The organism is Paenibacillus sp. PL2-23 (genome assembly GCF_040834005.1).
Classification (GTDB): domain Bacteria; phylum Bacillota; class Bacilli; order Paenibacillales; family Paenibacillaceae; genus Pristimantibacillus.
On the sequence record NZ_CP162129.1, the window covers coordinates 1,133,527 to 1,191,197 of the forward strand.

At 53.3% G+C, this 57,671-nt stretch carries 48 protein-coding genes and 2 pseudogenes (2 of these 50 only partly in view); 35 read left to right on the forward strand and 15 right to left on the reverse strand.

Features of this window, described 5'->3' with window-relative positions; translation table 11 throughout:
- Nucleotides 1–1,164, reverse strand: partial view of a histidine kinase gene (locus AB1S56_RS04885; RefSeq protein WP_340873333.1) — the 5' portion only. 930 nt of this gene lie to the left of the window's left edge; 1,164 of the gene's 2,094 nt are visible here — the first part of the coding sequence; its start codon is at nt 1,162–1,164; its stop codon lies off the left edge, out of view.
- 164 nt (nt 1,165–1,328) lie between these two features.
- On the opposite strand from AB1S56_RS04885, the gene AB1S56_RS04890 reads away from it, so the two are divergent.
- Both AB1S56_RS04890 and AB1S56_RS04895 read left to right on the forward strand, forming a co-directional pair.
- Nucleotides 1,329–1,955 carry a hypothetical protein gene (locus AB1S56_RS04890; protein WP_340873332.1) on the forward strand — a complete coding sequence of 209 codons (627 nt, stop codon included), beginning with the start codon at nt 1,329–1,331 and terminating at the stop codon, nt 1,953–1,955.
- 135 nt (nt 1,956–2,090) lie between these two features.
- Nucleotides 2,091–6,116 carry a hypothetical protein gene (locus tag AB1S56_RS04895; protein WP_340873331.1) on the forward strand — a complete coding sequence of 1,342 codons (4,026 nt, stop codon included), beginning with the start codon at nt 2,091–2,093 and terminating at the stop codon, nt 6,114–6,116.
- 117 nt (nt 6,117–6,233) lie between these two features.
- Here AB1S56_RS04895 and AB1S56_RS04900 read toward each other — a convergent pair whose 3' ends face one another.
- Nucleotides 6,234–7,229, reverse strand: coding sequence for a LacI family DNA-binding transcriptional regulator (locus AB1S56_RS04900; protein WP_340873330.1), 996 nt, complete (start codon nt 7,227–7,229; stop codon nt 6,234–6,236).
- A gap of 441 nt (nt 7,230–7,670) precedes the next feature.
- Between AB1S56_RS04900 and uxaC the strand changes: the two genes are divergently transcribed.
- Nucleotides 7,671–9,074 carry a glucuronate isomerase gene (gene uxaC, locus AB1S56_RS04905; protein ID WP_340873326.1) on the forward strand — a complete coding sequence of 468 codons (1,404 nt, stop codon included), beginning with the start codon at nt 7,671–7,673 and terminating at the stop codon, nt 9,072–9,074.
- Nucleotides 9,075–9,129: 55 nt separating this feature from the next.
- Here the strand turns inward: uxaC and AB1S56_RS04910 are convergent, their stop codons facing one another.
- On the reverse strand, nt 9,130–11,433 hold the full coding sequence (locus AB1S56_RS04910) for a helix-turn-helix domain-containing protein (RefSeq protein ID WP_340873325.1): 2,304 nt from the start codon (nt 11,431–11,433) through the stop codon (nt 9,130–9,132).
- Nucleotides 11,434–11,569: 136 nt separating this feature from the next.
- On the opposite strand from AB1S56_RS04910, the gene AB1S56_RS04915 reads away from it, so the two are divergent.
- From AB1S56_RS04915 to AB1S56_RS04945, 7 genes and pseudogenes are all read left to right on the forward strand, one after another.
- Entirely contained in the window at nt 11,570–13,072 is a 1,503-nt protein-coding gene (locus AB1S56_RS04915) for an extracellular solute-binding protein (RefSeq protein ID WP_340873323.1), read from the forward strand.
- Between the two features lie 219 nt (nt 13,073–13,291).
- A pseudogene (locus AB1S56_RS04920) lies at nt 13,292–14,848 on the forward strand (extracellular solute-binding protein).
- Nucleotides 14,849–14,940: 92 nt separating this feature from the next.
- Nucleotides 14,941–15,894: a sugar ABC transporter permease gene (locus tag AB1S56_RS04925; protein WP_340873321.1), complete on the forward strand. Its 954-nt coding sequence runs from the start codon at nt 14,941–14,943 to the stop codon at nt 15,892–15,894.
- Between the two features lie 24 nt (nt 15,895–15,918).
- A complete protein-coding gene (locus tag AB1S56_RS04930) occupies nt 15,919–16,794 on the forward strand; it encodes a carbohydrate ABC transporter permease (RefSeq protein ID WP_340873319.1) in 876 nt (291 codons plus the stop codon).
- Nucleotides 16,795–16,821: 27 nt separating this feature from the next.
- Nucleotides 16,822–16,983 carry a hypothetical protein gene (locus tag AB1S56_RS04935; RefSeq protein ID WP_340873317.1) on the forward strand — a complete coding sequence of 54 codons (162 nt, stop codon included), beginning with the start codon at nt 16,822–16,824 and terminating at the stop codon, nt 16,981–16,983.
- Nucleotides 16,984–16,990: 7 nt separating this feature from the next.
- Nucleotides 16,991–18,424 carry a glycoside hydrolase family 28 protein gene (locus AB1S56_RS04940; protein WP_367903467.1) on the forward strand — a complete coding sequence of 478 codons (1,434 nt, stop codon included), beginning with the start codon at nt 16,991–16,993 and terminating at the stop codon, nt 18,422–18,424.
- A gap of 125 nt (nt 18,425–18,549) precedes the next feature.
- On the forward strand, nt 18,550–19,725 hold the full coding sequence (locus AB1S56_RS04945) for an S-layer homology domain-containing protein (protein WP_340873315.1): 1,176 nt from the start codon (nt 18,550–18,552) through the stop codon (nt 19,723–19,725).
- Nucleotides 19,726–20,922: 1,197 nt separating this feature from the next.
- Here the strand turns inward: AB1S56_RS04945 and AB1S56_RS04950 are convergent.
- From AB1S56_RS04950 to AB1S56_RS04960, 3 genes are read right to left on the reverse strand one after another with little or no spacing between them, the layout of a single operon-like run.
- Complete coding sequence (locus AB1S56_RS04950; protein WP_340873312.1) at nt 20,923–21,636, reverse strand: NAD(P)-dependent alcohol dehydrogenase; 714 nt, start codon at nt 21,634–21,636, stop codon at nt 20,923–20,925.
- A 12-nt stretch (nt 21,637–21,648) separates the two neighbouring features.
- On the reverse strand, nt 21,649–21,867 hold the full coding sequence (locus AB1S56_RS04955; protein ID WP_340873310.1) for a helix-turn-helix transcriptional regulator: 219 nt from the start codon (nt 21,865–21,867) through the stop codon (nt 21,649–21,651).
- Nucleotide 21,868: 1 nt separating this feature from the next.
- A complete protein-coding gene (locus AB1S56_RS04960) occupies nt 21,869–22,315 on the reverse strand; it encodes a hypothetical protein (RefSeq protein WP_340873308.1) in 447 nt (148 codons plus the stop codon).
- Nucleotides 22,316–22,578: 263 nt separating this feature from the next.
- Between AB1S56_RS04960 and AB1S56_RS04965 the strand changes: the two genes are divergently transcribed.
- Nucleotides 22,579–24,351, forward strand: a complete 1,773-nt coding sequence (locus AB1S56_RS04965; protein WP_340873306.1) for a glycerophosphodiester phosphodiesterase — start codon at nt 22,579–22,581, stop codon at nt 24,349–24,351.
- Between the two features lie 73 nt (nt 24,352–24,424).
- On the opposite strand, the gene AB1S56_RS04970 is transcribed toward AB1S56_RS04965, so the two are convergent.
- Nucleotides 24,425–24,760 carry a helix-turn-helix domain-containing protein gene (locus AB1S56_RS04970; RefSeq protein ID WP_340873304.1) on the reverse strand — a complete coding sequence of 112 codons (336 nt, stop codon included), beginning with the start codon at nt 24,758–24,760 and terminating at the stop codon, nt 24,425–24,427.
- Between the two features lie 147 nt (nt 24,761–24,907).
- Here AB1S56_RS04970 and AB1S56_RS04975 point away from each other — a divergent pair, with 147 nt between their 5' ends.
- The 12 genes and pseudogenes from AB1S56_RS04975 to AB1S56_RS05030 all read left to right on the forward strand — a co-directional run.
- The gene (locus AB1S56_RS04975) at nt 24,908–25,846 is read left to right on the forward strand and encodes an aldo/keto reductase family protein (protein WP_340873301.1); all 939 of its coding nucleotides are present in this window, start codon (nt 24,908–24,910) and stop codon (nt 25,844–25,846) included.
- A 223-nt stretch (nt 25,847–26,069) separates the two neighbouring features.
- On the forward strand, nt 26,070–26,807 hold the full coding sequence (locus AB1S56_RS04980; RefSeq protein WP_340873300.1) for a hypothetical protein: 738 nt from the start codon (nt 26,070–26,072) through the stop codon (nt 26,805–26,807).
- Between the two features lie 13 nt (nt 26,808–26,820).
- Nucleotides 26,821–28,509 carry a VWA domain-containing protein gene (locus AB1S56_RS04985; RefSeq protein WP_340873298.1) on the forward strand — a complete coding sequence of 563 codons (1,689 nt, stop codon included), beginning with the start codon at nt 26,821–26,823 and terminating at the stop codon, nt 28,507–28,509.
- 39 nt (nt 28,510–28,548) lie between these two features.
- On the forward strand, nt 28,549–29,688 hold the full coding sequence (locus AB1S56_RS04990) for a toxic anion resistance protein (protein ID WP_340873296.1): 1,140 nt from the start codon (nt 28,549–28,551) through the stop codon (nt 29,686–29,688).
- A gap of 343 nt (nt 29,689–30,031) precedes the next feature.
- Nucleotides 30,032–30,352: a transposase gene (locus tag AB1S56_RS04995; protein ID WP_340873294.1), complete on the forward strand. Its 321-nt coding sequence runs from the start codon at nt 30,032–30,034 to the stop codon at nt 30,350–30,352.
- Nucleotides 30,353–30,387: 35 nt separating this feature from the next.
- Nucleotides 30,388–31,047 carry a DDE-type integrase/transposase/recombinase gene (locus AB1S56_RS05000; protein WP_340873292.1) on the forward strand — a complete coding sequence of 220 codons (660 nt, stop codon included), beginning with the start codon at nt 30,388–30,390 and terminating at the stop codon, nt 31,045–31,047.
- A gap of 108 nt (nt 31,048–31,155) precedes the next feature.
- Nucleotides 31,156–31,797, forward strand: coding sequence for a TlpA disulfide reductase family protein (locus AB1S56_RS05005; protein ID WP_340873290.1), 642 nt, complete (start codon nt 31,156–31,158; stop codon nt 31,795–31,797).
- Entirely contained in the window at nt 31,794–32,210 is a 417-nt protein-coding gene (locus AB1S56_RS05010; protein ID WP_340873288.1) for a DUF2809 domain-containing protein, read from the forward strand. The genes AB1S56_RS05005 and AB1S56_RS05010 overlap by 4 nt, the downstream gene beginning before the upstream one ends.
- Nucleotides 32,211–32,292: 82 nt before the next feature.
- Nucleotides 32,293–32,634, forward strand: coding sequence for a beta-eliminating lyase-related protein (locus AB1S56_RS05015; protein WP_340873286.1), 342 nt, complete (start codon nt 32,293–32,295; stop codon nt 32,632–32,634).
- Nucleotides 32,635–32,733: 99 nt separating this feature from the next.
- Nucleotides 32,734–33,852: an RNA-guided endonuclease InsQ/TnpB family protein gene (locus AB1S56_RS05020; protein ID WP_367903433.1), complete on the forward strand. Its 1,119-nt coding sequence runs from the start codon at nt 32,734–32,736 to the stop codon at nt 33,850–33,852.
- A gap of 153 nt (nt 33,853–34,005) precedes the next feature.
- On the forward strand, nt 34,006–34,827 hold the full coding sequence (locus AB1S56_RS05025) for a beta-eliminating lyase-related protein (protein ID WP_340873779.1): 822 nt from the start codon (nt 34,006–34,008) through the stop codon (nt 34,825–34,827).
- A 165-nt stretch (nt 34,828–34,992) separates the two neighbouring features.
- Nucleotides 34,993–35,259: pseudogene (locus AB1S56_RS05030) on the forward strand (iron chaperone); the annotation flags it as partial.
- 122 nt (nt 35,260–35,381) lie between these two features.
- Here the strand turns inward: AB1S56_RS05030 and AB1S56_RS05035 are convergent.
- From AB1S56_RS05035 to AB1S56_RS05045, 3 genes are all read right to left on the reverse strand, one after another.
- A complete protein-coding gene (locus AB1S56_RS05035; protein ID WP_340873781.1) occupies nt 35,382–36,695 on the reverse strand; it encodes an ammonium transporter in 1,314 nt (437 codons plus the stop codon).
- Nucleotides 36,696–36,701: 6 nt separating this feature from the next.
- Complete coding sequence (locus AB1S56_RS05040; RefSeq protein ID WP_340873782.1) at nt 36,702–37,067, reverse strand: P-II family nitrogen regulator; 366 nt, start codon at nt 37,065–37,067, stop codon at nt 36,702–36,704.
- 1,028 nt (nt 37,068–38,095) lie between these two features.
- Nucleotides 38,096–39,289, reverse strand: a complete 1,194-nt coding sequence (locus tag AB1S56_RS05045) for an IS256 family transposase (RefSeq protein WP_340873819.1) — start codon at nt 39,287–39,289, stop codon at nt 38,096–38,098.
- Between the two features lie 537 nt (nt 39,290–39,826).
- Here AB1S56_RS05045 and AB1S56_RS05050 point away from each other — a divergent pair.
- The 10 genes from AB1S56_RS05050 to AB1S56_RS05095 all read left to right on the forward strand — a co-directional run bounded on the left by AB1S56_RS05050 (nt 39,827) and on the right by AB1S56_RS05095 (nt 50,412).
- Entirely contained in the window at nt 39,827–41,254 is a 1,428-nt protein-coding gene (locus AB1S56_RS05050; protein ID WP_340873176.1) for a hypothetical protein, read from the forward strand.
- Nucleotides 41,255–41,447: 193 nt separating this feature from the next.
- The gene (locus AB1S56_RS05055; RefSeq protein ID WP_340873177.1) at nt 41,448–43,019 is read left to right on the forward strand and encodes a spore germination protein; all 1,572 of its coding nucleotides are present in this window, start codon (nt 41,448–41,450) and stop codon (nt 43,017–43,019) included.
- Nucleotides 43,016–44,203 carry a Ger(x)C family spore germination protein gene (locus AB1S56_RS05060; RefSeq protein WP_340873179.1) on the forward strand — a complete coding sequence of 396 codons (1,188 nt, stop codon included), beginning with the start codon at nt 43,016–43,018 and terminating at the stop codon, nt 44,201–44,203. The genes AB1S56_RS05055 and AB1S56_RS05060 overlap by 4 nt, the downstream gene beginning before the upstream one ends.
- Nucleotides 44,204–44,215: 12 nt before the next feature.
- Nucleotides 44,216–44,428, forward strand: a complete 213-nt coding sequence (locus AB1S56_RS05065; RefSeq protein ID WP_340873181.1) for a hypothetical protein — start codon at nt 44,216–44,218, stop codon at nt 44,426–44,428.
- Between the two features lie 31 nt (nt 44,429–44,459).
- The gene (locus AB1S56_RS05070; RefSeq protein WP_340873183.1) at nt 44,460–45,581 is read left to right on the forward strand and encodes an endospore germination permease; all 1,122 of its coding nucleotides are present in this window, start codon (nt 44,460–44,462) and stop codon (nt 45,579–45,581) included.
- A 96-nt stretch (nt 45,582–45,677) separates the two neighbouring features.
- Nucleotides 45,678–46,643 carry an acetylxylan esterase gene (locus AB1S56_RS05075; protein ID WP_340873184.1) on the forward strand — a complete coding sequence of 322 codons (966 nt, stop codon included), beginning with the start codon at nt 45,678–45,680 and terminating at the stop codon, nt 46,641–46,643.
- A gap of 91 nt (nt 46,644–46,734) precedes the next feature.
- Nucleotides 46,735–48,039, forward strand: coding sequence for an MFS transporter (locus tag AB1S56_RS05080; RefSeq protein ID WP_340873186.1), 1,305 nt, complete (start codon nt 46,735–46,737; stop codon nt 48,037–48,039).
- Nucleotides 48,040–48,115: 76 nt separating this feature from the next.
- Complete coding sequence (locus tag AB1S56_RS05085; protein ID WP_340873188.1) at nt 48,116–48,463, forward strand: hypothetical protein; 348 nt, start codon at nt 48,116–48,118, stop codon at nt 48,461–48,463.
- Nucleotides 48,464–48,643: 180 nt separating this feature from the next.
- Entirely contained in the window at nt 48,644–50,128 is a 1,485-nt protein-coding gene (locus tag AB1S56_RS05090; protein WP_340873191.1) for a DHA2 family efflux MFS transporter permease subunit, read from the forward strand.
- Between the two features lie 122 nt (nt 50,129–50,250).
- Nucleotides 50,251–50,412, forward strand: coding sequence for a hypothetical protein (locus AB1S56_RS05095; RefSeq protein WP_340873193.1), 162 nt, complete (start codon nt 50,251–50,253; stop codon nt 50,410–50,412).
- A 114-nt stretch (nt 50,413–50,526) separates the two neighbouring features.
- Here the strand turns inward: AB1S56_RS05095 and tlp are convergent, their stop codons facing one another.
- Nucleotides 50,527–50,748: a small acid-soluble spore protein Tlp gene (gene tlp / locus AB1S56_RS05100; protein ID WP_340873194.1), complete on the reverse strand. Its 222-nt coding sequence runs from the start codon at nt 50,746–50,748 to the stop codon at nt 50,527–50,529.
- Nucleotides 50,749–50,806: 58 nt separating this feature from the next.
- Nucleotides 50,807–51,943: an acyltransferase gene (locus AB1S56_RS05105; protein WP_340873195.1), complete on the reverse strand. Its 1,137-nt coding sequence runs from the start codon at nt 51,941–51,943 to the stop codon at nt 50,807–50,809.
- Nucleotides 51,944–52,045: 102 nt separating this feature from the next.
- Here AB1S56_RS05105 and AB1S56_RS05110 point away from each other — a divergent pair, with 102 nt between their 5' ends.
- A complete protein-coding gene (locus AB1S56_RS05110) occupies nt 52,046–53,968 on the forward strand; it encodes an FAD-dependent oxidoreductase (RefSeq protein WP_340873197.1) in 1,923 nt (640 codons plus the stop codon).
- Here AB1S56_RS05110 and AB1S56_RS05115 read toward each other — a convergent pair.
- The 3 genes from AB1S56_RS05115 to AB1S56_RS05125 all read right to left on the reverse strand — a co-directional run bounded on the left by AB1S56_RS05115 (nt 53,959) and on the right by AB1S56_RS05125 (nt 56,285).
- The gene (locus tag AB1S56_RS05115; protein WP_340873198.1) at nt 53,959–54,420 is read right to left on the reverse strand and encodes a hypothetical protein; all 462 of its coding nucleotides are present in this window, start codon (nt 54,418–54,420) and stop codon (nt 53,959–53,961) included. The genes AB1S56_RS05110 and AB1S56_RS05115 overlap by 10 nt on opposite strands.
- 245 nt (nt 54,421–54,665) lie before the next feature.
- On the reverse strand, nt 54,666–55,418 hold the full coding sequence (locus AB1S56_RS05120) for an exodeoxyribonuclease III (RefSeq protein WP_340873225.1): 753 nt from the start codon (nt 55,416–55,418) through the stop codon (nt 54,666–54,668).
- A gap of 54 nt (nt 55,419–55,472) precedes the next feature.
- A complete protein-coding gene (locus AB1S56_RS05125; protein ID WP_340873200.1) occupies nt 55,473–56,285 on the reverse strand; it encodes a DUF4190 domain-containing protein in 813 nt (270 codons plus the stop codon).
- Nucleotides 56,286–56,336: 51 nt separating this feature from the next.
- Here AB1S56_RS05125 and AB1S56_RS05130 point away from each other — a divergent pair, with 51 nt between their 5' ends.
- Nucleotides 56,337–57,671, forward strand: partial view of an ABC transporter ATP-binding protein gene (locus AB1S56_RS05130; RefSeq protein ID WP_340873203.1) — the 5' portion only. The gene runs 423 nt beyond the window's last position; only the first 1,335 of its 1,758 coding nucleotides appear in the window; the start codon lies at nt 56,337–56,339; its stop codon lies off the right edge, out of view.

Consider the following 57,671-nt stretch of genomic DNA (forward strand, 5'->3'; position numbering starts at 1 on the left):
GGCAATGCCGGCATAGGGCAGACGAAGCGCAGTCTGGACCTGACGCGCAATCGCATTTAGCATGGCATCAGGAGCAAGCGGACGCATCATCTGACTGCCCAGCTCCAGAAGCACGGCGTAGGGATCATCGTGACGCCCCTTCATCAGTCGGTTCACCAGCTTCTGCAGCCATTCCCTCAGCGGCGCGAACAGAACCGCAACAAGCGCTGTTGCTGCCAGTGATACGGCATAGCTGCTCCATGTCACGAACAAGTTGCCCAGGTAAACCACCACGCCGGTGTACAGCAGCACAATACATACGGATAACGCACCATACACAATCGTCCGGTTCACAAGCGGATTAATGTCCCATAATCTGCGTCTGAGCACGGCAAGGGTGAGTGTAACGGGCAGCGCCGATAAACAGAGGTGCAAGGCTACATTCAGATAGAGATAATAGACGGCATTGCCCTTGTAAAAGTCGGGATCGAACAGCATGCTGATAACGGAGAAGCCCATGAAGCAGACGGCGACACCGTAGACGACCCACTTGGTTTGCTGTCGCTGCTCGGGTGAAGAGACGCGTCTGAAGCGATGCACCTGAGCATAGATGAGCAGCAATGTGGTTATGGAGTACCATACCAGTTGAAGGATTAAAGGAACGTTAAGCTTCCGCCATATACTCCCTTCCAAAAAAATATTGGCAATATCGACAAGAGCGATGAATGCCATGGGATACTTCGTCCATGCGGGGACGAACCGGCCGTTCGGGAATAGCAGACAGAAGAGAGAAATCGCGATCCAGCCGATCGCCGCTACTCCGTAAAACCAATATTTCGAGAATAGCGAGCCATCCGCCCCAACCGCTGCAAGCGAAGGGAAGGAGGTTCCGAAAGCGATCATCGCAAGCGCGGCGAGCAGCCCCATCGGCTCGCGGGAGCTTTTCCACAGCAGAATCAGGGCAGCGGAATAGAACACCGTTGTAATGAAGACATCAATTACGACATGGAGTAGAGCGACTTCCGTTACGGTTAAGCTGCCCGGCTCCAGGATTAGTGGTGGAACCGATACGCCGCAGCCATTCTCAATACAAGTCGTCACCAGCTTGTCATAATAGACCGGAACACAGCCTGCATAGATGGACGCCGTGACCACAAAAAACAATCCGATCAGAATCTGAACCATTCTAATTTTTCCCATGACTATAATTATAGCGACGATAGCCACAATTGGATACGAAATTCTAACGGAGCTTCCCGGTCTTCCCGAATTCGGGAAGCCATATTTCCTGAGAAAAGGGGAAGTTCATGCCCTGCCGTTTGCTATTCCCAAGATAGTAGGATGAAGTCATGGTAATCACATCAATCGAAGAGGTGAATGTAATGAACGTGTACAAAGGATTGAAAGGGCTGGGCATCATCTGTTTGCTGGCCGGCATTGCAAGAATGGGGATGACGCCGACGGCGTTAGTCTGGGGGACGGACAGTCCGCAAGAATTAACATTCGGTTATATAGCGTGCATCCTCATGGCAGTCGGCACGATCGCCGGCTACCTCGCGCAGCCGAAGGAGATTGGCATGCTTGGATTTATTAGCGTGCTGGGCATGTCGATTAGCAATGTGCTGACGACTGCGCTTGTATTCATGGTATTCGTAACCGGCTCTGCAGGACCGATGCCGGAGGGACCCCTGGTAGGCCTGACCCAACTCGGAAGCATGGTTGGCTTGTTGCTCGGAACGCTGCTCTTCGCTATCGTGACCTTCCGCGCCAAAGTGTTCCCGCGATGGGTTCCCATTCTGTTCGTCGCCAACATCCTGAGCATATTCCTGCCTCTGGAAGACAACGTCTACGTAGCGGCTTTCTGGGGTCTTGCTTATGTCGGCCTGGGCTTCTGCATTGTGACCGGCAGAATGACGCCGCGTTCCGTACAGGAAGAGCAAGCTGCTAGCAAAGCTAGCCAAGCCATTCATTCATAGAATTAACCGGGGAGGATGCTCGTTTTTCACACAGGTGAAAAAAGTTCATCCTCCTCAGCTATTAGGAGGAGGCGTATACTTCAATTGACTTAAGGCGACTAGCCGCATAGCACTGAACTGAAAAAGGAGGCCATTATGAAACGTATAGTATCCGCAATCCTGTTAAGCGCGACCTTGCTTGTCCAGACGGCATGGCCGAGCGCAGTTGCTTCGCCATTCGAACAGAAGACGACTCCGCTTAGCTTGTCGGAGCAGGAGCCCAATAACTCACCGGACGGCAACGAACGGTATTTGCTTGAAGGCGGCGAGAGCTTCGTCTTCACGGGAGATGTCAGCGGACGAGGGTATATCGACGATCCGATCGATTATTATTCGTTCCAGGCTAAGCGAACAGGATATATGAGCGTCAAGCTGCAGGAGACGGCCACGGCAAATCTGATGGTGATGGACATTGTCGATGAATCCGGCAACGAAATGGACAATGATCATCCCAATCACCTCTATGAAATTGATAATGTCCGACTGGTGGAAGGACACCTCTATCACGTGCGGGTATCGGTACGCGAGGACATGGTCGGCAGCGAATTCCATTACCTTCTGCAGGTCGGATTCCAAGCGCAGCCGGCCCCTGTGGACACTTTTGAACCGAATGACGCAAGAGAATCCGCAGCTCTGACGACGCTGGGACAATCACCTGCGGGGAAGCTGGAAGGGACAATCGACTCGGCTGAGGATCAGGACTGGTACCAGTTCGAGACGACCGATTCGGGCTACTATAATCTGCATCTGCACAACGTTCCCGAAGGTGTGGAATATGACTTCCAATTATATAACAGCAATGGAGAATGGCTGGCGTCTACCAAGAATCGTCCTGGCAAAATCATGTACAACGTGCATGGAAGCAGGGGGCAAACCTTCTTCGTGCAGGTGTATGCTTCGAGAGGCTATGATCCTAACGACACGTATGTGCTGGAGAGAACGTTCACATCCAGCTATAACATGGAAGCCGGTGACATGCACGAATGGAACAATAGCTTGCAGACGGCTTCCATAACGACGCTTGGCCAATCGGCGTCCGGCATTGGCCAAGGAACGATTCACGTGGCAGAGGATCAGGATTGGTATGCCGTGGAGCTGGCGCAGTCCGGCAACTTCCAGGTGGGATTGGCGCTGGCGCCTACGGAGAATTACCACATCGCTTTGTATGAGGCGGACGGAGATGCTCTCTACTCGACGGCATCCTTCGAAGAGCATGAGCCGAAGATGCTTCCGTACCATTTTGGAGCTCGTGGAGACGTGTTCTATGTCAAAGTCTTTACCGAAGCAGGTTATGCCGCTCCGCACGAGGATTATGAAATTGAATGGATCCAAATCGGCGGCGACAGCTATGAGCCTAACAATACCAAAGCGTCCTATACACCTACGAAGCTCGGGCAATCGAATGGTGCTTCTATCTCCGCTACTCTGCATAATCAGCAAGATGTGGATTGGTATTCGTTGTCCGCTTATACGACGGGCTACTTCGCCATTGACATGAACAGGATGCCGCTAGCGGGTTATGCCATGAAGCTTTACGACGAGTCCATGCAAGAGGTGGGGGTGAGCAGCCTCGTTAACGGCAAACCACAAATTAATGACGTTTTCGGAAAAAAAGGCCAACCGTTCTATCTCAAGGTGTATACGGAGGCAATCGGATCGGCGAGTCCCCATCCTTATGAAATCACGATGTACGTAGGCGGCTCCAGCTTGACCAGGAATGAATCGGAGAGCAATGATTCCTTTCACACAGCGAATATGCTGAAGGAAGAGGTCGATATGCTGGGCTCGCTCTCGACATCGGAGGACAGGGACTATTTTAAATTCCAGGCTGGCGGCGCAGGCAAGGTGCATTTCGCTTTGGAAGGTCCCGCGGATCGCGATTACAATCTCGTCGTATACGATGAGGATAAGAAGAAAATCGGGGAATCGAGAATGCCCGGGAATCAAGCGGACTATGTCTTCGACGTGCCGGTTAACAATAATGAAGTGTATGCCGTGGTGTACCCTGCTTTCGGCTCGCAGACGGGCTCACAGGGAGGTTATCGTCTGAAGACCTTCTACAGAGGCGTGGCGACAGATTCGTACGAGAATAACGATACGATGGCCAAAGCGACGGAGGCGAGCGTGACGACAGGCTATCCGCGAACGTTCAACGGCACCATTCATGCAGCGGGAGATGTCGACTTCTACAAGGTGACGAACAACGAATTGCCTTACGATCTTCAGCTCAGTCTGACGGGTATCCCCGTGGGTGCAAATTATGATATTTCCTTATTTGACAACGAAAATAATCTGGTGGCCCTATCCAAAAACGCTGCTAACAAGGATGAAAGCATCTCAATCATCATTCCGAAAAACAAAACGTATTATATTAAGGTTTTCTCTGCGGATGGAGGCTTTCATAAGGATCACGCTTACCAATTAACCGTGAAAAACGGCGGCACTGCTCCTATCATCATCGTTCCCGGGTTCGGGGGTACCGCATTGTTCGGCAATGATCCCACCTTCTTCGGTATGGAAATTAATTTGTGGATGAATTTGAACATTGCGAATACGGCCAAATTCCTGCGTCAAAATTATTATTCAAGCAAAGTAGAGGCTGAAATCGGGGCTCATTTCCGAGACAGAGAGGCGGGACTCTGGGATATCGCAGACGTCGCGCCGGAATATACGCTCGGAGGAGACGATGAATATTTTAAAGACATGATCAAGGATTTGAAGGCTGAGGGGTACGTTGCCGGACGCACGTTATTCGGGCTTCCTTATAACTTTCTTAGAGACAACACAGAAGCGGCCGAAGCTCTCAAGAAAAGAATAGATCTTGCCATCGAGAAGAGCGGCTCTAGCAAAGTGATGCTGATCTCTCATAGCAACGGCGGGCTTGTTATCAAAGAAGCGGTCTATGACCCGGCATATGAGCAAAAGGTCGGCAAATGGGTCACGTTGGGAACACCATGGCTCGGAGCTGCCGCTTCCATGAAGGCGTGGATCGACGGCTACGATCTGGACATTCCGATTCTTCCGAATTCGTTAGGCCGCGAGCTTGCTATGCATTCGCCATCGGCTTACGGCTTGCTTCCATCAGATGTATATTTTAGATTAACGTACGGCGAAGTGTTGAAGTACAACAAGAAGAACAGTGACGTATTCGGAGACTATTACCCTGTGTATATTGAAGAATATGATCAGATGGCAGATTTTCTCTCTAAGGTTAACGATGGTCCCGGCTACCTGGATTTTCAGGAGAGATTGCTGGAGAAAGCCCGTTACAAGCACATGTTTTATTATGACTACATCTCCACCGATATTCCGCTTTATATTATTTTCGGAGATGAGACAAGAACAATCGACGGCTACACGTATGATATGCCTATCTATCAAGAGTCGGAGCTTGCCGATAACGAAGGCACAATTATACCCCTGTATGTAGTTGGTGACGGCACGGTACCTCTTATCAGCAGCAGGGGAACGAGCAAACATGAAGTGGGTACAAACAATACGACGATCTACCGCGTAACCGGAGTTACGCATATGCCGCTTGTAAAAGATGAGCGAAACCGCCTGCAAGTCAAGCAAATACTCATTTTCGGGAACGAGGACCCCGTCGCTGATCTCTCGCTCCATGCTCGCTACAATTATACGTCTCTCGCATACGAGCAAGGGGGAAGGGCAATCACAACAGCAACAGCCGTGGAAACAGCCGACAAGGTCACCGCGACAGTATTTGCAGTGCCGCTTAAGGGTGCGGAATCCGTCCTGACGGTAACGTTGAAGAACGGCGAGCAAACCATCATCAGGCTGAACGCGGACAACACGTATTCCGTTGACAAACAAGCTGCTGACGTGACGATTGACAGCTTAGGCTCTAATTTGTGGATTTCGACTCCCGTCGACCAAGGCACAACCTTAAGCTGGACCGGCGCAAGCTTAGATGGAACGAGGGTATACGATCTTAGGAACGGCGTCTACCTGACGTCTTATGAGGTTCAAATCACCAATCATTACAAAGCGTTTACGGTCATTAACTCCGTAGCGCAGCCAAATCCATTAAGGGGTGTGCACGTAGAAGAGAAGCCTGTACATGAGACAGGAGCCTCCGAAGCGCCCGCCGAAACCTATTAATGAGAAAGGCCTGATCGCCATCCCGGATGGCGGATCAGGCCTTTCGTTTACCACTATCCTGCATCTAAACGCGGTCGCTCATCTCTGAATGGCCTCGATAGAGGGTTTCTCATCGTCTTATCGCTTGGAGCAGGACGCCCTCTCCTCGATACATGCATCCAGCATGACCGTACGGCGGATCGGGGCATCGCTGGCCATAATGTCGACGAGGGTCGCCGCGATTACCCGTCCGTACTGCCGGAGCGGGACGCCTACGGCAGTTACCGGGACGTCGAGCTCAGCTAGCTGAGGAACGTTGTCGTATCCGATAAGCGACAGGTTGGCTGGCACGTCCAGGCCGCCATCCTGTACCGCGCGCAGGAAGCCTGCGGTTAGATCGAACGCACCCGTTATGACGGCGCTTGGCAGCCGCTCCCTCTGCAGCAAGGCTCTGCCGGCTTCGAAGCCGTGCTTCCACGTATTCCCGCCGGAATCCAGCACCTCCGCGGAGACGGGCGAGAGGCCGTATTCGAAGGCGCCCTCCAAGAATCCTGTGACCTTCTCCTGCTGCTTATTGTCCGACCCGCGATTGTCGCCTACATAAGCGATATGAGAGTGGCCAAGCGAGGTCAAATAACGAACCGCTTCCTTAATCGCTTCCTTGCGCTTGGCATCGACAAGGGCGAAGCGCGAGCCGCTCATATGAGAGACGCCGATGGAGAGAACGGGGATATCGGTAGTTACTGCGCTGTCATGACGGCCCTCCGGAGGAATATCCTCGAAGACAACGATTCCGTCCATCCGCAGCCGCTGGAACAGGGCCGCTGCGGGCTGGGGAGACAAGGTAGACAGTATGACATCGTAGCCTCGCTCCGCCAGCTCTCCGTTAATGCGGCCGACCAAGGCGGATAAGGCGACACGTTCCAGCGAGGGCAGCACGATGCCGACCGTCTTGCTGCGCCGGGATACCAGGCTTTTGGCTGCAAAGTTGGGCTGATAACCAAGCTGCTCGGCGAGCTCCGCGATCCGGCGCTTCGTATCCGGCTTGACCAGCGGACTGTCGTTCAGAGCTTTGGACACGGTGGAATAGCTGACGCCTGCCAGACGCGCGATATCTTTGATCGTCACATTCATCTTAGGTAGCTCCCGTCATTAACTAACAAACGTTTTCTATTAGAGGAGGTTCAAAAAGTCCACTTTTGATCACGAAGCATTTCAAGAAGCATAGTCGACATCGAATATCGAATTCAGCCGGAACAAGCGTATGCTTACGAAGTGTGTTTCCTCCGGAAACACTGGAGGTGCTCACGTAGCTTCACTAAGCGTATGCTCACGAGGTCGTTTTCTTCGAAAACGTGTACCGCTCCTCAGTTCCTAGCTTTATTCGATCTTCTCGGTGCTGAAAACTGGACTTTTTGAACACGCACTATTAGAGGAGGTTCAAAATTATAAAAAAATAAGGTATTCATAAAATAGCATTGATATGGGCTTCGTTTCAACTTATGATAGAGATATACGAAAATAACAACGTTGTTATTTCTGATTTCAAACATGACGAGAGGCGGATGATCCTGCATGGCTGCGTTTATGAATGACGATTTTCTATTATCGAATGATGTTGCGAAGAAGCTTTACCATGAATATGCGAAGGATATGCCAATCATTGACTATCACTGCCACCTAAGCCCGAAGGAAATTTACGAGAATAAGACGTATCAGAATTTGACCGAGGTATGGCTGTACGGGGATCATTACAAGTGGCGCCTCATGAGAGCCAACGGGGTGGAGGAATCCCATGTAACGGGAGAAGCGAGCGACTATGACAAGTTTGTGGCGTTTGCCAAAACCGTGGAGGTTGCAATCGGCAACCCGGTCCATCAGTGGTCGCACCTGGAGCTGAAGCGTTACTTCGGCGTGGAGGAAACGCTTAGCGAAGCGAATGCGCCTCTCATCTGGGAGAAGGTAAATGCGCAGCTGACGGGACCTAGCTTTGGCGCGCGGGATTTCATCGTCAAGTCCAACGTGAAGGTTGTATGCACAACGGATGATCCTATAGATTCGCTTGAGTACCATATCAAGCTGCGGGAGGACAAGGCGTTCCCTGTAAAGGTGCTGCCGTCGTTCCGCCCGGACAAAGGGCTGGAAATTAACCGCAAGGGCTTCAAAGACTGGATTCAGGCGCTTGCCGCAGCCGCGGGTACCTCAATCGAATCATACGATCAGCTGCTGGCGGCGCTGGAGTCAAGAGTGGACTTCTTCCATTCCGCAGGCGGCCGAGTATCCGACCACGCACTGGATTTCGTGCCTTACGCAGAGACGACGAAGGAAGAGGCCGCTTCGATCTTCGCCAAGGCCCTAAGCGGAGAGGCGGTCAGCCTGGAGGAAGAGACGAAATACAAGACGTATACCCTTGTATTCCTCGGCAAGCTGTATACGGAGCGCGGCTGGGTGATGCAGTATCATATGAACGCCGCCCGCAACAACAACGCCCGCATGTTCGCCAAGCTGGGTCCGGATACCGGCTACGACGCCATGAACGATCAGTTGATCGCGTTGCCGCTGGCAAGATTGCTGGACGCGATGGATCGCGACGACGCGCTGCCGAAGACCATTCTTTATTCGCTTAATCCAACGCATAACGCTGTTATTGGCACTCTCATCGGCTGCTTCCAAGGCGGTGGCGTCGCTGGCAAGATGCAGTTCGGCTCAGCATGGTGGTTCAACGATACAAGAGAAGGCATGATCGCTCAGATGAAATCGTTAGCCGATGCAGGCTTGCTCAGCCAGTTCGTAGGCATGCTGACGGATTCCCGCAGCTTCCTGTCGTATACGCGCCACGAATATTTCCGCAGAATTCTGTGCAACCTGATCGGCGAGTGGGTAGAGAATGGCGAAGTGCCTAACGATTCCGAGCTGCTTGGTTCGATCGTTCGCAATATTTCCTATAACAACGCAGATGCGTATTTCCCATTTGAGTAACGAATAGAGAATAAGGGGCGTCCATGAGGGCGCCCCTTTCCTGTTATCGGCAAGCTCAGCCTGTCTGCTTCTCGCGGTATTGGCCCGGCGTCATGCCTTCAACCTTGCGGAAGGAGCGGATGAAGTTCTGCGGATTGTTGTACTGCAGCTTCGCCGCGATATCCTTGATCGACATATCAGTCTCGGACAGCCACCGCTTGGCCATCTTGAATCGATACGTGGTCAAATATTCGCTGAATGACAGATTGGTCTCCTTGCGGAAGACGCTGCTGAGGTAGTTGGCATTGTAATGCAGGCGGGAAGCGCAATCCTCCAGTGTCAGATCCGTATCATAGTGACGGTGGATCAAATCGATAATCTTCTCCGAAATGTTATGATACTGCTCGTTCTGGCGATCGCGGAATATGCCCGCGAGCGGTCCCACAAGCTTCGACCAGAACCAATCCTCGATCTCATGCGCCACCTGCAGCCCGAACAGCTCCTCATACAGCGATTCGTTCGTCTCGTGAATGCGGCTCATGCCTATACCGGATTCCTGCACCGCGATAATAAGATTGTTGAGCAGGCGGGCAAGCGGAATTTGGTAATCCTGAGGAGACAACGCAGCTGAGAATATAGATTGCAGCAGCCCCTTCAGCAGCTCCCGCGCCTTGTCCTTCTCCGCCAGCTTGATGGCATCCAGCAGGTCGGCCTCCATCTGGTTGGGATAGTTCAGAAGCAGGAAGTGCTGGCCGGAGTTCAGCTTCTCGTACTGCATGATAATGCCTTCTCCCAGCTTGATCCGATGCTTCAGAGCTTCCAGGCCCTCCCTGTAAGCCAGCGGCAGATGGTCGAGCGATTGGAACGGAAGCGAGATGCCTATGCTGACCTGCAGCTGCAGGTACTGCTGGATGCTGCGCTGAAGCTGCTCAGTAAGCGTGTAGACGAAATGGGTGAAGGGCTTGTCCTCATGGTCCTCGCCGCCAATCAGCGCGATCAGCGTCTGATCGATAATAACCGGCATCAGGCGGGAATTGGAATCGACGAGCTCCTCCATCACGTTCTGCACGGCGAACAGCAGCAGGTCTAGATCGTTCCGCCCGAAGCGCTCCTTGTCCAGCGTGTCGAGCTGCAGCGTGATGACGACCATTGATTGCCAGCTTTGAAGATGGCGCTCGTAGCCGTACTGCTTCAGCTTGGCGGCGAGCTCGCTTGGCTTGGTCTGGCCCTGATAAGCCTTGATCAGGGAGAAGGCGCGCACCTGCTGCAGATGCTGGCTCACTTCCTTCTCCAGCTTCGTGTTGGATTGGAACAGATGCTGCACCTGCTCGCTAATCATCTGGAACTCATTCACGGGCTTATGCGGCGAATCCGGCAGCCTCTCCTTCATCTGGGCAAGCAGGCTCTGAATGGGCGAATACATGCGGCGCGAGCCGATCCACGCGATTAGCATTGATAAGGCCAGCATGAGCAAGCATACATAGAGGGTGTACATGCCTATCTTCCGGGACTCCTGCCGCAGGCTGTCGACGGAGACAGACGACAGATACTTCCAGCCGTTGAAGCTGGAGGCGTGTACGCTGACGGTATAGTGGCCAGAGTCGGACTTCGCTGTGAAGGGACCATTATAAGACGAGAGGCGCGCTTCGTCGATCAGTCCGGACTGCTGTACGGGACTGCCGATCAGCTCCGCATTGGGATGGAGCAGGATGCGATTGCTTTCGTCAATGATCATCATATCATCGAAGGCTTCCTGCTCGTACTGCAGAAATTCGCTGAAGGTGCAGGTTGGAATATTGGCGATAGCCAGCGCGTATTTGTCCAATCCAGTCGTCGGGAGCTTCTTCACCAGCGAGATGGTATACGGGCAGCTGACGTTGCCTGCATTTTCCTCGCTATAGAACCATGCTGTAGGGTTCAGCATCCATACGGTATCCTCTGGCTGGTCCAGAAGGCTGGCAAGCTGCTCGCGGTATTCGTAGGAATCGAAGCGATACAGTCCTGAATTTTTGATCATCCAATTATGCTCCGTATTAATGAGCACAACATCCTCGACACGCGTATCGAAGGATTGCATATGTCGGAGTTCCATGCTAAGGTCGTTATACGTTTTGAAATCGTTTACAGTCAAAGGCTGCTCCATAGCCTTCCGCATGACTGTGGAATTGATCACCTGATTTAGTGTGTGGTTGACAGTTGTCAAAATTTGCTCTACATTGGCACTAGTCTGCATAAGCAATTGCTGCTTGCCGCTGTTCACCCGATCCTCGATTTCATTCGACGAAGTTACGTAAGCGAACACGCCGATGAAGATAACGGGCAGGGTGCCTAGAAGGAAGCCAAAGATGGTCAGCTTGTACAGAAAACTGAGTGAGCGCATTCGAATGTTCACCTCGCAGCCATAGATAGCTATATAATAGCCCTTGTTGATGGATATAGGAAATAATCATCTTCTCAGTGAATAATCATCGTCTCATATATCGCAGAAATATCAAGCATAGCATGGAGGGAATCTTATGAACGGGCGAATTAACGTTCTTGTTGCAGCAGTCATCCTTACAGTCATGGGAGCCCTTGTCTCTGGCTGCAGCGTTGGGGGAAATAAAGGCCAAGTGTCCGACACGTCCAAGGAGACGACGGTTTCGATCATGGCGCCGCTGCATTTCCCGCATCCTCCCCATGAGGATGTTGTGGGAGAGATTGAGCGAATGACAGGCGTTAATCTGGATATCGTATGGGTTCCGAACGAAATTTATACGGACAAGATGAATACGTCGCTGACAACCAATTCCATGAAGAAGGTTACCTTCGTCAAAAATACGGATTATATCTTTATGAAATCATCCATTCGCTCCGGCGCTTTCTGGGAAATCGGGCCTTATTTGCAGGATTATCCGAATTTGAAGCACTTGGATGGGGAAATTCTGCAGCAAGCGGCGGTGGAGGGGAAAATATATGGCTTATATACGGAAAGACCATCGTCCCGCCAAGGCCTCATCATTCGCAAGGACTGGCTGGAAGCTCTCAATATGAAGGAGCCCGGCACGACTGAGGAGCTGTATGAGGTGCTGCGGCGCTTCACGAAGGACGATCCGGACGGGAATGGCCAGCAGGACACAATCGGGCTGACGGATCGCAACGATCTAATCTATGGCGCCTTCAAGACGATCAGCTCGTATTTCGGCACGCCGAACAACTGGGGGGTGGAGGAAGGCCGGCTTGTTCCGGAGTTCGAGACGCAGCCTTATGTTGATGCGATGAATTTTATGAAGAGGCTGTATAATGAAGGACTGATGAATCAGGATTTCGCCGTGACAAGCAAGCAAATGCAGAGGGATCTCCTTATTCGAGGCAGGGCGGGCGTCTATATTGGCAGTATGACGGATGTGCAGCGCTTGTCAGACGAGGCGAAGAAGGTGAATCCCGAGGCTGAATTTACACTTGTGAACCGTATTGAAGGGCCTGGCGGCTATAAGGTATGGTCGATACCGAATTTTAATGGTCTGTACCTGTTCTCCAAAAAGGCCATTCCAACGGAGGAGGAGCTGCGGCGTATTTTGCAGTTTTTCGACGCTACCATGGAGGAGGACGTAGCAAATTTGATGCGTTACGGCTTTGAGGGACGACACCATAAGGTTGTGGACGGCAAGGTCGCTTTGCCTGAGTCGCTGTCGTCTTCGCGTGTGACAGAGGTGAACGCGCTGCACGCTCTGATGATCGCGGATCTGAGCAATCCCAATATGATGCCGGTGTCGGAGGGGGAGCCGCTGATGGAAATCGCGGAGCGTCTCAGTCAGGACAACGAGAAGTTTATTGTCAAGGATCCGACAGCGAATCTCGAATCGCCGACCTATGACGAGAAGGGCGTATCGCTGTATAAGATTATATCCGACGCGACCTACAATTATATTCTGGGCCAGCTGGACGAAGCGCAATTCAAGGAGCAGGCGGCTAGATGGAGACAAAGCGGTGGCAATGCGATTGCTGAGGAATATACGGAAGCTTATTTCAATCAATAACGGGGAACCGGCGTGCCATCAGGTGCGCCGGTTCTTCTATGTTCTACGGGTCATTGCTTGTTATCGTGTCAGCACATCAGAATATAATCATCTTCTCAGACGGCTCGCCCCACAGGCGGAATCTACTCCCGTGATTGTATCGGCACCCTATGCGGCTCGTATATGCTGAAAGCGTCACCAAATACCGCAAGTCAAAACGTTATGGAGGGGTTTGCCAAGATGAAAAAGAAATCGATGCTTTTACTCCTGAGCACCATCATGTTGTTTGTTCTCGTACTAAGCGCTTGTTCAGGAAATTCGGGTGGTAAGGACACGCCTGCTGCAAGCAGCAGCGCAACGGCGAGCGAGCAGCCTTCCGCAGAGCCGGAAAAGCCGGAGGAGCCGACGGAAATTACGATTATGCTGCCGCTTAACATTGCAGAGACGCCGCCGGATACCATTAAGAATGAGCTGGAGAAGCTTACGAACACGAAGCTGACTTATCAGTTCTTCCCGGCCGACACTTATGAAGAGAAGCTGAATGCTTCATTCGCGACTGGCGCTCTGCCGCAGGTCACGTACCTCAAAAACCAAGCGACATTCATCCGCTTCAAGGAAGCGATTCGCGACAATCAGTTCTGGGAGATCGGTCCATACCTGAGCGAGTTCGAGAACCTGAGCAAGATGAAGGAATCCATTCTGAACAACACCAAGGTTGACGGCAAGCTGTACTCCCTGTATATCGGCCGTCCGCTTGCAAGACAAGGCTTGATCTACCGCAAGGATTGGGCGGATAATCTGGGTCTGTCCGCGCCGCAAACAACGGAAGAGCTGTTCGCGATGGCGAAGGCGTTCACAGAAAGCGATCCGGATAAGGATGGCAATAACAACACAGTCGGTCTGGCTGACCGGAACGATCTGGTATACGGCGCGTTCAAGACGCTTTCCTCGTTCTTCGGCACACCGAACAACTTCGGCGTGAAGGACGGCCAAGTATTGCCTGAGTTCATGTTCCCTGAGTACATCGAAACAATGGATTATATGAAGAGCCTTCGCGAAGCGGGTTATATGAACCAGGACTTTGCGGCAACAAGCAAGACGGATCAGGTCAACCTGTTCCAAAGCGGAGAAGCGGGCATGTACATTGGCTCCATGCAGGACGTGAACAGCCTCTACAACAATCTGGTGAAGAATGTGCCGACAGCCGCGGTTGCGACGCATAACAAAATTGTGAAGCCGGGCGGCGAATTCGGCATCTGGGCAATCCCAGGCTACAACAACGTGGTGCTCTTCCCGAAATCCGCCATCAAGGATGAAGCAGAGCTGAAGAAAGTGCTGGCATTCTTCGACAAGATGATGACGCCTGAAGTAGCTAACCTGATGTTTTAGGGCATTGAAGGCACGCATTATACGGTAGTGGACGGCCAAGCGAAGGAAACGGGCGACAAAGATATGGTTCAGCGCGAAGTGAAGGGCTACAAGGACAGCGTCATCGGCGAGCCGGAGACGAATGGCCAATTCGCGGGCTTCCATGATCTGCAAGCTCGTATCGACGCAGAGAGATTTATTATCGAGAATGAAGCGGTAGCCATTCATGACCCGACGGCTCCTCTGGATTCCCAGACCTTTACGGAGAAGGGCCAAGAGCTGCAAAAAATTATTACAGACGCAACCTATCAGTACATGTACGGCCAATTGGACAAAGCGGGCTTCGATAAAGCGGTAGAAACGTGGAAGTCGCGCGGCGGACAAAGCATCATCGACGAATACACAGCTGCGTACAACGCCAATAAATAAACGGTTTGGGAAGAGGCTGCCCCTACAATGCGGCAGCCTCTTCAATCCCCGGCATCAAGCAAGAGCCGGATGAAGCGGAAAGGACTGAGGATATGGAAATATCGGCACAGAAGCAAATCGCCCCGCCGAAGTCCAATAAGAGCAGCGAGCTGAAGAAGCGACTATGGAAAAATAAGCTGCTGTATGTGATGGCGATTCCGGGCATCTTGTTTTTTATCCTATTCAAATACGTGCCTATGTACGGACTTGTTATTTCACTGCAGGACTTTAAGCCTTACCAGGGCATATCCGGGAGCGAATGGGTAGGTCTGGAGCATTTCAAGCGGCTGTTCACTGAGCCGGATTTTCTTAATATTTTATCGAACACACTCATTCTCTTTGGTTTGAACTTAATCTTCTTCTTCCCGATCCCCATTATTCTGGCGCTGATGCTGAATGAGGTGCGGATCGCCATATTCAAACGGCTGGTTCAAACGCTGGTCTACATTCCACATTTCATGTCGTGGGTGATTATCGTCTCCATCAGCTACGTCATGCTTACGATGGATGGAGGCATCATTAACGAGCTGATCGTCCTATTCGGCGGGGAAAAGGTGAACTTCCTCCTCAGCCCGGAGTGGTTCCGTCCAATGTATATTCTGCAGGTCATCTGGCGTGAGGCAGGCTGGGGAACCATTATTTATCTGGCAGCTATCGCGGCCATCGATCCCGGCTTGTATGAGGCGGCGCGCATCGACGGAGCAGGACGCTTCCGCCAAATTTGGCATATTACGCTTCCCGCGATCCGCAGCGTTATCATCGTTTTGCTGATCCTGAAGATCGGCGATGTCCTGGAGCTTGGCTTCGAGCATGTGTACCTGCTCCTCAATTCGATGAATCGCGGCGTCGGGGAAATTATCGATACGTATGTGTATACGGCAGGCTTGCAGCAAGGGCAATTCAGCTACAGTACGGCTATCGGCTTCTTCAAATCATTTATCGGCCTCATCCTCGTTATGGCGGCGAACTGGCTTGCCAAGCGAATGGGAGAAGAGGGCGTTTATTAATCGCGGCGGAAGGAGGAATACAGAATGGTTCAAGACAAAACATTTGGCAGCAGGCTATTTGACATCGTTAACTATGTGCTGCTCGCGATTATAGGCATCGTTACGTTTCTTCCGTTCGTACACGTCGTCGCGGGGTCCTTCACGACCTCGGCCGAGATGGCTGCGAAGAAATTTATATTGATTCCGACGGTGTACAGCCTGGACGCGTATCAATACATTTTCTCTACCGGTACCATCTTCCGCGCCATGTTTGTATCGATCTACGTTACGGTGCTTGGCACAGCCTTCAGTATGCTGATTACAGCTTTGTTCGGTTACGCGCTTGCTCGCAGGGATCTGGACGGAAGGCGCATCCTGATGTTCCTTGTTGTGTTCACGATGCTGTTCAACGGCGGATTAATCCCGACCTTCCTCGTCGTTCGTGAGCTGGGACTGATTGATTCCTACGGCGCGCTGGTGCTTCCAATCGCTATTAATGCGTTTAACCTGATTATTCTAAAAAACTTTTTCCAGAACATTCCGGATGGGCTTGAGGAATCGGCCAAAATCGACGGCTGCAATGACTTCGGCATTCTGTTCCGCATTGTGCTGCCATTGTCGCTGCCGGCGCTTGCAACGATTTCACTGTTCTACGCAGTTACGTACTGGAACACGTATTTGAACGCTATTATGTACTTGAATGACAGTATGAAGTGGCCTATTCAGGTGCTCCTGCGCCAAATCGTAATTCTGGCCAGCGGTCTGGATTCCGACGCGTCTCTGGACAGCGAGGTGCCGCCGCCGGACCAAGCGGTGAAGATGGCAGTTATTGTCGTGGCTACCTTGCCGATTCTGGCTGTATATCCGTTCCTGCAGAAGCACTTTGCGAAGGGCGCATTGCTGGGCTCAATTAAAGGTTAGGACGACATGGATGAGGAGGATAAGGAGTTGAGCAGAGAGAGAAGCCCGCTGGAACGGGCACAAGAAGCCCATTGCTCCATATGGTCAGCCTGGGAGGCTCCCTGTAAAAAGGACTATAATCCGTACCAGATGCGGCTGGGCGGTTCGGATATGGATGGCATTGTGAAGCAGGTGGCTTCCAATAGCTAAATACGATATAACAGCATTCGGAGCGATTGGCGACGGAAGCGCAGATAATACAGCGGCCTTTGCCGCTGCGATCGCCGCTTGCTCGGAGGCCGGGGGAGGCACGGTCTATGTGCCGGCCGGCCTGTATATGACAGGCAGAATTCGGCTTGCGAGCTTCCTGACGCTGGAACTGGAGACAGGCGCAACGATCCGCTTCAAGGATGACTTTGAGGCGTACCCGGCGGAGCAGACGCGCTGGTCCGGGTACGAATGTTATGGTTATTCGCCTCTGCTGTTCGGGTCCGGCATCGAGCATGTCGCGATTCGGGGAGGCGGTGTAATTGACGGACAAGGCTCGGCCTGGTGGAACGCCTATCGCAAGCTAAGGTATGAGGGAATTGTGCCGGAATCGGTGCGTCGGCTGGAGCTAGAGGAGCTGAACCGGAATATCCGGGAGTCCATCAACAGCAATATTGTGGAGTGGGACACGCAGTTTCTGCGTCCGCCGCTGCTTCAGCTGATCGATTGCCGGGAAGTTGTAATAGAAGGAGTAACGCTGCTGAACTCGCCGTTCTGGAATACCCATCTTGTTTATTGCGACGGGGTTCGCGTGACCGGCGTAACGTTCCGCAATCCTGCGGACGCGCCGAACAGCGACGGCCTGGATGTGGATTCTTGCTCACATGTGGTTATATCGGATTGCCGCTTCGACGTTGGCGATGACTGTCTATGTCTGAAATCAGGCATTGATGAAGACGGACGCCGCGTTGGCCGTCCAACGGAATATGTGACGGTAACGAATTGCATCATGCAGCGGGGGCATGGCGGCATCGTGATGGGCAGCGAGACGGCAGGCGGCATCCGCCACGTTGTTGTAACAGGGTGTCTCTTCATCGGCACGGACCGCGGCATCCGGATCAAAACAAATCGCGCACGGGGCGGCGGAGTGGAGGATGTGGACATCCGAGGCATTCAGATGCGCGATGTATTATGTCCGATTGTCATGAACACGTTCTATCGGCATGGCATCGATGAAAGCAACCCGTTGCTGACGAGCCCGGATGCTGTTCCTGTGACGGAGGGGACGCCGGTCGTCCGCCGTATTTCTATCAGTGATGTAACCGCGCGGGGCGTGCAGGCAGCCGCAGCCTTCCTCTATGGCTTGCCGGAGATGCCCATTGAGGATGTCGTGCTGAGCCATATAACGATCGAGATGTCGCAGGACCCGAACGAGCAGGGCGGCGAGCCTGACATGGTGAAGGAAAAGCTGGTCATGGCGGGAGAAGGCATGTTCGCCAAGCATGTACGCGGTCTCGAGCTTCATCAAGTACGCGTCGAGACGCGTCAAGGCCCGGCCCTCCGGCTGGAGCGTGCGGAGGAGGTCACCCTGGATGGCGTCACGATGCGTCGCAGGCATGAGGGGACGAAGGTCGTCGTGTGGGACCACGTTAACGATCATTGAAGTAATATCGGGGGAGCTGCGATATTTTATCGCGGCTCCTTTGGGTTTGAAGGAAAAATGAGGAAGACTGTCGAATAATCGGTAATGCCCATCATATCCATTTTATTCGACAAGGGGAAAGAGACATGAAGAACAAATTAATCGCCTTCATGGCAGCATTTGCGCTGCTTATGGCATGGGGCAGCCCCGCATATGCGGGGGAGTTCAAGACTTACGGTGAGGCGCTTCAAGAGCTTGGCCTCATCCAAGGCACGGATCAAGGGCTTAAGGAAGACGGGCAGCTGACCCGCGAGCAAATGGTTACGATACTGGCGCGACTCAACGAACGCGAAGGTCAAGCGGCGTTCACGCCGCCTTCCGTGCCGACGTTCTCCGACGTGCCGAAGACGCATTGGGCTTACGCGGATATCGAAAAGGCATTCCATTATGGCATTACAACAGGCATCGGTGGCGGCAAGTTCGGCATCGGCAATAAAGTGACGTATCAGCAGGCTGTTACTTTCCTTGCGCGCGTGGCAGGGTTTGAAATAGAATACGCCAACGCGATCCAGCAAGGCGCAGAGATCGGCATTGGCTTGTTCGCCGATAAGGAAGCAACGGCGAATCTGTACCGCGGCGATGTATTCGAGCTGATGTTCTGGACGCTCGTTCTTCCTGCCGACGAAGGGGGCGAAGAGCTGCTTATTCACTTCATCCCAACGGTTGATTCCAAGGTTAGGGATGCATTCTTGGAAAGCAGCATTGACTTATACTACAATCCAGTGGGAGCGTCCTTCCAATATTACGTGCAAGAGGATCTATACCAAGGGGATGACGAGTTCCTGTCGGAGGCATCCTCGAAGATGCATCAGTACATGACGGAAGTGGCGGACGTTATGTCCGCGTATGTAGGAATCGGAGAGGAAGTTGATTACGCCAGCTTCTTCAAAGCCGCTTCTGCGGGTGGAGACATCATCAACATGCCTTACGATTGGGCGCGCTACACCAACGAGTCCGAATATGGGGAATATGGCATTTGGGGAACAACCTACACCAAGCTTAACGCTGAAGGCGAGCTCTACGGAGCAGTGGAGGCTACTGAAGGCGGAGCTGATGAATCAGCCTCTCAACCGACCGTACGGTACTATGGTTCAGTTCAGGTAGACGGACGTTCTGTGGACGCTTATAACGTTCAACTGGAATATGAGCGCTACGACGGCCAGGTCGGCTATGTCCAGCTGTTCGTGCTGGTGGACGGCAAAGGCGTATATAAAGCAGCCGTAATCGGGTCCTTCGGTGATGGCGTTTATACGCGAAAATAAATAAAGAAAGAGACGAAGCCGCGGGCTTGATGGGCCTGCACGCTGCTTCGTCTCAAGAAAGCCGTTCGGGCCTTGGCCCGGACGGCTTTCTTAAGTTCTAAGGATATATAAGTTTTACACTTTATCTGAGCTTAGAATTCTCGGAATGAAACGCGCTGCGCCGCCAAGGACGGAGTCAGCCGTTTCACCTTGTAGTTATAGAATAACATTCTCACGTGGTTCGAACGCCACAACGCTAACGGACAAAAAATGCGCTTAGAGCTCGAATGTAGCGCTTTCCAGCCTGTAACGGGCAAACTTGACGCTTAGCCCTCCTAAACGCACCAACTTTATCTCAATTATCGTTCTAACATTCGAAAATGACCGTTACAACTTTGGATGGCCGAGTTGACTAGTCTAAAGGATTTTTTTGACCGTTAGAAGCCCGGTCGAGATGATGACTATGGCGAAAGTTTTTATCAATGACGCCGTCGGCCGTTTTTCTTGTGAGGGTTGTGGGCAGCTGGTTGGCGCAACAGCGACACGAGGTGTCGTTATGGAGGCGTCCGAGGTCACTTGGGGCGCGATAGCGACATGAGGTGTGGCTATAGCGGCGAAAGAGCAGCTAGTTGGCGTAACAGCGACACGAGGTGTCGTTATGGAGGCGTCCGAGGTCACTTGGGGCGCGATAGCGACATGAGGTGTGGCTATAGCGGCGAAAGAGCAGCTGGTTGGCGTAACAGCGACACGAGGTGTCGCTATGGAGGCGTCCGAGGTCACTTGGGGCGCAATAGCGACATGAGGTGTGGCTATAGCGGCGAAAGAGCAGCTGGTTGGCGTAACAGCGACACGAGGTGTGACTATAGCGGCGAAAGAGCAGCTAGTTGGCGCAGCAGCGACACGAGGTGTGGTTATATCTTTTTTTGTCACATCCGAGGAGTAGAAAAAGACAGTGTAACTGGCGGCGGGCATCGACACGGCTTTGCATTTCGTTGAGAGGTATCATGAAGTGGATTGGGTGATTGAAAATTCATCGAGGCTGGTGCTTGACTGGCAGAGGAGCCAGTGGAGAGCAAGCACCTCGACAGATACGTCACAAATACGCGCGCCGACAGGCGCATTTGAACGAAAAATCGTTCAAAGTGGCGCAGTAGCGCGCCCCCAAATGCCGCGGTTACACGACATCTCTTCCACATTGCACTGTGGCTGTCTTCTTAACTACATGGTGACGATTACATTGCCCCTCTTGCGTCCTGTATCGACATAACGGTGCGCTTCTGCTATACAATCCAGCGGATAACGCTTATCGATGACGGGCCGCAGCTTGCCAGACTGGAACAGCTCTTGCAGATAGACCAGATTTTGTTTGTTCTGCATCAGTCCGGCTGCGACGAACATTGCTTTGTGCCGACGGGAATTGGCCGTGAGCAGCATGTGCGCGGCAATGGAGATAGAGGGGACTGTAGTGAGGTAGATGCCCGCTGATGAAAGTGCGGCCCTGCACTCCCAATAGGAACGCTTGCCGACGGCATCGAAGATGACATCGTAGGTTCGGCCTTCGCGAGCGAAATCGGTCTGTGTGTAATCAATGACGAGATCGGCGCCTAGTGATTTCACCAAAGCCACATTCGCTCCGCTGCATACCCCGGTCACTTCCGCACCGTAATGCTTCCCCAGTTGAACGGCATAAGCGCCGACCGCCCCGGAGGCCCCGTTGATCAGTATACGCTGGCCAGCCCTTACCTTAGCCTTGTCGCGCAGGAACGTCAGAGCGGTAGGCGCCCCGTCGCTAATGGCAACGGCGTCCTCGAAGCTCATGCCATTCGCTTGCAGGATAAGGGGCGCCGTCTCCGGCAGGCACATATATTCCGCATGGGCGCCAAAGCTGGAGGGGCTGAGCCCCCATACATAAGTTAGGGCAGGACCTGTCATCCGTTATGGCTCCTATTGCTCGTTCTCGATAAAAAATATTTCCTCAACAGTCGCTCCGAACACCCGAGCGATGCGAAGCGCCAGCTCCAGCGAGGGGGAATAGTTGCCTTTCTCAATGGCGACAATCGTCTGCCGGGTGACACCCACTTGATCGGCGAGCTGCTGCTGAGTCATTTCGTTGTGGTGGAAGCGGAATTTGCGGACATGGTTGCCAATCAAGCTTTTTGCCATATTAAACTCCTTTGCGATAGTAATAAAGCTGCGAAGCGTGGTCCGTCACTTCAGTCAGGAAGCCGGAGAAGATGAGAATAACGAACATTGTGCCTGGCGCCATTCCGGCAGCAATAGAGACCATAGCCAGAATGAAGCCGATAGCGAACGTATAATGGCTGTTTCTTGTCGCTTTGAGCTCAATCAACTGGTCAAGCTCATCCGCGAAGCTCGGCTCATCTTCGTTGGTCGCTATTTTGTGAACGATGGAGAAGCTGATGGAGATGATGATTCTAGCGGCGATTGAGACAGGAATGAGGAGCAGAATGAATAAGGCCCAGAAGCGGTAGGGACTGTCGGGATCGGGAGTCCCGAAGGGCGAGTACTGGTACACATACAAGCTGTAAAGACTAATGATCACAAATGAGCTGATAAGCGAGACAATATTTTTTTTCTCCTGGATGGACATCACGGCCGCCTCCACAATTAGAATACTAAACTAATCATAATGTATGATAAACCAATCAGTATGTCAAGTTAACTTTACACTATTGTAAAATACCTCGTTCATCTCCATCCTAGTGAACACTATGAAGGAAGAAGGTTGTTATGGAAGCAGATTGCCCCTTATGGAAACGCCCAAAATATGAAACAATGATGATGATGCTCCTTGAATCGGTCGCATTCGAATATAATGGAGCAAAACCTGCGAGACAGATAGGATGAATGACTATGTTCAGGCTGCTTGCCAGAAGCATCAGAGACTTCTATGGCTCATACCGTAAGCTGCTCTTTTTTGAATATATATACATGCTGCTGACCAGCTTCGTAATCGTTCCCGTTATTACGTTTATTTTTAACCGTATATTAATGGTTATTGGCTCCGGCTCGCTGCTTAACAACGAGGTCTACCGGCTTGGGTACAGCTACGAGGGTGTAATCGGACTGACGATGATTGGGATGGTCTCATCATTTGCGCTGTTCATCGAGCTGTGTGTGTTAATTATTATGGTGCAGCAGCATTATTTCGGCAGGGATATCGCGATTATTGACGCCCTCCTGACAACGCTGAGACGGACGCCCCGCTTGCTGGGCTTCGGTGTGGTTCAGCTTGTGTTTTTTTTGCTGCTGCTGATTCCGTTTATTGATTCGCCGCTGTCGGCGTCATTCTACGCGCTGTTCAATGTCCCTATCTTTCTGCAGAGCCGGGTGCTGGACGCGTCGTTTGCCATGACCGCCTTGTACGCCCTGCTAGTCATTGCGCTGCTGTATACGGTGCTTCGTTGGATCTTTGTTCTTCACTTTATTGTACTGGAGGGCAAAAAAATATCCGAGGCCATTCGCAGCAGTCTTGCGCTCACACGCGGACGTCAGCTCCAGCTGTTCCTTTGGCTGTTTCTGCTGAACGCCGTCATTATTGGAACAGGCTTCGCCGCGATCTCTTCGCTGTCCTACCTGCCAGCTTGGCTGGACAACAACGTGCTCAAAGCGTTCTCCGATCATTATTCGCTGACGCTCACAACGATATTGACCTACATGTTCGCCCTGCTGCTGATGCCGATTAATATCATCTTCCTTACGCGAGTGTACTACAATTTCTCCCGCAGGCAGGGCAAGCTGCCCATAGACCGGACGGGAATCTACAGAAGCGCTCTCGGACGGCTGGAGGGACGCATATCGTCCTATTTGCTGGAGCGAAAGCGAACGCGGCTATTATACGTCTCCGTCGCGGCTCTCTACTTGAGCCTGGCGTTGTTCGTCGGCTTCAAATCGCATGACAGCCTCATCTACGCCAAGTGGAGCGTGCTGATCTCCGCCCATCGAGGCGACATCACAACCGCGCCGGAAAACTCGCTTCCCTCTGTGCGGGACGCTATTGACAGAGGCATTCAATCGGTCGAGCTCGATGTGCAGCTGACCAAGGACGGCATCGCCGTCCTGAATCACGATTACGATCTGAAGCGCATGACAGGCTATGCTGTGCGCGTGCCGGAATTGACGTATGAGGAGTTAAGCCAGTATTCCATTGGACGGGACGAAGAGGGGAACCCGATCCCCATCCCGATGCTTAGCGAGGTGCTTGCGGAGGCTCAAGGGCGGATTAAGCTGCTGCTGGATCTGAAGCCTTACGGTCCGGGAGAAGAGCTTGTGCAGGAGGTTGTATGGATCGTGCAGCAGTTCGAAATGGAGGAGGATGTGTATATTCAATCCTTCGACAAAGAGACGCTGCGCCATATTCGCGCGATTGCTCCTGATATTAAGATTGGTCAAATCTTATATTTTGCCCTGGGCGATCTAACGGCGCTGGACGTGGATTTCTATACGATTGAGAAGGTGATGCTCACGGAGCAGCTCGTCGAAAAGGCACATGCGAACGGCCGTGAGATATGGGTGTGGACGGTGAACAGCAGGAGCAACATGCTGGAGGTGCTAAAGTTCCAGGTGGACGGCATCATTACGGATGACCCAGCTCTCGCGCAGTCGCTTGTTGAGGTGGATCTGTAAGCTTGCGCACCTTCAACAGCCAAGGAGAAGGAGCTCCCCCTGACTGGCGGAAGCTCCTGGGCTGCACCTCAGCTTACGTCCACCGAGCTGCCCACAGCTTCATCTCCTTCAGAATGCGATGCAGGTCCTTGCCCTTAGGCGTCAGCGTATATTCGACAGTGACGGGCACCGTGGGGAACGCCTCGCGTTCCAGCACGCCGCGCTCCTCCAGATGACGGAGCGTGCTCGTCAGTGCGCGAGGGCTGATGGCGGGTATGAGCTTCTGCAGCTCGCCGAATCTTCTCGTACCGGAGAACAGCTCTCTCAGCACGAGGAAGGCCCACTTGCCACCCAGCACGTCCAGCGTTTTTTCGATGTTGCAGTCAATGACGACAGGCTCTTTGGGGATGTAATTGTTATTTGCGCTCATTGGGATGATCACCTCGGATTCACATAGTTACCTTTAGTATAGTTGCTATCTCCATGATGATAAAGTGATAATGTTTTCACTACTTTCGCAATTCGAAAACGTTTACTAAAATAAAAGGGCAGGCTATTCGAGAGGAGAAGATGAGAGATGCAATATAGAAAATTAGGCAAAAGCGGACTGAAGGTCAGCGAAATCAGCTTGGGCAGCTGGTTAACGTACGGTGGATATGTGGAGCGCGAAAATGCGGTAAAATCGATTCAGACAGCATATGGCCTCGGCATCAACTTCTTCGACACGGCGAACGTCTACGAGAAAGGCGCGGCCGAGCTTCTGATGGGCGAGGCGCTTCACGCGTTCCCGAGGGAATCCTACGTCCTCGCGACAAAGGTGTTCTGGCCAATGGGCGACGGACCGAATGACCGCGGTCTGTCTCGCAAGCACGTCATGGAGCAGTGTCATGCCAGTCTGAAGAGACTCGGCGCCGACTACGTGGATATCTACTACTGCCATCGCCACGATCCCGAGACGCCGATGGAGGAGACGCTGCGTGCTCTGGACGATCTTGTTCGCCAAGGCAAGGTGCTCTACGTGGGCGTAAGCGAATGGACGGCGACGCAAATGGCGGAGGCGCACGCAATCGCGGACCGCTACCTGCTCGACCGAATCGTGGTGAACCAGCCGGTGTACAACATGTTCAACCGCTATATCGAGAAGGACGTCATTCCTTACGGCGAGCGCGGCGGCATCGGACAGGTCGTCTTCTCGCCGCTCGCGCAGGGTCTCCTGACGGGTAAGTACAGCTCCGTGAACGACTTGCCGGAAGGCAGCCGCGCAGCTAAGCTGGACAATATGCGCAAGGGCGTAACGGAAGAGAAGATTGCCAAAGTGCAGGAGCTCTCCAAAGTAGCTGCGGAGCTGGAGCTGTCGGTCGGACAGCTGGCGCTGGCCTGGATTCTGCGCCAGGGGAACGTCAGCAGCGCGCTTGTCGGTGCGAGCCGTCCGGAGCAGGTGGAGGAGAACGCCAAGGCATCCGGCGTCAAGCTTGACGACAGTGTGCGGGATCGAATCGAGCAAATTCTCGCCTAGGCGCGATTACTGAAGCTGAAGGAGCAGCATATGCCGCATGTGCAGGATGTGCAGTATAGGATGTGCAGCATGTGCAGGATGCGCCGCAATTGACCAAGGACTGCACGACTTAACGAAGCAAGCCCCCGTTTCTTGTTCTTCTGATGAACAAGAGACGGGGGCTTTTCTGCATGATGGGCCGGGCTGCGGAATAGGTTAGGTAATAGCAGGGGAGGTGTACACGTTGAACGGAAGAGGATGGTTGAAGCTGGCCGGCTTAATATCCGCCATCGTGCTCCTCGATATTATGCTGCTGTCTCCGGGCTTCGTCGGACTCTCAATCGGCAGAGGCGATCCGCTTGAAGCGGCGACGGCCGTAACCGCGCTTGTCATGAGCTTCGTCGTGCTGATCTATGGCTGCCGCGCCTTGCTGTTCCCGTCTGCGATGAAGCCCCCTGACGCCAGGACGTATTCCCGCGAGGACTTTCTGAAGCTCTTCGGCTCATTCCGAGGCTTGAAGGCTTACAGGAAAGAAGCTGACGCCGCAATGGAGCAGCTAAGGCGCCTGGATAAGAAGAAGTCCGCGCTGCATGAAGTGCTGGGAAGGCGCTTCGAGCCGTCAGAGCTCAGTCACCGCAAATTCACGGGAGCTATTGAAGAGGTCGAGGGTCTGTTCTATCTCCATCTGCGCAGCATGCTTCATAAAATGTCGGCTGTTCATGCTGCCGAGATCGCCTCCCCGGACGCTGCTAGTCCACATCGCTCACCTCAGCTTATTCAGGCGAAGACAACCTTATACCAACAATATGTTGTATACGTGACCGGCTGTCTGAGCGCGAACGAAGGCATCCTTCTCAAGCTGGATCAGCTGCTGCTGGAAATCACGAAGCTGAATCTGGCGGATCATCTCGATGTGATGGAGATGCCATGCATGAAGGAGATCGATGCGCTGATCAACCAGACGAAGCGGTATAAGCCATGAGAGGAGGGAGAGAATGGGAGGCCGAGGCAGAACGGTAATGGTGCTGAGCCTAATAGCTTGCGGGGTGTTCGTGCTGGTCTATTACGGCATTCGGCTGACGAGCGATTGGGGAAAAACAAGGACGCAGGTTACGGCAGAGGATGCAGCCGAGCGGCTGGATGACTTGTATGGCGATATCCGGGTAACGGTCGAGGAGCCCGTGAAGGGGGCTATCGACTTGGACCCGGCGGTGGTGGGCGATACGCTCCCTGATATATCGAAGTTTCCGGTATCGGTGGCGAATACAACAGAGCTGTATGCCGAAATATTTTCCTCCACGGAGAAGTCCGGCTCGGGCAATGACGGTTGGCTGAACGAGGTGGCTGAGGCGTTCAACCAAGCCGGGCTTAAGGTGAACGGAACGGCTGTGTCAGTCCGAATCCGCAATATTGCCTCCGGCACGGCCGCGGATTACATACGCTCCGGCAAGTATGTCCCTGACGGCTTCACGCCCTCGAATGAGCTGTGGGGCGAGATGGTGAAGGCGCATGGCATGGAGACAGAGCCCATCGCAGACCGTCTTACCGGCAATGTGGCGGGTGTGGTCACCGGCAAGGCCAAGTATGAGGAGCTGATTGGCAAATACGGCGCGCTGAACGTCAAGACGTTAACCGACGCGATAGCAGGCAACGAGCTGGCCATGGGCTATACGGACCCCTTCGCCAGCTCGACGGGGCTCAACTTCCTGGTGACGGCGCTCGATACGTTCGGAGGCGGCGACTTGCTCGGCGAGAAGGCGGTGCAAGGCTTCGAGAAATTTCAGGCGAATGTGCCGTTTATCGCGTCCACCACGCTTCAGATGAGAGAGGCGGCAGGGAGCGGGATGCTGGACGCTTTCGTGATGGAGTTCCAGACGTTCCGCAATGCAGCCGACCTGCAAAGCGGGTATGTGTTCACGCCCTTCGGCGTTCGGCATGACAGTCCGCTGTACGCGCTTGGAAAGCTCTCGCCGGAGAAACAGGACATTCTTCGTTTGTTTGCGTCATTCGCCTCGGATGAGGCGTATCAGCGGCTGGCGGAGGAGAAGGGTTTCAACGGGCTCGATGACTACCGGACAGAGCTGCCCGGCGTGGACGGGAATACGCTGGCCTCTGCCCAGAAGCTGTGGAAGGAGAAGAAAAACGGCAGCAAGCCAATCGCCGCCGTCTTCGTGACCGATGTCTCGGGCAGCATGGACGGGGAGCCGCTGAATCGGCTCAAGGAGTCGCTTCTGAACGGACAGAAATATCTGGGCAGGGAGAACAGCATTGGCTTGGTCTCCTATTCCGATGATGTCACCATCCATCTGCCTGTCGGAAGGTACGACGCCAATCAGCAGTCCATGTTCGTCGGTGCCGTCAACAGTCTGACGGCAGGCGGCGGCACAGCTACCTTCGACGGCATTGCGGTCGCGATGAAGCTGCTGAGGGATGAGCTGGCGAAGGATGCCGGAGTCAAGCCCGTTATCTTCGTCCTGAGCGACGGGGAGACGAACAAGGGGCATTCGCTCAGCGAGATCAGGGGGCTCATCGAGACGTTCGAAATACCGATCTACACAATCGGCTACAACGCCAACATCGAGGCGCTTGCCAGCATATCGGGCATCAATGAAGCTGCCAGCATCAATGCGGACACGGAGGATGTCGTGTACAAGATCGGACAGCTGCTTAATGTTCAGATGTAAGAGGTACAGCATTATTTTGGATGGAGGAGGGGCTAACGCATGTCGTTTACAATGGAAGTGATCAGTCCGGAGGAGCTGAAGACGGCTATAGAGGAGGAAGTGAAGCCGGAGCCGGAGGAGGTGAAGCAGCTGAAGCAGCTTGCTCTGACCAACGTCGCGGCTATTCTGGAGCTGGAACCGGATGCGTTCGAGAAGCGGAATGCGATCCTCGGGGCTATGGACAGCTTCGGGATCAGCACGATGCGGTCTTCCTCGGACAAGAACAACCTGCTGCAGGTTTCGGTCGCAAGCCTGGCCAAAACAGGGGACGACGGGGGGCAGGTGGCGAGAGGGCTGACCGAGCTTCATCATCAGCTGAAGGATCTGGATCCGAGCGCCATTGATTTTGCCAAAAGCGGCTTGTTCGGCAAATTTTTTCACCCGCTGCGGAGCTACTTCGCGAAATACCAGAAGGCGGATGAGGTCATCTCGGACATTATCGTCTCCCTCGACAGGGGCAAGACCGTGCTGCGCAACGACAATACGACGCTGGAGATCGAGCAGCAGGCTCTTCGCGAGCTGACCAAGAAGCTGCAGAAGGAAATTCAGCTCGGCCTGCTGATGGACGAGGAAATCGAGCGACAGCTTGGAGACGCCAGGATGAGGGGAGAGACGGAGGATAAGCTTCGCTTCATCACGGAGGAGGTGTTGTTCCCGCTTCGCCAGCGCGTCATGGACCTGCAGCAGATGCTGGTCGTGAACCAGCAGGGCATTATGGCCATTGAGGTCGTCATGCGCAATAACAAGGAGCTTATCCGGGGCGTGGACCGGGCGAGAAACGTAACGGTGTCGGCGCTCAAAATAGCGGTGACGGTCGCTAGCGCTCTCTACAATCAGCGCATCGTCCTGCAGAAGATCGAGCTGCTGAACCAGACGACGGATATGCTCATCAGCGGCACCTCGCGTATGCTGAAGGATCAGGGAGCTGCTATCCACAAGCAGGCTCTGGAGTCGAGCGTATCGGTGGAGACGATGAAGCAGGCGTTCACGGACGTGCTGGCGGCGCTGGAATCCATCAGCACCTATAAGCAAGAGGCGCTTCCTCGCATGCGGGAGACGATCATGCAGTTCAGAGAGCTTGCCGACAGCGGCGAGGGACAGATCCGGAGGCTGGAGAAGGGGCAGCGCTTGGGGCTGTAAGTGAAGCGGTAAACGGAAATGCGGCAGCCTGGGACCGGAGGAGCGGTCCTGGGCTGCCGCGTTTTGTTTGGTCTATTGGGAGGTCGAACGGGTGGGGGGAGGAGCTCTGAGTGAGACATGCTCGTGTGCAGCTGGAAGGTTAAGTCATCAGGCAGGTGAGCGGCAGTTCATTTGGTAATGAACGGTTGGGTAAGCTGTTGGTTGGTAGATTGTGGAGTATGAAGCGTGAGTGGGGTGAGAGGGCCGGTGCAAAGTGATGAATCATGCAAAAACTCTAAGGCCCCTAATTAAATTGGAGTCCTTGTCCCCAATAATCTACAATGAAATGAGGGAGATGATTGGGATGAGGAAACGGATGAATGAGGAGACCAAGGTGAGGATCGTCAAGGAGGCGATCTCTGGTGTGAAGGTGGGCGTATTGGCTCGATTGTACGACTTGCACCCGGAAACGGTTCGAACATGGGTAAGGGAACATCGGGAGTCTATCCCTCCTGAAGAGATTCCCTTGACGGATGAGCATCTGGAAGAGCTCAAGCGACTTCAAGATGTGGAAGATCGCTATGAAAAGGCCATTAAAGTACTTGGCGAGAAAGAGCTGGAAATTGAGATTCTGCGTGATCTCCTAAAAAAGAAGAACCCCGCTTACCAGAAAGACTTGAAGTAGCAGAACCATTCATTAAGCGGGGAGAGGCAGCAGCATTGGTTCTTCGTATTCTAGATATCTCGGAATCCACGTACTACGCACGTAAGAAAAGAGAAGTTCAGCCTACGCCATCAGCTGCTACAGGCCGAAGAGGACGGCCGCTTCCTGGCCATACCTACACGTTCTGCGGCATACCGAAGAGTGACGAAGAGATCAAGGAAAGGCTCATGGAACTTGTGGAAGGGGAGGAGCACGTGTACGGCTACAAGATGCTCACCGAGTGTCTGCGTGATGACCCTTACAAGCTCAAGATCAACAAGAAGAAGGTCTACCGCCTCTGCAAAGAGCTCGGCATCTTACAGAAGGCGTGGGACCGCAAATCACACCATCCGCGGAGACTGCCAAAGAACCGTCTCATCACAGGTCGCAACCAACTTTGGCAAATGGACATCAAGTACGGGTATGCCATCGGCGTCGAACGATTCTTTTTCGTTCTGTCCATTATTGATGTGTTCGATCGCGTTGTGGTTGGACAGTACAGAGGGGCAGCTTGTAAAGCCAGTCACGCTGTACAGACGCTTAATCAGGCGCTGCAGGACCGCATAACGGAAGGAGAACCGATGCCCGTAATTCGCACCGATAATGGCCCGCAGTTCGTCAGCCAACTGTTTGGGGACGGGCTGAAGCGGTTCTCTTCCAATTTGGAGGCACCGTAGAGCTTGGGGGACTATATATACGCCTGTTATCAAGGGAACAATTGGCTTAAAGAGAAGTTTCTTCTATACTTGAGGGTATCACTGTAAAGGCAGGTATAGGAGATGAAGATGAAGCTATTATACGCCGTATCGGCTATCCTTGTTGTGGCGTGGCTCGGCGTGACGGCTGGGGTGGTTATGCAGTTTTCGGCGGAGCGGGAAGAACGGTTGGCGCGTGCAGCTGCGTCCATGGATAATCAAGCATCCGCTCGGCAAGAGGGATTGGAAAAGGGGTCGGAGAGAATGGCGGAGGAGCCCGAGGAGCTCCAGTTCGTCAAGACAGAGGAATACGGCAAGCGCATGATCGACTTTACGTTAGAGGATCAGCACGGACAAAGCCTGACCGTTTCGGCATCGAGCGGCAAGCCGAAGCTTATCAATTTCTGGACTTCCTGGTGTCCCGGCTGCAAGAGCGAAGCGGATGATTTGAATCGCATCTATGAGAAATACAAGGATGAGCTGGAGATCGTATCGGTTAATATTACGGAGAACGACAGCATGGAGGAGGCGCTTGCGTTCATGGAGGACTACCAGCTGCAATTGCCTGTGTTGTTCGATCTCGACAGCGTCGTTTCCGGCGATTATTCCATTATTGCGATTCCGACGAATTATTTTATCCGGGCGGATGGTACGATTCAGACCGTGACATACGAGCTCAGCGAGCAGAACGCCGAGCCTTTCCTACAGGAGCTGCTGGAGAGCGGGCAATGAAGGCTGTAATCCAAGCAAGAGCCGCTTACGCCGGCGCGGCCATCATCGTCATGGCCGCCGGTTTTATCTCGCGTGCGGAGTCGGATCGCTTGCCGCCATTTGTCGCCTCCCACTTCGGGGATGCGCTATGGGCCGCGATGATATATTGTGGGATGCGCGTGCTGCTGACGCATAAACCGCGCGTGTGGGCGTTGATCCTAAGTTTGTTATTTTGCTTTTCCATTGAGTTCAGCCAGCTCTATCAAGAGGAATGGATCGAGAATGTCAGGGCTACCCTGCTGGGCGGACTCGTGCTGGGCCATGGGTTTCTTGCTGTTGATCTGCTCAGATACGCCGTAGGCATCCTCCTCCTATATGGCGTCGATCACTACTTGACGAGATGGTATCGCCTCCGCATGGCCGCCTTGCGTTAGATGTTGCTATGACCCCGTTTACATGCGGTTATAATCGTTGCTACCATTAATGATACACCACGCGAAAGAAGGGATTAGCATCATGGCTCACAACTCGTTAATGCAGGCTTACAGTGAAGCGCAGTATCCTCTGCTGGGGCATGGCACAAGAAATATTCAGGTACTGAAGGAAGCTCTCCATGCATGCGACGGAGACTTGGACAGCGATATGTACGGTACGGGCAGGATTATAGAGGATTATGAGTCGAAAATGGCGGCAATGCTGGGCAAGGAAGCGGCGGTGTTCTTCCCAAGCGGCACAATGGCGCAGCAGATTGCATTGCGGATCTGGAGCGACGATGCAGGGAGCAAGAAGGTGTCATACCATCCTGCCTGCCATCTTGAAATTCATCAATATCGCCCAGGATACTCCCGTCTTCTATAAGCGGGGGAGGAATGGGCGTCCGGCATTAGCCGGAATGATATTTGGTGTGTTCTTGTTCTCCCTACTATGCTAAAATTAGCATAGCGAGGAGGCGAACGTATGATCGTTACCGTGACGGCGAAAATCAAAATCAAACCGTCAGAAAGTCAAATGATGGCCCTGCAACAAACGATGATTGCTTATCGTCAAGGCTGTAATTTTGTCTCTGCCCTTGTGTTTGAGACGAGCGAGCGCCGGCAGTCTGCCCTGCACCGAATGACGTATCGAACCCTGCGCAGCACGATGGGCCTGCGCTCTCAAATGGCTCAGTCGGTATTGAAAACGGTACGGGCTAAATACAAGACCATCTTGAGCAGCGGACATGCTTGGACACGCGTACAATTTAAGAAGCCGGAATACGATCTCGTCTGGAGACGGGATTACTCGCTAAGCGCAAAGCTATTCTCCGTCAATACGCTGCAAGGCCGCATTAAGATTCCCTTCGAAGCCAAAGGAATGGAGACTTATTTCGACGGCACATGGACATTCGGTACAGCCAAGCTGGTATGCAAAAAACAGAAGTGGTTTTTGCATATTCCAGTGTCTAAGGAAATGGCCTCTCCTGAGCTTAAGGAGATTGAACACGTTGCAGGGATTGATCTGGGCATCAACTTTGTAGCTACGGTGTATGACACCGAGGGGAGAACGCTGTTTTTTCGGGGAAGGGGACTGAAACACAAACGAGCAAACTACCAACGATTGCGTTCCGAGCTGCAACGCAAACAAACGGCTTCGTCCCGCCGCAGGCTGAAGCAAATCGGAGAACGAGAAAACCGTTGGATGACCGATGTGAACCATCAGGTCAGTAAGGCACTCGTTACCCGTTATGGGGCGAATACGCTGTTTGTGCTGGAGGATTTGACAGGGATCCGCCGCAGGGCGGAAAAGGCAAAGCTGAAGTATCGGTATGTGACGGTATCGTGGGCTTTCTATCAGCTGCGTCAGATGGTGACGTATAAGGCGAAGCTTGCAGGATCGATGGCGATAGCCGTGGATCCGAAGCACACCTCGCAGGCATGTCCCCTATGCCGCCACACGGTGAAAGAAAACCGGGATAAACACAGGCATCGCTTTCGTTGCCAGGCATGCAGATATACAAGCAATGATGACCGGATCGGCGCCATGAATCTCTGTCTGAAGGGAAGAGAGTACCTTCTTGAAGGTGCAGGCTTAGCATGACTAGGCTTGCAGGGCAGCTGTCAGTCTGCCCATCGGTAGGCAAAGGCTTACTAGAGGATGTAACACCACGTTCTTCGGAACGCCAAAAGATCGGAGTCGCAAGACGTTCGTACGATCGGGTTGTTATAAGCCCCCACTTCAAACGTTAGTTAAGTGGGGGTCATTGACGAACAGGATGGGCTCAGGGAGCTTCATCATCTGGAGCCGATTCTGCTCGCCGATCGGACTCGTCCCGTGCTGCTGCAGGACTTGATCGCAATGAAGGACGTGCCGGCATGTGTACTGCTTGAGCTGCCGCAGAGGGAGATTGGCGGTCAACTGCCCCAATATGCGGAGCTGGAGGCGATGTCGGCCTATTGCCGTGAGAGGCGAATCAAGCTGCATCTCGACGGAGCGCGTTTGTTCGAGGTGCTTCCGTATTACGGGAAGACGGCGCAAGAGGTGTGCGCATTATTTGACAGCGTATATATTTCGGTCTATAAAGGAATCGGCGGTGTAGTGGGAGCGATATTGGCGGGAAGTCGGGAGTTCGCGGATCGATCGAAGGTATGGAAGAGACGGCATGGCGGTGATTTGATCAGCCTATACCCTTACATTCTGGCGGCTGATTACTACATGGAGCAGCGTTTGTCCCGAATGGGGGAATATTACCAAGGGGCTAAGGAGCTTGCTGTATGGTACAATGGCTGCTGCTCTCTTCGGACAATCCCAACAGTGCCTGTATCCAATATGTTCCATGTACACTGTCATCGCAGCAAGGCGCAGCTGGAGGCCGCGATTATGGAAGCGAGCCGCGAGAGTGGAGTGGGCTTTGCCTCATCAGTGCGGGAACGCGAGGGCGGTGGCTCATGCTACGAGGTGAGCATTGGCGACAGATATGCTAAGGTGCCGAAAACGGTGCTCGAGCAGGCGTTTCAGGCGCTGGACCGAGAGCTGCGGAAGTTGGATGAAGCGGGAATACGGCCGACAATCTAATGAAATAGGTACTGCCCCGATGCTCCCTCAGGGATGGAATCGGGGCTATGGCAGCTAACGTGTCCACAGGCTGGCCGATCAGTCCCATCGCTTTTGCATACCATGGCATTTGCAGCAAATGATTCACCTCCACGAGCATTATATGGAGGCTTTAGTGGAGAGGGAACGGAGATGGGTTGGAAGCAGCCTATGTTCACCGATCACGGGACGTACATAATCGGCTTCAGCGTATCTAAAAAGCATATGGCGATTGCTCCGGAGAAGGCGGGCATCCAGCAGTTTGCTGATCTCATCGCACAAGCTGGCTATGATCGTACAGATCAGCTGATACGTGTTCCTTGGGAACGGGAGATGGAGTATTCCTTGCTTGAGCAACTGATCACGTTCAACATGATGGACAAGGCGGATTGTTCGACTTTTTGGAGAAGTTGAGAAATCCTCTATCGAGGCCTTTCAGAGATGAGCTTAGATGTAGGATTTATCGCCATAAATTCTGTGGAAATAAAGAAAGGGATTCTCCGATAGCCGGAGAATCCCTTTCTTGCAAGAAGGTGCTATTTGCTTAGCTTGATGCCTGCAAGCGGCTCGGCTTGCTTGATCGTGACGCCAGTTGTCGCTTCGAAATCGTACATCGCTTTGGCTGTCTCGGAGAAGCGGTCAAGCTCGTTGTAAGCGGGAATGCCGTGGTAGGCCATGTCGAGCCCTTCCTCCTCTTCTTCAACGGAAGCGCGAAGACCAACCGTAGCTTTGGCGATATAAGCAATGGCGATGCCTCCGGCAAAGCCCCATACGAGAATAACCAGTACGCCCAGCGATTGCGTAGCGAGCAGGCTGGCTCCGCCGCCCGAGAACAGGCCGGCCTCCCCATCGAACAAGCCAAGCGCGATCGTGCCGAATGCGCCGTTGAAGCCATGTACGGCAACAGCGCCGACGGGGTCGTCAACCTTCAGTCTGTCAATGAACAGTGTAGCCCCGATTACAATGAGACCCGCAACAGCTCCGATCAGGACGGACTGCCATTGATTGACGTAAGCGCAGCCTGCTGTAATCGCAACAAGACCGGATAAGGCACCGTTCATAACCATGCTGGGATCCGTCTTCCCGAACTTGAACATTGTAAACAGCATGGAGGAAGCTCCGCCAGCGGCAGCTGCCAGCATCGTGTTAAGGGCGATGGCGGACAACATGGCGTCGCCTGCGTTCAATGTGCTGCCTGCATTGAAGCCGAACCAGCCGAACCAAAGCACGAATACGCCGGCAGAAGCAAGCGGAATATTGGATGGAGCGAATACGTTGACACTGCCGTCGGTGTAGCGGCCCTTGCGGGGGCCGAGTATCCAGGCAATCGCGAGCGCAGCCGAGCCGCCAAGCAAGTGGATGACCGCGGAGCCAGCGAAATCCTTCATGCCCATCTGCGCCAGCCAGCCATCGGAGTTCCAAACCCAGTGTCCTGAAATGGGGTAAAGGATCATGGTAATAAAAGCGGCAATCAGCACATACGCTTTGAAATTCATTCGTTCCGCAACGGCGCCGGACACGATGGAAATACAAGCGATCGCGAAGCCGAGCTGGAATAACACATATGCGGCGGCCGGGAGGTCAATGGCGAGCTGGATTTTCTCCGGCGAGCCGAAGAGCGATGTGCCGATGAACCCGCCCTTATCGTCTCCGAACATGAACCCGAAGCCAATCGCCCAGAAGGCGAGAGTGCCGATCGTCAGATCGACAAATATTTTCATAGTGACATTCACCGCGTTTTTGGTGCGCACGAGTCCGGCCTCCAGCAAGCTGAAGCCGCCTTCCATGAATAGGACCATAGCCGCTGCGAGGACGACCCAAATTGTGTTTAAATGAATAGCTTCAACCATAGCGGATTACCTCTCTTCCTTGATAGGGCGAAGCTCGTCGATCGTCTCGTCAACGAGGCCTGTCCGAATGTTGTATGCCTGTTCAACCGAAGTAATAAAAATTTTGCCGTCGCCAGCCTCTCCTGTCTGAGCCGCGCCTATAATGGTCTGCACAGTCCGCTCCACCATAAAGTCGGAAATAACGATCTCCATTTTGACCTTTGGATGCAAGCTCATCGTGAAGTTGCGTCCGCGATAAATGCCGCTGCGATCCTTCTGCATCCCCCGTCCAACCACTTGATTAACGGTAAAAGCCGTAACGCCTATCTCATGCAGCGCTTTTATCGTGTCGTGAAGCTTCTGTGGCCTTAGAATGGCTTCGATTTTCTTCATACGCATACCCTCCATGTCATCTATCATGCAATGAAAAGCTTGATTTCGTTGTGCAACACACACAATTGGTTGTACATTATATACAAAATACATGTAATAATATCTCACATCATTAACTATTCGTCAATATATTCGCTAAAAATCTATCTTCAAACGTCTATTTGATTGAAAGGGTTGAATTAGCGTTAGATTACATGTCATGTGAGATTAAGAGGCGACATAGGAAGGGGTTAACTTGCTGGTGAATTGGAAAGTTGTAGAATTAACACCAATACCTTCGACATTTCCCGGGGAATGAACGATGTAAAATTTTTAGGGAATGTCGATTTTACCCCTTTAATAATCGTCGAATGATAGCGGGGCTTAGAAGTGATGCTTGCGGCGGATGGTCATCCTTGCTGCGATTGAACGGGCTAGAGTGTTAGATGGAGCACCGATTGGGTGTGCATGCACAATATAGGAGGGGTGTCGCTTTTTAGACCGGCGCCCGTTGTCGAACGAAATCAAGCGGCCGGCTGTCGCGAAGGTGATTGCGGTGATTGATTGGAGCTTGGCAATACATGATGCTCTTGGCTGTAACTGTTGGAGGAGCTGAAGATTTAGAGATTCTGAGGGGACTATCCTTGTCTGCCTATTGCTATATAAGAGACCTCGGCATTTGGTGAATGATAAATATGATGCGGTCATCTCGTCGCCGAAGCTTGCAGCAAATAGAAGTGCCAGGAACGTCTAAATGAGCTGGGACTGGGCTTGGGGAGTAAATAGAAGTGCCAGAAACGTCTAAATGAGCGGGGACCGGGGTTTGGGAGCAAATAGACGTGCCAGAAACGTCTAAATGAGCTGTGACGGAGGTTTGGGAGCAAATAGACGTGCCAGAAACGTCTAAAAGAGCTGGGACGGAGGTTTGGGGGTAACGTCAAGAATATTGTGTAGTAGGTTTTTCCATCGGGACGATGGATATGTTTTTGTTTTAATGGGTGGTGGTTTGCTGGGGGGCTCCGCCCCCCAGCAAACCACCGGTCAGCGTCTTACATTTCTTCCTTCGTTCGCAACGAGCCGTACCGTGACATAAACATTTCTTCAAAGACAGCCTTGGTTTCCGGATCTGCAAATCCACGGATGGCTCTGCCGAACCACTTCTCGTTATAGCCTGTCGCTTGCAGGTAAATGATCTTCTCGGCGGATTCAATGTTTGTCAGGCTATTCATAGGCTTTAGCCTTTTGCGTAGCTCCTTGTTCATGCGCTCAATTGCATTCGTAGTATAGACCGCATACTGCACCATCGGTGGATACTTGTAGAAGGTGAGCAGCGTGGAGAGCTGTTCTTCCCAGGAAGCTACTTCCCGGGGATAGCGCTTGCCCCACGTTGCTTTAAAACCGTCAAATACGGCTTTTGCGACATCTCCATCAACTGCGGTATACACCTGCTTTAAATCATCTAGAAATTCAGTTTTGTCGGAAACACGGATCTTGGGAAACGTCGCACGAACCTTATGCACGACACAATGCTGCACATCGGCTTTGGGGTAGATCTTGCGAAACGCTTCTTCAAGCCCTGGCAGTCCGTCAAACACGCCTAGCAACACGTCAGTAGCGCCACGGTTTTTGAGATCTTTAAGTACCTCCATCCAGCCGTTAGAGCTCTCATGGCCGCCAACGTCGAAGCCTAGGATCTGCCGGTAACCTTTTTCGTCAATGCCCATAATTAAATACACGACCTCACTGCTTACCGTGTTGCGTTTCAATTTGACGTACAGACCATCGAGATAAATGACAGAGTAACGCTGTTCGAGTTGGCGTGTCCTCCATTCATGAATGTCCTCCATGACGGTTTTGGTGATGTTGCTGATGGTCGCTGGTGAGTACTGGCTGCCAAACATGCTTTCAATGAAATTAGCCACCTCACGCGTGCTCATACCGCCTTTGTACATGTGTATGATTGCTTCTTCCAACCAACCTTCTCGGCGTTGGTACGGTTTAAACAAACTTGTTTGGAACTTGCCCTTACGATCGCGTGGTACTTGAAGATCGTGGATCGTCCCGTAGCGAGTTTGAAAAGCGCGCGTATAGTGGCCGTTACGGCTGTTGCGCTCATGAGGCTGTTCAACCGTCAAGTAATTTTTAAGTTCTTCACGGAGCAGTAATTCCAGCTTCTCCTTCAACAGCTTCGTAACAGTATTTTCAAGTAGCTCATTAAACAGATTTTCGGGTATAGTAGTCATCGAGTAGGGTCCTCCTCTTGGTGATCTCAGCAATCCCGAGGATACCCTACTTTTTTTCGTTTTGGAAAGGACCAAAACTTGGTACACAACTTATTGTACGTCATCGTGTTTTGGAGCAAATAGACGTGCCAGAAACGTCTAAATGAGCTGGGACGGAGGTTTGGGAGTATATAGAAGTGCCAGGAACGTCTAAATGAGCGGGGACCGGGGTTTGGGAGCAAATAGAAGTGCCAGAAACGTCTAAATGAGCTGGGACGGGGGTATTGGAGCAAATAGACGTGCCAGAAACGTCTAAGTGAGCGGGGACCGGGGTTTGGGAGCAAATAGAAGTACCAGAAACGTCTAAATGTACTTGGACGGGGGTTTTGGAGCTCCACAGGAACGTCTAATGTCGGCGATCGATATTACAGCTCCATCTCATATGTGCCATCTTGCAACGTCCGTCACGTAAGTTAACGATAGAAATTATTTATGCAGGAAATTGTTCAATTGTGGTAAGTTTGTTATATCAATAACGAAAATTAGGAGAGATCTGGAATGAGAAAATGGCTGACCGTCGAAAACAGCTTCGTGGCGGCGGGGCTTGTCATCGTTGCTGCGCTGCTGCTGACAGAGACGTTTGTCGGCGTGGCGGACAATGGTGACTTCCTTCGCATAATGGGGTCGATCGGCCTTAATTATTATATGGAGGAGCCCTTCGAGGATCGGTTTTTCAACTATGCGCATTCGCTGTTTGCCTACGACACCTTCTTCAGGGGCTTTTATCCCTCAACTCAGCTGCTGCTGGTGTTCGCGGCCAGATGCATCGGTTATGTGCTGAACAGCGAGGCGTTTGATATAAGAGTGCTCGGTGCGATTTACGCCGCGTTGCTTCTTACAGCGGGTTTTGTGCTGGTGCGGCTCGTGCGGAGGAGGTCGGCCGCGGCAGGCGTTGTTCTGGCATTGCTGCTCCTGTTCGTGTTTTTCGACATTGGGTATTTGGCGTATTTCAACTCCCTGTTTGGTGAGCCGACGGCGATGGTGTCTCTGCTGCTGACCATGGCGCTAGGGTTGTATGTTACGGCGCAGGAGCGTCCTTCGCGTATGGCTCTCCTCTTGTTTTTCGCAGCGGTGTTGTTCCTGATTGGCTCCAAAACGCAAAATGCCCCGGTCGGCGTCGGCTTCGCGTTGCTGTTCCTTAGCTATGCGCGTCTCCGGGAGGATAAGCCCTGGCGCAGGCTGGCCTTGGTCTTGTCCGCATTCACCCTTGTCGTTTCCGTGGGGGTGTATGTGTTCGCTCCCAAGGATTTCAAGGACATTAACACCTACCAGACGGTGTTTTTTGGCATATTGAAGGACTCGCCGGATGTTGAAGGCGACTTGAAGGAGCTTGGCTTGCCTCAGCGGCTGTCGGTGCTGGCGGATACGAATTATTTCCAGGCGGGTACGGCAATCAAGCAGGATGATCCCTCGCTCAAGGCGGATTTCTATGACCGGATCTCGCATGGTGACGTGCTGCTGTTCTATGCGAAGCATCCCGGCCGGCTGCTGGCTAAGCTGGAGTATGCTGCAGAGCATGGCATGATGATTCGTCCCTATTATCTGGGCAACTATGAGAAGGCGGCAGGCAAGCCGCCGGGAGCCATGTCGTTTGCGTTCAGCGGCTGGAGTGAATTCAAGAAGCGCAGCCTGCCGAATGAGCTCTGGTTGATTGCCTTGTTTTTTGGACTGTATGGGGCGGCTGCGGTCTGGGAATGGACGCGGCGTAAGGACCGCAGGTCGCGTACGGCGATTGAGCTGTTCGTGCTGCTGGGGCTGACAGGGATGTTCAGCTTCGTCATTCCGATATTGGGAGACGGGGTGGCGGATCTCGCTAAGCATTTGTTCCTGTTCAATGCCGTGTTCGACATGATGGCGGTGTCGGCGGTTGTGTGGGTGGTGTATCGAGGCTCGCGGTTCATAGGTGGGAAGAGAGGCAGTCAGTAAGGTCGGTTCGCCGGCCGAATGGCTGTCTTTTTTTCTATCCTAATGCAAATGTATGCCGTCTCGCCAAGAGACTATGTAGCCCCGTAAACGTTGGGTCTATTGTCGGATCATGTCGGCGTTTATCGCTATCTGACGATGGTCATAATGGGGAGAAGAGCGATTTGCCCACCTATAGAAGAAAGTAGCGGAAATTATGCCACGAAACGTCGTCTATCTATCGCCGCAGCAGGAGGATCCATTCTGGAAGAAACTGAATGAGACGCCTATTCAGCCTGCGCTGGAGCATAACTTGGTTCAAATAAATCGGGACATGGGCGGCAGCGACGATCTGGTCATTCGGCCCATTCGGTATCCGAAGTCGACTAGAACGGCTGCGGCTGTTGTCTATATCGACGGGCTGTCTGATGCGGCTGCGATAAGCAACTATATATTCGATGTGCTGAGCGGCTCGCTGGCAGGCCCGGATTTTGCACTGGGGAGAGAGCTTGGCTTAAGTCTCGAGCAGCTGACGGAGGAGCTTGCGGTTGGACTCGGCTCTATTGACAGCGTTTCGAACTATGCTGGCATATATCGCCATATGCTATCCGGTGAAGCGCTGATTCTGATTGACGGGGCGCAATACGCTTTTCGGGTGGATATTCGGGATTGGAAAAGCCGCGATGTATCAGAGTCTACCAACCAGACCTCTATTAGAGGGCCGAGGGAGAGCTTCACAGAGACGCTGCGGGTCAACACGTCCCTTCTGCGAAGGAAGATCAAGGATCCCAGGATGTGGCTGGAGACGGTTGAAATCGGCAGGATGACGAAAACTGCCGTAACGATTGCATACGTCAGAGGATTAGCCAAGCCGTCTGTTCTGGACAATGTGCGATCTCGGCTGTCAGCGATTGATATCGACGGCGTGCTTGACAGCGGCTATTTGGAAGAACTGATTGAAGACGCCAAGCTGTCGCTATTCCCCACCGTATACAATTCAGAGTTGCCGGATGATGTGGCGGCTCAGATGCTGGAGGGGAAGGTTGCGATTCTGGTCGACGGCACACCGAACGCGCTTATCGTTCCGACGGGGCTCTCGGTGTTTTTTCAATCGACGGAGGATTATTATCAGCGTTCGTTCTACGCGAGCTTGCTCCGGCTGCTCCGATTTCTGACGGTATTCATCTCGCTCCTGTTCCCGTCCCTGTATATTGCGATTACAACCTTCCATCGTGAGATGCTGCCGGCTTCCCTGCTGTTCAGCTTGGCAGCGCAGCGAGAGGGTGTGCCGTTTCCGGCGTTTGTCGAGGCGCTCGTCATGGAGGTTACCTTCGAAATATTGCGTGAAGCAGGACTTCGAATGCCAAGGGCGATCGGACAAGCCGTCTCCGTGGTCGGTACGCTGGTTATCGGCCAAGCGGCTGTCGAAGCGGGCATTGTGTCGGCTGCCATGGTCATCGTTGTGTCCATTACGGCGATCTCGACATTTACCCTTCCCGCATACAGCATGTCGATACCTATCCGGATTCTGCGCTTTGTCTTTATGGCTGCGGCGGCTTCATTCGGCTTGTTCGGCATCATCCTGGGCTTATTTATTCTGCTCCTTCATCTCTGCTCGCTTCGTTCCTTCGGTGAGCCGTTTATGGCGCCATTCTCCCCATACCGGTCTACCGAGATGGAGGATGCTCTATTAAGGCTGCCTAGATGGCTTTCCTTCAAGCGTCCGGAATCGTCAACGTCAGGCGGGGCGACACGAATACGCATGAGGAGAGGGGGCGGACGGAGATGAAGCCCTGGAAATGGGTCATTATCGTGCTGTGTATGCTTGTTCTATCGGGCTGTTGGAGCCGCAGGGAGCTTAACGATATTCTGATTGTGCTTGGCGTAGCCATGGATTGGGCGAATGATGAATATTTAATATCCTATCAGGTTGTGAACCCCGGTGAAATTTCAGCTCAGAAGGAAGGCGGCCAGCGGCCTCCCGGTACGGTATATCAGGGCAGAGGCAAGACGCTGCTTGAGGCCGCGAGATATGTAACGGCGGAGGCGCCGCGCAAAATGTATTTTGGCCATCTGCAAATATTGGTTGTCAGCGAAGCGCTGGCCAAACGAGGCTTAAGCGAGCTGTTCGACGGCGTGCTGAGAGATAATGAAACGCGCTTGGATTTCAATATTGTGGTAGCCAGGGGCAGCAAGGCTGAAAGCTTTATGAAGCTGTACACGCCTGTCGAGAAGCTGCCGACATACAGCATGCTCCAATCGCTGCGCACGTCGGAGAAGTCCTGGGCGCCTACGGTATCCGTTACGATGGATCAAGCGATGGATAGATTATCGGGGAACGGCTACGAGCTGGCGCTGACCGGCATTCAATTATTCGGCGATCCTCAGCTCGGCGAATCGTCCCGGAATGTGGAGTCGTTCCGGGCAGCGAGACGATTTCGCTATAAGGGTATCGCGGTGTTCCGCGGCGACAGGCTGGCGGGATGGCTGAACGAAAATGAGAGCAAGGGCTATTCCGATATTACGGACAATCTCGACAGCACCTCCGTCGAGCTGCCCTGCGGAGGGGGTCGCTACATGGCGATCGAAATCCTGTCGTCGAAGGCTAAGCTTGCAACGGAGCTCATCGACGGACGACCGGCTGCTGAGGTTCGCATACGTTCGGAAGCCGCCATAGTGGACCGTCCCTGTACAGAGCTGGATTTGACGGATGTTGCAGTAATTGAGGAAATAGAGCAGCAAGCGGCCCGGGCGATGCAAGCCAACGCTGAAGCTGCAGTGGCGAAGGTGAAGGGGCTGAAATCCGATGTACTGGGCTTCGGGAATCAAATCAGCAAGGACTATCCCGCTTATTGGGAGCAAGTCAAGGACAGCTGGAACGCTGAGCAATTCCCGCAGCTGGACGTTCGTTATCGGATTGAGCTGTTTATTCGCAAGACGGGCACCATAGGCAACTCTACACTGAAGGATTAGGGGAGAGCGGAGATGGCGAGTGTCTTCGGCGTTATTCTGTTGAGCATAAGCGTGTTTCTGCTGGAAACGCCGGGCCTTGTTAAGCGCAAGCGATGGAAGGAGCTCATCTGGTTCAATGTTTTTCTGCTTACGGGAACAGGGTTGTATTTGGCGCTGGTGCTGGACGTGTATCTCCCCAATCCGTTCCAAATGGTAAAGGCGATGTATGGCTGGATCGTAGGCTGAAGCGCGGCGGCGCTAGCGGAGGGGCGCGAAGATGGAGATTGCAAATGGGAAAATATCAATTAGACAGTTTCAAATCTTAATTGTATTAGCGACAATTGGCGACTCCATTCTTATACTGCCAACCATAACAGCTTCGGCGGCCAAGCAGGACGCCTGGCTTGTCATGCTGGTATCGCTGGCCGGAGGGCTAGCTGTCGGCGCTATGTTCGCCATGATCGCGAACCGCATCAGAGGAGAGGCTTCATTAGGCGTGGCGCTCGGGAAGGCCTTCGGCAGCTGGATTGGAGCGGTATTCTTGTTGCTGCTTACTTACAATTTTTTTATGTGCGGATTGACTCTGCTTAGTGCAATGAGTCATTTCATGAATACGCAGCTGATGCCGGAGACGCCTGTTAATGCGATCGTCATCGTGTTCCTGACTGTTATCATTATCGCATGTCGGTACGGTGTTGAGGCGTTTGCCCGTATGGCGGAGCTGCTCTTTCCTGTGTTTTTCATCCTGCTGCTTCTCTTGCTTGCGCTTATTCTCCCGCAAGCTGATTGGGGAAGGGTTGAGCCGATAGCCGCTCAGGGGATGATGCCCATCCTGAGAGGCACCCTTACGGTGCTTAGTGCCGCTTTTTTGGAGATGGTTGTGCTCCTGACTCTCGTTCCGCACGTTGTCGGGACTGGCAGTCTTACCAAGCCGATTCTGAAAAGCTTCGCGTTAGGCGGGCTGCTGTTGTTCGCCGTCGTGCTGCTATGTGTGCTGGTGCTGGGACCCAATCTTATGGAGAGCAAATATTACCCCACCTTTGTGCTTGCGCAGAAGCTGACAATCGGCAACTTCCTGGAGCGCATGGAGGCGATTATTGCTTTTGTATGGATCATTACAGTGTTCTACAAAACGCTGCTCTTGTTCTGTGCAGTAATTACCGGTGTCGCAAGTTTACTCAAGCTGAAGGACGGCGCGTCGCTGCTGTCGATCCCTGTTGGCATGATCATGATGGTGCTTACGGTAGTCAGCACGCCGAATATAACGGAATACAATTACCTGCTGCAAACGTATTATCACTGGTTTGACCTTACCTTCTGCTTGCTCGTGCCTGCCTTGCTGCTCACGGGGCTTCTGCTGAAGGGACGAGGCTCCCCTCAGGGGAAGTCGGAGAAATGATGCTTGAAGAGCCGGCCGGCAAAAGGCCGGCTCTTTTTGGCTGCGGCTGTGGTATGATGAGGGCATAGCTAATAGCCCCTGGGGAGAGTGGAATAGATGGGATACCTGGATCATAAGCTGCGAGAGTTGAGCGCGTATATGCCCGACTTGACTAAGCAGCCGGATTTTGATGCCTTCTGGGAGGAGACGATCGCGGAAGCCCAGAGCGTAGCGCTTAGGCCGGAGAGGAGCAAGCTGGACCATCCAATTCGCAGCGCGAAGGTGTATGATATCGCTTACTGCGGGATGGACGAGACGCGTATTCATGGCTGGTTCATTACGCCGGCGGGGAGTGACGGTACACGTTATCCCTGTTTGATTCATTACCATGGCTTTACGGGGAGCCGCGGAGAGCCTTCGGATTTTATGCATTGGGTGATGATGGGCTTCGCTGTGCTGTCGGTAGATTGCCGCGACCAAGGGGGGCCAACGGGCAACAGCGCCGGCTATACGTCCGGCTTCCTGTCCAATGTCGCCAGCAAAGGCGTACATAACAAGCATGAATATTATTATCGGTATGTCTATATGGATGCAGTCAAGGCGATCGACTTCGCCTGCGCTCAGCCGGAGGTAGACGCTGAACGTATCATTATTGAGGGCGGAAGCCAAGGCGGCGGTCTGGGCATGGCGGTTGTGGCGCTGGATGACCGGCCGAAGGCGGCACTCGTAGACGTGCCGAGCAACAGCAACCTGATTGCTCGAGTCGAAGGGAATCATGGGGCATTCGGCGCTGTCGCCGATTATTTGAAGCGGCATCCGGAGCAGACCGAGCTGGTGCTGGACAACCTGAGCTACTTCGACACCATGAATATGGCGGACCGCATCGCGTGTCCCGTGCTGGCATCGGTTGCGCTGAAGGATGAGACGTGTCCCGCGCTTATGTATTTTGCAACGTATAATCGCATCCGCAGCGACAAGCGGGTGGAGATATACCCGTTCAACGGCCATGAGGGAGGAGGAGCCAGGCATACCGAAGTGAAGCTGCGCTTCCTCGCAGAGCGGTTCGGGCAATGGCTCCAGTAGCTGCAGCTCACGCATCTTGTATTGCCAGATGAATAAAATCCCAGTATGCTGGATAAAGATGGACATTCTAGCAGGGGACGGATGTGGGGGAATGAGCAGGGACAAGGCGGTCAATTCGCCATGGACGTATGCGCTTGGCATGCTGGCCATTATGATACCAAGCCATGCGTTCAGCACTTTTTACAGCTTTTATTACGTGGATAAGCTGGGGCTGGGCTTAGGACTGGCGACGCTAGCAAGAACAATCTTTATGATCTGGGACGCGGTCAACCAGCCAATGGCTGGCTACTTATCGGATCGGACCAATACGAGGTATGGCAGGAGAAAACCTTGGCTGTACTTCTCTATCCCATTATACGTACTGGCTTTCTATCTCGTATTCGCGGCGCCTGACGGCATGAGCCAGCTCAGTCTGTTTACATGGTTTCTGATCGCACTTCTGCTGTTCGAGGCGATAGCCACTATTCTCTGGGTCAACTATGGAGCTCTGTTCCCGGAGCTGTTCCGGGGCGGACGCCTTCGCAAGAAAGCTTCCGCGATTCAACAAGGCTATCAGATCGTTGCCATACTGATCGGTTCTGCAGTTGCGCCCATACTGTTCGACAGTCTGGGCTTCGGTCCCATGGCACTTGTGTTCGGCTTGCTGTTTGCGCTCAGCATGCTGGCGTTCCTTCGCTTTACGAAGGAGGACCCCGCATTTCGCGACGCGCCTAGAATGGGGCTGGTGGAGTCATTCGGCGCCACGCTCAAGAACAAGCCTTTCTGGTTGTTTAACCTGTCGAATTCCTTCGCGCAGACCGTGAACGGGCTGCTCAGCTCGATGATTCCGTTCTATGCCAAATACGTTCTTGGCATCCCGCAATCGCAGGTAACGCTGCTGCTGGCTTCGATATTTGTATCGGTTATTCCGCTTGTCGGTGTATGGTTCTGGCTGATCAAACGAATGGACTCGGTGAAGGCTTGGCGTATTTCGCTGCTTGCTTACGCCGTGTCTGTTATTCCGCTATGGTTCGGCAGCACGCTGGCAGGCGGTATAACGGCGGGCGTCATCGTGGGCTTCGGTCTCGCGGGCTTTCTCGTGACGCCTCCCATCGTCAGCGGCCTCATTATTGATCTGGACTACAAGGAAACGGGACGCAGACGGGAAGGCGTGTATACGGCGGTCAGCGGCTTCATTACGCGATCGAGCGGCCTGATTTCCGCTCTGGCCTTCCTGATTGTAGGCATGGCGACGGGCTACAAGAGCGGAGCTGAGCCGGGTGCTGATCCCGAGCTGACCTTCCGCGTATTGATCAGCGTCGTGCCATTTGTGCTGCTGGCGCTGTCCTACGTCTTGTCCTTTTTCGTCAAGCTGGAGGACCAGAAGGAGCCGGGAGAGGCCGGCGGCGCGGTTTGAAGGTCGGTTCTATTGCCTGCTTCGGTTCGCATATGGTAGGGTAGACAAAGCGACCAATTGAGGATAGGGGTAATACATGATGTATGAGATTACAATGAATTTGGTGGATGATTGGGTGAATACGGTGAAGGAAGTGCTGCGCGGGGCTGGCTACGCGTTGGAGGAAGACCTGTCGGTTGACGAAATCGCGCTCCGCTATTTCCTGCATTCCCAGTCGGAGGATACGGCGCGCCAGCTTGCGGCGGATACAATTGGCAAGCTGAAAGAGATGGAAGAGATCATCATCAGCCATATGGATTCCACCATCGTGCCGGATATCCGCACAAGAACCCAGTACAAGGGCAATGCCTTTCACTTTTGCTGGGTGTACAATCAAGGCGAGCATATTATCGAATTGAATTCGGAGTATCGAATTCCACTATAGCAGCAGGCAGCAAGCTGAGGCATGAAGCCTCCTTAAGCGCTAGAGGGTTTAAGGAGGCTTTTTTTGCGCTTGTGAAGGGAATCATCGCAATCCGTAAGAAACGAATGAATGTTCGTTATGGTAGCATGATATAGATGTAATGCGGCCGGTTGTTCCGGCTGAAGAAGGAGTGGGAAAAAGATGAATCAACAGAAACAAATGGCGAATGACGGAAGCACGTTCGGCAGCAGAAGCAATTTCATCGTGGTTATGGTGATGATTCTGGGCGTATTCGTGGCCATCCTGAACGAAACGCTTCTGAATGTGGCGCTTCCCAAAATAATGGCGGACATCAACGTTGCACCCAGCAAGGCGCAGTGGCTCAGCACGGGCTATCTGCTTGTCATCGGCGTATTGATTCCGACAACGGCTTATCTTATGCAGCGCTTTACGACTCGCCGCTTATTCCTGTCGGCGATGGGCCTGTTCGCCGCGGGCACGCTGATAGCGGCCATCGCGCCTGGCTTCAATGTGCTGCTGCTGGGACGTGTATTGCAGGCATCCGGCACAGGGCTGCTGTTCCCTCTGCTCACGAATGTAGTGTTCTCGATTGTCGCGCTGGAGAAGCGCGGCTCGGCGATGGGCACCATCGGCATCGTCATTACGTTCGCCCCTGCAATCGGGCCAACGCTGTCGGGCATTATCGTGGAGCATTACAGCTGGAGAGTGCTGTTCTACAGCGTTATTCCAATCGCCTTGTTCGTCATGGCGTTTGCGTTCTTGAAGCTGAAGAATGTGACCGAAACCTCGAAGCCGCGCATTGACCTCCTGTCATTGCCGCTGTCCACGCTGGGCTTTGGAGGTCTTGTATACGGGGCAAGCAGCGCAGGCGAAGGCCATGGCAGCCTGCTCAGCGCGGGAGTAATCATCCCGATTGCGGTGGGGGTCATTTCATTGCTGTTATTCGTGTGGAGGCAGCTTCGCCTGCAAGAGCCGCTGCTGAATCTACGCGTGTTCAGTCATCGGATCTTCAGCCTGTCGACGCCGATTATGATGGTTGTGATGATGGCGATGTTCTCGGCTATGATGCTTCTGCCGCTGTTCCTGCAGAATGCGCTTGGCTATTCGCCGCTTGAGGCGGGGCTCGTCATGCTGCCTGGAGGCATTCTGATGGGGATTATGTCCCCGATTACGGGTCGTTTGTTTGACCGATTCGGGGCAAAGTGGCTGTGCATTGTGGGACTGGGGCTGATTGGTCATACGTTAATTCAATTCGCGTTTATGACGCCAGCCACTAATTACAGCTTTATTATGCTGCTGAACACGCTGCTTATGCTCGGCATATCCATGATGATGATGCCGGTCATGACGAACGCGCTGAATGCCCTGCCTCCGAGGCTGTATGCCCACGGCACGGCCATTATCAGCACGCTGCAGCAGGTTTCCGGCGCAATTGGCACAGCGCTTCTTGTCACCATCATGAGTGTCACTGCCGAGGGTTATATGCTAGGCAAAGATGAGACGGATTCAGCTGTACAGCTGAGCGGTATGATGATGGGCATGAAAAACGCGTTTCTTGTCTCGTTTATGCTGATCGCTGCCGCGTTTGTTGCTTCGTTCCTGCTGAAGCGTGCCAAGCGCCCGCAGCAGGAGGGAGGCGAAGGGGTGCCATCCCCTAGCCACTAATGGATGCTTGTTGACACAGCTACTTGCCGCTTGAGCCTGTTTCAACTTCCTCAGGAAGGGTTAAGGAATAGCATGCAGGCGGTGGAAAAGCTTGCAAATATGAGTAGAAGAGGTGTTGTGTCATGAGCAATCCAACAAGTACTGCTTATCGTACGGGCGAACGCGTCCAAAGAGAAGGAGACTATATTTGTGAAGCGGGCAGGCGGTCCCCCCTCAGGGAAGGCGAGAAATTCCCTTATTGTCCGGTGACCGGCCTCGATACGAACTGGTATTACGCCGAATAACGTTAACCTCTCTCCCTTGATGATAGGACAAAAATGACAAAAACCAGCCCCCGAGCGCCAGAGCCGCTCGGAGGCTGGTTTTTCGTTCGAATAGGACAAAAAACAATCGCAAGGCTACTCCTGAGCGTTCATCTCGTCTTGCTTCTCCGCTTGGAACGCTGCAACGCTGTTCTGGCGGCGCTCGTTTTTCGCTTGCAGATTTTGTTTCTCAGAAGCAGAAATTTCATCGCCGAATTCGGCGAGGTATTCGTTCGTCTCCTGAATGTTCTGCTGCGTATCCTCGATATGCTGCTGCAGATGCTCCACGTTATCCGCGCGGTTATCCGGTTTTGCCATTGTGATCCCTCCCATCTTTTCGCAAATCCTCCTATAGAATGAACAGGAATGTCCACTCTTATGCAAGGCTTTCGTTTTTACCGAACAGCAGCCATGAGAATGGCACGCGGCTGTGGGCAAACCGGACGATTAAAGCGGAGCCGATCAGCGCCAGGATGAAGCCGCCCGCATACCAGAGATGAAGAGTGGACATGGATGCGCCAACAGGCTTCAGCTCCCGGTACGCCGCGAGAAGCAAGGGATGAACCAGATAGATGCCAAGCGACATCCTGCCGAATGCCTCCAGCTTGCGAAGCAGCCAGCCCTCCCTGAAGCTGCGATTGAGGAAGAAAGCCGCCTGGAGGAAGACCAAAGCTGATAGGATCGTATATCCATTCCAAAATAAGGCGTACACATAATCCGGACGAGTCTCGATGCCGGTTCGAAGCTCATACCAGATCAGGCTGTGCCCGATCCCTGCTGCCAGCCAGCAAGTCCATAAAGCGCTTGCCGCAACCCGGAGAGCCAGCCCGCCTGGCCTGCGGAGCCGCGCCATCCACACCGGAAATCGAATTCCCGCATACACACCGAGCATATAGAAGCTGAAGTAAGAGAAGGCCCAGCTCGAAGCATGAGGGATGTCCAGCTCCTGAACCAGCTTGTAGAAGCCCCATTGCACAGCAAATCCGAAGGGGATACTGAACGGGATGAGCTGGGGAAGCTTTTTGAACAGGAACAGAACGAGCGGGTACAGCAAATAAAATTGCACGCTGACAAATACAAAATAAAGATGAGGATAAGCCGTGCCTGTCGCCAGCTTCAGCGTAAAATCCGTTATCCAGCGGGCGGGCTGCTCGGCCTCGGTTCTTGTGACGGCGACGGAGATGTAATAGATGGTAGAGAATACGAGATATGGTATAATAATATGAAGTGCCCTTTTCTTGTAGAAGGAAAGCAAGGAATCAGTGGTCAGAGGCTTGGTGTATTGGCTCATAAACAAGATAAGACTACTAAGGCATATAAACACGGGCGTACCGAATTTCATGAATATGTTCAGAAAGTTATAGACGGGATAGCTGGCGGGGTCCTTCAGCATATCGATTGTGGCGAACGAGGTGGCATGCACCGCCAGCACTCCGATCATGGCAAAGGCGCGAACAAGATCGAGCTCCGTAATGCGACTAGTGTGTGGTGTGGTGTTTATCCTATGCTCCATACAGGCCTCCGTCCACTCTTAATAGATTCCTAGTTTTCCAGATGCATCCTATTCCTATATATTGTGTGATCAATATCGTTAAGTCAAGGGGGCTTCATTGGCATGGTAGCAAGAGAGAGATGGATAGCATGGACGATTACGCTGCTGCTGCTCGCGCTCGTTACAGGCGGCATATTGGGCTATGTCTACGTCGAGCGTAACAGTACAGCTAATCCTCATAAGCATCAGGGGCTGCTTCAGGTGGAGTCGATAGCGGAGCCTAAGGCAGCATACGATGTTATTGTTGCAGGGACGGATCCCGAGGGTATTGCTGCGGCACTGTCGGCCGCAAGGAATGGATTAACCGTATTGCTGGCGGACGGTCGAGACCGCCAAATATTGGGCGGGCTAATGACGCTGGGATGGCTGAATTCGCTGGATATGAACGAGTCTCCGCACCAGCCCAAGCTTGGCGAGACGAATCAGCTCAACAAAGGCATTTATCAGGAATGGTATGACAAGCTGGAAGGAACATCGTTTGATGTCAACACGGCCGCGAATGAGTTCTATCGGATGGTGCGGGCGGAGTCCAATATTGATGTGCTGCTGCTGACGCAAGCTATGGAGCCTATTGTGTCGGCAGGCGATCCAACAGGCAGAGTAGAAGGACTGCGAATTGTGGATCAATCGGGCAGATCCTATGAGGTCCTCGCGAAGGCTGTCATCGACGCTACACAGGATGCTGATATTGCGGCTTTGGCGGGAGTTCCTTACACTGTGGGGCGAGAGGATCTTGGGAAGCCGGAGGATCAGATGGCCGTAACGCTTGTCTTCAAGATGAGCGGTGTAACGCAAGAGGTGTGGGATTCCTTCGCCCATCTGGACGATGGCACGGGCATCGATAGAATGAGCGCCTGGGGATTCATGAAGGCGAGAGAGTATGTGTCCTCCAATCCGGAGAGGGTTGGCATACGCGCTCTGAACGTCGGGAGACAGAACGACGATACAGTGCTCATTAACGCGATGCATATTTTCGGTATCGATCCGCTTGATCCGGCATCGGTCCAGGATGCGATGGAGATTGGAGCCAAGGAAGCGCCGCTCATCGTCGACTACTTGCGCAGAACTTATAAGGAGCTGGCGAATGTGGAATACGCGGGGGTGGCGGAGGAGCTGTACGTCCGGGAAACTCGCCATATTCAAGGGGAATACCGGCTCACGGCTGCTGATGTGCTGGATAATCGTGACTTCTGGGATGCCATCGCGTATGGCTCTTATGAGGTGGATATTCAGCGCATGAATCATACGGATCGAGGCGCCATCGTCATGGCGCCGGAGCAATACGGTGTGCCGTTCCGTTCGCTGGTGCCGCTTGCGGTCGACAATTTGCTTGTTGTGGGAAGAGCGGCCAGCTTCGACTCCATACCGCACGGCAGTGCCCGCGTCATACCGCTTGGCATGGCAACAGGGGAAGCGGCAGGGGCCGCAGCGAAGCTCGCGCTGGAGAAGAGCGTAACGTTCCGCGAGCTGTCCGCCTCCCGGGAAGCCATAACGGAGCTCCGTGAACGGCTGACGAAGCAGGGGATGGAGCTGGAGCGGGCCAAATTCCCGCTTCCGGAATATGCGAAGCATCCGCATTACCGGGGGTTGATCGCGGCGGTCAGCATGGCGCTGGCGTTCGGCGGCGAATTCAACGAGGCGTTCGGCCTCGACAACACAGCGACCGCAGGGCAATTCGCCAATATAATGGCGACGGTGAAGACGGTGCATGCGGAGCATTTTGGCGGGAATGCGTACCTTTCGATTGAGGGTATGGAGAATGCTGGCGGGCAGCCTCTTACGCTGGAGCAGCTCGCTTATACGATCTGCCTGACGGCAGGGCTGGAGGGTACGCGTGAAGGCTCGCTGGAGCTGCTTCGAACGAAGGGCTGGCTGACAAACGAAACACTGGATATGGTGAAGGACCCTGGCCAGCTTACGGTTGGCGAGGTGTTCTCTCTGGTGCGCGATGTGGTGAAGCAGCATGCTGGCATCGTCTATGAATAATGGCTGCGCGCTGACTGTGCAGACAGTCCTGTCTCGCGGGGGCTTCGGACGGGGAGGGCGAGCGTAAGCGAAGGCTGTTCATGCTCCCAGAAGCTGGTGTCGTCCCAATAAGCCATATCCGCGAATTGTTTGCGCCAGCAGTCGCTGAAGTGGAATTGCGACGAGTGCCGCGACTCAGCGGGGTCGGCCTGTAGCACAATGCTAATGTCTATAGGGAGAGGCTTCCGGTGAAAGCCCAGGCAAGCCACCATCAGCTGAAACCTCTCCTGTACGGTCAACGCCCTGTTCACGACCATCCTCATCGCCAGACTGCCCTGTTCCACGTCCAATGCGTCCTCAACTTCGTAAACGCCGACCAGCGCTTCCTTCAAAAAATCCTCTGCATACTGCTTCAGGATGCGCGCTTGCCGCTTCACCGCCAGCGAGCCATCCCTCTCATACTCTTGTAACATGTCAATCAACTCTTTCGTGGCATTTTTTGTATCGCTACACCGAACTATAATTCATGGCGGGGGATGCCGCCAAGTGAAACCTAAGCTATAATTGATCTTTACCTTGTCCTTCCACCTGTTAGGAGGTACCATTACAAATGGATACATCCGTTCGGATTACAGGGCTCAAAAAAAGCCCCTGCCACGGGGCGGGACGCAGCGGCCGAAAGCTTCGGCTTGCTGCGCGCCATGTGCAAGGGCGGTGCTTATGAGAGCGTAAGAGTAATGGGGCAATGATCGCTGCCCATGACGCCGGGCTCGATGCCTGCTTGGGCGATCCGGTCCGCGAGACGGGCGGATACAAGGAAATAGTCGATGCGCCAGCCGATGTTCCGCTCTCGAACCTTCGGCATGAACGACCACCACGTATAAGCATCCGTCCGGTCCGGATAGAGATGCCGGAAGGAGTCAACAAAGCCGGATGCCAGAAGCCTCGTCATACAGGCGCGTTCCTCAGCGGTGAAGCCGGAATTGCCATGATTGGACTTCGCATTCCTGAGGTCGATCTCCGCATGGGCGACGTTCAGATCTCCGCATACGATTACGGGCTTCTTCGCGTCGAGACTTATCAGATAGTCCAGGAAGCGATTCTCCCATTCCAGCCGGTAGTCCAGTCGCGATAGATCGCGCCTCGCATTGGGCGTATACACATTGACGAGATAATAATCGTCGAACTCCAGCGTAATGACGCGGCCCTCGGGCTCATCGTCGGCTTCGAGTCCATATCGGACGGATAAAGGCTCTATTTTGGAGAAAATAGCAGTGCCGGAGTAGCCCTTCTTCTCGGCGTAATTCCAATACTGGCGGTAATCCTCGCCAAGATTCAGTTCGATCTGGCCGGCCACAAGCTTCGTCTCCTGCAGACAGAAGAAATCTGCATCGCTGGCATGGAAGTAGTCCAGGAAGCCTTTGTTCACACACGCGCGCAGGCCGTTGACGTTCCAGGATATTAGCTTAATCATGATGGGTATAACTCCTGATGGATAAACTCGCTATATTAATAATAAGTGGAATTAATAATAATAGCTGTTGTTGAAGCCTCCGCCCTCGCTGAAGCCAATTATGAGAAACACGGCAAAGATAAGAACGATCAAGCCCCAGAGCAGTGTACCGGCAATGCTGGTAATTAATCCTCCAATCGCCAGGCCGCGTCCTTGCTCGCCGCTTTTTTTCATGTCCTTGAACGAGAGCGCGCTCACAATGATGCCGGCAATGCCGATCAGGAAACCGATGTATGGGACGACCAGCGACAATATGCCCAGCACAAGCGCCACGATGGATTTGGTATTCGTCTTGGCCGCTGGCGGATAGGGCGGGTACGGCGGATAAGGCGGATAGCCGCCTCCGGGATAAACACCGTTCTGCTGGCCATATGGCCCTTGTCCCGGCGGGTAGGGTGCCTGCCCCTGTGAATAGGAGCCCTGTCCTTGGCCCGTGTAATAGGCTCCGCCGCCCGGATTGGCAGGACCGCCTGCAGGCTGCTGAATCGGCGCATGCTGGCCGTGGGGCTCATGGCGCTCCGAGCTGTCGTAGCCGTACTGCGGGTACGGCTGGCCAGGCGCTGGCTGCTGGACATACGGCGGTTGCTGCTGTTGGTGCTGGAAGCTTGGCCTTACATCATGATCATGACGTTGTACCGGCTCCGCCTGAGAGGATGCGGCGCCCTCGTCTGGCTGCCTGGAGTCGTGATTGGAGTCATTGTTATTGCTATTGCTATTGTTGTTATCATCGAATGAACTCAGTGTACTTACCTCCCTTGGTCGTTGCTCCGTCTTGGGTGAACGCTGCTCGTGCAGCGTCCAATCTGTAAAAATCATAACAGACATGTCTATAGCTTACAACCGAAGATTGTACCGCCAGACGGGGAAAGGAAACCTATGAACCAGCAAGCCGGCTCCAAGTCAGCCAATCATCGTTACAGTATGTTACGCAGCTACCTGCTGCCTCAGAAGTCATCCTTAATGGTATTAACAATTCTATTGTTCGTATCGATCGCTCTGCAGCTTATCAATCCGCAGATCATTCGTTATTTTATCGACACAGCGCAGTCTGACGAGCCGCTTGTGCTGCTGCTCTATGCCGCACTCGTATTTATCGGCTTCTCTATGGCGGGGCAGATCATTAATGTCGTTGCGACATACGTCAGCGAGAATCTGGCCTGGCGCACAACGAACAAGCTGCGCGGAGATCTTGCGGAGCATTGCCTGAAGCTGGACATGACGTTCCACAAGTCCAATACGTCGGGCTCTCTCATCGAGAGAGTGGACGGGGATGTGAACGCGCTCGCCAACTTTTTCTCCAGCTTTATCATTCATCTGGCAGGCAATCTGATTCTGATGATTGGCATTGTTGTCCTTCTATTCCGGGAAAATATATGGATAGGCGCGGGGATGCTGCTGTTCGTCGTATTTGCCATGTACATCATACAGAGGATTCGCCGGTACGCCGCACCCGTCTGGCAGGGCTGGCGCGGCGTAAACGCCGAATTCTACGGCTTCATCGGGGAGCATCTCGAGGGGACGGAGGATACCCGGGCGAATGGCGCCTCCGGCTTCGTCATGAGCCGATTCTACACGCTTCTGAGGCGGATGCTGCCGCTTCGGCAGAAAGCGTTCCTCGGCTTCGCCTCCATGTGGATTACGACGATTATCGTATTCGCGATTGGCAACGCGATGGCCTTCGCCATCAGCGCGGTATTATGGAAGAACGGCAGCATTACGATCGGCACGGTGTATCTGATCTTCTTCTACACCGAGCTGCTGGCCAAGCCGATTGAGAAGATCAGAACCCAGATCGAGGATTTACAGAAGGCGGACGCCAGCATGCAGAGGATCCGAGAGCTGTTCGAGCTTCAGCCGAGCATTCAAGACGGCAGGGGCGCGGCCTTGCCGGCAGGACCGCTCGCGCTGCACCTCGATTCGATTACGTTCCGCTATGACGACAAGCCGACGCTTCACAACATCGATATCGAGCTGAAGCCTGGCGAGGTGCTGGGCCTGCTGGGCAGAACGGGCAGCGGCAAAACGACGATTGGCCGTCTGCTGCTTCGCTTCTATGATCCCCAGCAAGGCAGTGTGAAGCTGAATGGCATCGATATCCGCGAGTGCAGAGTGGCGGAGCTGAGGGAGAAGGTAGCGCTTGTGACACAGAATATCGAGATTATTCAAGGGTCCGTGCGCGACAACCTGACCTTCTATAATAGTAACGTTTCG

Excerpts from the sequence above, each read along its gene's own strand:
- AB1S56_RS05055 (WP_340873177.1), top strand. The coding sequence starts at position 41,448 with ATGCCACGAAACGTCGTCTATCTATCGCCGCAGCAGGAGGATCCATTC.
- AB1S56_RS04990 (WP_340873296.1), top strand. The coding sequence starts at position 28,549 with ATGTCGTTTACAATGGAAGTGATCAGTCCGGAGGAGCTGAAGACGGCT.
- uxaC (WP_340873326.1), top strand. The coding sequence starts at position 7,671 with ATGGCTGCGTTTATGAATGACGATTTTCTATTATCGAATGATGTTGCG.
- AB1S56_RS05015 (WP_340873286.1), top strand. The coding sequence starts at position 32,293 with ATGGCTCACAACTCGTTAATGCAGGCTTACAGTGAAGCGCAGTATCCT.
- AB1S56_RS05110 (WP_340873197.1), top strand. The coding sequence starts at position 52,046 with ATGGTAGCAAGAGAGAGATGGATAGCATGGACGATTACGCTGCTGCTG.
- AB1S56_RS05010 (WP_340873288.1), top strand. The coding sequence starts at position 31,794 with ATGAAGGCTGTAATCCAAGCAAGAGCCGCTTACGCCGGCGCGGCCATC.
- AB1S56_RS04975 (WP_340873301.1), top strand. The coding sequence starts at position 24,908 with ATGCAATATAGAAAATTAGGCAAAAGCGGACTGAAGGTCAGCGAAATC.
- AB1S56_RS04915 (WP_340873323.1), top strand. The coding sequence starts at position 11,570 with ATGAACGGGCGAATTAACGTTCTTGTTGCAGCAGTCATCCTTACAGTC.
- AB1S56_RS04965 (WP_340873306.1), top strand. The coding sequence starts at position 22,579 with ATGTTCAGGCTGCTTGCCAGAAGCATCAGAGACTTCTATGGCTCATAC.
- AB1S56_RS05060 (WP_340873179.1), top strand. The coding sequence starts at position 43,016 with ATGAAGCCCTGGAAATGGGTCATTATCGTGCTGTGTATGCTTGTTCTA.
- AB1S56_RS04910 (WP_340873325.1), bottom strand. The coding sequence starts at position 11,433 with ATGCGCTCACTCAGTTTTCTGTACAAGCTGACCATCTTTGGCTTCCTT.
- AB1S56_RS04895 (WP_340873331.1), top strand. The coding sequence starts at position 2,091 with ATGAAACGTATAGTATCCGCAATCCTGTTAAGCGCGACCTTGCTTGTC.
- AB1S56_RS05035 (WP_340873781.1), bottom strand. The coding sequence starts at position 36,695 with ATGGTTGAAGCTATTCATTTAAACACAATTTGGGTCGTCCTCGCAGCG.
- AB1S56_RS05075 (WP_340873184.1), top strand. The coding sequence starts at position 45,678 with ATGGGATACCTGGATCATAAGCTGCGAGAGTTGAGCGCGTATATGCCC.
- AB1S56_RS04925 (WP_340873321.1), top strand. The coding sequence starts at position 14,941 with ATGGAAATATCGGCACAGAAGCAAATCGCCCCGCCGAAGTCCAATAAG.
- AB1S56_RS05050 (WP_340873176.1), top strand. The coding sequence starts at position 39,827 with ATGAGAAAATGGCTGACCGTCGAAAACAGCTTCGTGGCGGCGGGGCTT.
- AB1S56_RS05040 (WP_340873782.1), bottom strand. The coding sequence starts at position 37,067 with ATGAAGAAAATCGAAGCCATTCTAAGGCCACAGAAGCTTCACGACACG.
- AB1S56_RS04985 (WP_340873298.1), top strand. The coding sequence starts at position 26,821 with ATGGGAGGCCGAGGCAGAACGGTAATGGTGCTGAGCCTAATAGCTTGC.
- AB1S56_RS04945 (WP_340873315.1), top strand. The coding sequence starts at position 18,550 with ATGAAGAACAAATTAATCGCCTTCATGGCAGCATTTGCGCTGCTTATG.
- AB1S56_RS05095 (WP_340873193.1), top strand. The coding sequence starts at position 50,251 with ATGAGCAATCCAACAAGTACTGCTTATCGTACGGGCGAACGCGTCCAA.
- AB1S56_RS04955 (WP_340873310.1), bottom strand. The coding sequence starts at position 21,867 with ATGGCAAAAAGCTTGATTGGCAACCATGTCCGCAAATTCCGCTTCCAC.
- AB1S56_RS05005 (WP_340873290.1), top strand. The coding sequence starts at position 31,156 with ATGAAGCTATTATACGCCGTATCGGCTATCCTTGTTGTGGCGTGGCTC.
- AB1S56_RS05085 (WP_340873188.1), top strand. The coding sequence starts at position 48,116 with ATGATGTATGAGATTACAATGAATTTGGTGGATGATTGGGTGAATACG.
- AB1S56_RS04970 (WP_340873304.1), bottom strand. The coding sequence starts at position 24,760 with ATGAGCGCAAATAACAATTACATCCCCAAAGAGCCTGTCGTCATTGAC.
- AB1S56_RS04900 (WP_340873330.1), bottom strand. The coding sequence starts at position 7,229 with ATGAATGTGACGATCAAAGATATCGCGCGTCTGGCAGGCGTCAGCTAT.
- AB1S56_RS05045 (WP_340873819.1), bottom strand. The coding sequence starts at position 39,289 with ATGACTACTATACCCGAAAATCTGTTTAATGAGCTACTTGAAAATACT.
- AB1S56_RS05125 (WP_340873200.1), bottom strand. The coding sequence starts at position 56,285 with ATGTCTGTTATGATTTTTACAGATTGGACGCTGCACGAGCAGCGTTCA.
- AB1S56_RS05065 (WP_340873181.1), top strand. The coding sequence starts at position 44,216 with ATGGCGAGTGTCTTCGGCGTTATTCTGTTGAGCATAAGCGTGTTTCTG.
- AB1S56_RS05020 (WP_367903433.1), top strand. The coding sequence starts at position 32,734 with ATGATCGTTACCGTGACGGCGAAAATCAAAATCAAACCGTCAGAAAGT.
- AB1S56_RS04960 (WP_340873308.1), bottom strand. The coding sequence starts at position 22,315 with ATGTCCATCCAGGAGAAAAAAAATATTGTCTCGCTTATCAGCTCATTT.
- AB1S56_RS05115 (WP_340873198.1), bottom strand. The coding sequence starts at position 54,420 with ATGTTACAAGAGTATGAGAGGGATGGCTCGCTGGCGGTGAAGCGGCAA.
- AB1S56_RS04950 (WP_340873312.1), bottom strand. The coding sequence starts at position 21,636 with ATGACAGGTCCTGCCCTAACTTATGTATGGGGGCTCAGCCCCTCCAGC.
- AB1S56_RS04995 (WP_340873294.1), top strand. The coding sequence starts at position 30,032 with ATGAGGAAACGGATGAATGAGGAGACCAAGGTGAGGATCGTCAAGGAG.
- AB1S56_RS05105 (WP_340873195.1), bottom strand. The coding sequence starts at position 51,943 with ATGGAGCATAGGATAAACACCACACCACACACTAGTCGCATTACGGAG.
- tlp (WP_340873194.1), bottom strand. The coding sequence starts at position 50,748 with ATGGCAAAACCGGATAACCGCGCGGATAACGTGGAGCATCTGCAGCAG.
- AB1S56_RS04890 (WP_340873332.1), top strand. The coding sequence starts at position 1,329 with ATGGTAATCACATCAATCGAAGAGGTGAATGTAATGAACGTGTACAAA.
- AB1S56_RS05080 (WP_340873186.1), top strand. The coding sequence starts at position 46,735 with ATGAGCAGGGACAAGGCGGTCAATTCGCCATGGACGTATGCGCTTGGC.
- AB1S56_RS04930 (WP_340873319.1), top strand. The coding sequence starts at position 15,919 with ATGGTTCAAGACAAAACATTTGGCAGCAGGCTATTTGACATCGTTAAC.
- AB1S56_RS05070 (WP_340873183.1), top strand. The coding sequence starts at position 44,460 with ATGGAGATTGCAAATGGGAAAATATCAATTAGACAGTTTCAAATCTTA.
- AB1S56_RS05090 (WP_340873191.1), top strand. The coding sequence starts at position 48,644 with ATGAATCAACAGAAACAAATGGCGAATGACGGAAGCACGTTCGGCAGC.